36 protein-coding genes are annotated in these 44,085 nt (G+C 72.5%); 13 read left to right on the top strand and 23 right to left on the bottom strand.

What is annotated here, in order from left to right:
- Window positions 1-88: 88 nt before the first annotated feature.
- Both der and cmk read right to left on the bottom strand, forming a co-directional pair.
- Window positions 89-1,465 (bottom strand): ribosome biogenesis GTPase Der, encoded by a 1,377-nt coding sequence (gene der, locus AB0L00_RS43745; protein ID WP_364443764.1) that lies wholly within the window; start codon window positions 1,463-1,465, stop codon window positions 89-91.
- A complete protein-coding gene (gene cmk, locus AB0L00_RS43740; protein WP_345363644.1) occupies window positions 1,462-2,190 on the bottom strand; it encodes a (d)CMP kinase in 729 nt (242 codons plus the stop codon). The genes der and cmk overlap by 4 nt, the downstream gene beginning before the upstream one ends.
- A gap of 211 nt (window positions 2,191-2,401) precedes the next feature.
- Here cmk and AB0L00_RS43735 point away from each other — a divergent pair, with 211 nt between their 5' ends.
- Both AB0L00_RS43735 and AB0L00_RS43730 read left to right on the top strand, forming a co-directional pair.
- Complete coding sequence (locus tag AB0L00_RS43735) at window positions 2,402-3,025, top strand: GntR family transcriptional regulator (protein ID WP_364443762.1); 624 nt, start codon at window positions 2,402-2,404, stop codon at window positions 3,023-3,025.
- Between the two features lie 40 nt (window positions 3,026-3,065).
- Window positions 3,066-4,379 (top strand): MFS transporter, encoded by a 1,314-nt coding sequence (locus tag AB0L00_RS43730; protein WP_364443760.1) that lies wholly within the window; start codon window positions 3,066-3,068, stop codon window positions 4,377-4,379.
- A 54-nt stretch (window positions 4,380-4,433) separates the two neighbouring features.
- Here the strand turns inward: AB0L00_RS43730 and AB0L00_RS43725 are convergent, their stop codons facing one another.
- From AB0L00_RS43725 to AB0L00_RS43680, 10 genes are all read right to left on the bottom strand, one after another.
- Complete coding sequence (locus AB0L00_RS43725) at window positions 4,434-5,516, bottom strand: prephenate dehydrogenase (RefSeq protein WP_364443758.1); 1,083 nt, start codon at window positions 5,514-5,516, stop codon at window positions 4,434-4,436.
- Window positions 5,517-5,666: 150 nt separating this feature from the next.
- Window positions 5,667-6,035, bottom strand: a complete 369-nt coding sequence (gene aroH, locus AB0L00_RS43720) for a chorismate mutase (RefSeq protein WP_364400228.1) — start codon at window positions 6,033-6,035, stop codon at window positions 5,667-5,669.
- Window positions 6,036-6,074: 39 nt separating this feature from the next.
- Window positions 6,075-6,791 carry a pseudouridine synthase gene (locus tag AB0L00_RS43715; protein ID WP_364443756.1) on the bottom strand — a complete coding sequence of 239 codons (717 nt, stop codon included), beginning with the start codon at window positions 6,789-6,791 and terminating at the stop codon, window positions 6,075-6,077.
- A 17-nt stretch (window positions 6,792-6,808) separates the two neighbouring features.
- Window positions 6,809-7,468, bottom strand: coding sequence for an SMC-Scp complex subunit ScpB (scpB, locus tag AB0L00_RS43710; protein WP_364443754.1), 660 nt, complete (start codon window positions 7,466-7,468; stop codon window positions 6,809-6,811).
- Window positions 7,461-8,288 carry a segregation/condensation protein A gene (locus AB0L00_RS43705; RefSeq protein WP_364443753.1) on the bottom strand — a complete coding sequence of 276 codons (828 nt, stop codon included), beginning with the start codon at window positions 8,286-8,288 and terminating at the stop codon, window positions 7,461-7,463. The genes scpB and AB0L00_RS43705 overlap by 8 nt, the downstream gene beginning before the upstream one ends.
- A 171-nt stretch (window positions 8,289-8,459) precedes the next feature.
- Window positions 8,460-9,332, bottom strand: a complete 873-nt coding sequence (locus tag AB0L00_RS43700) for an AAA family ATPase (RefSeq protein WP_364443766.1) — start codon at window positions 9,330-9,332, stop codon at window positions 8,460-8,462.
- A gap of 204 nt (window positions 9,333-9,536) precedes the next feature.
- Window positions 9,537-10,448: a site-specific tyrosine recombinase XerD gene (xerD, locus tag AB0L00_RS43695; protein WP_364443751.1), complete on the bottom strand. Its 912-nt coding sequence runs from the start codon at window positions 10,446-10,448 to the stop codon at window positions 9,537-9,539.
- Between the two features lie 74 nt (window positions 10,449-10,522).
- Window positions 10,523-11,170, bottom strand: coding sequence for an NUDIX hydrolase (locus tag AB0L00_RS43690; protein ID WP_364443749.1), 648 nt, complete (start codon window positions 11,168-11,170; stop codon window positions 10,523-10,525).
- Window positions 11,167-12,825 (bottom strand): CTP synthase, encoded by a 1,659-nt coding sequence (locus AB0L00_RS43685; RefSeq protein WP_364443747.1) that lies wholly within the window; start codon window positions 12,823-12,825, stop codon window positions 11,167-11,169. The genes AB0L00_RS43690 and AB0L00_RS43685 overlap by 4 nt, the downstream gene beginning before the upstream one ends.
- Before the next feature lie 125 nt (window positions 12,826-12,950).
- The gene (locus AB0L00_RS43680; RefSeq protein ID WP_364443746.1) at window positions 12,951-15,047 is read right to left on the bottom strand and encodes a hypothetical protein; all 2,097 of its coding nucleotides are present in this window, start codon (window positions 15,045-15,047) and stop codon (window positions 12,951-12,953) included.
- 186 nt (window positions 15,048-15,233) lie between these two features.
- Between AB0L00_RS43680 and pip the strand changes: the two genes are divergently transcribed.
- The 6 genes from pip (at window position 15,234) to AB0L00_RS43650 (ending at window position 23,016) form a co-directional block, all read left to right on the top strand.
- Window positions 15,234-16,190, top strand: coding sequence for a prolyl aminopeptidase (gene pip / locus AB0L00_RS43675; RefSeq protein WP_345363667.1), 957 nt, complete (start codon window positions 15,234-15,236; stop codon window positions 16,188-16,190).
- Window positions 16,191-16,248: 58 nt separating this feature from the next.
- Window positions 16,249-17,175: an arginase family protein gene (locus AB0L00_RS43670; RefSeq protein ID WP_364443745.1), complete on the top strand. Its 927-nt coding sequence runs from the start codon at window positions 16,249-16,251 to the stop codon at window positions 17,173-17,175.
- A gap of 79 nt (window positions 17,176-17,254) precedes the next feature.
- Window positions 17,255-18,421 (top strand): thiolase family protein, encoded by a 1,167-nt coding sequence (locus AB0L00_RS43665; protein ID WP_364443743.1) that lies wholly within the window; start codon window positions 17,255-17,257, stop codon window positions 18,419-18,421.
- Window positions 18,418-18,813, top strand: coding sequence for an OB-fold domain-containing protein (locus tag AB0L00_RS43660; protein ID WP_364443742.1), 396 nt, complete (start codon window positions 18,418-18,420; stop codon window positions 18,811-18,813). Before AB0L00_RS43665 ends, AB0L00_RS43660 begins: the two co-directional genes overlap by 4 nt.
- The gene (locus AB0L00_RS43655) at window positions 18,794-19,924 is read left to right on the top strand and encodes a nitronate monooxygenase family protein (protein WP_364443741.1); all 1,131 of its coding nucleotides are present in this window, start codon (window positions 18,794-18,796) and stop codon (window positions 19,922-19,924) included. Before AB0L00_RS43660 ends, AB0L00_RS43655 begins: the two co-directional genes overlap by 20 nt.
- A gap of 182 nt (window positions 19,925-20,106) precedes the next feature.
- Window positions 20,107-23,016 (top strand): hypothetical protein, encoded by a 2,910-nt coding sequence (locus AB0L00_RS43650; RefSeq protein ID WP_364443739.1) that lies wholly within the window; start codon window positions 20,107-20,109, stop codon window positions 23,014-23,016.
- A gap of 142 nt (window positions 23,017-23,158) precedes the next feature.
- Here AB0L00_RS43650 and AB0L00_RS43645 read toward each other — a convergent pair whose 3' ends face one another.
- On the bottom strand, window positions 23,159-24,211 hold the full coding sequence (locus AB0L00_RS43645; RefSeq protein ID WP_364443738.1) for an SGNH/GDSL hydrolase family protein: 1,053 nt from the start codon (window positions 24,209-24,211) through the stop codon (window positions 23,159-23,161).
- A 322-nt stretch (window positions 24,212-24,533) separates the two neighbouring features.
- Between AB0L00_RS43645 and AB0L00_RS43640 the strand changes: the two genes are divergently transcribed.
- Entirely contained in the window at window positions 24,534-24,737 is a 204-nt protein-coding gene (locus AB0L00_RS43640; protein WP_252799700.1) for a cold-shock protein, read from the top strand.
- A gap of 181 nt (window positions 24,738-24,918) precedes the next feature.
- On the opposite strand, the gene uvrB is transcribed toward AB0L00_RS43640, so the two are convergent.
- The 3 genes from uvrB to AB0L00_RS43625 all read right to left on the bottom strand — a co-directional run bounded on the left by uvrB (window position 24,919) and on the right by AB0L00_RS43625 (window position 29,234).
- Window positions 24,919-27,033 (bottom strand): excinuclease ABC subunit UvrB, encoded by a 2,115-nt coding sequence (gene uvrB / locus AB0L00_RS43635; RefSeq protein WP_364443737.1) that lies wholly within the window; start codon window positions 27,031-27,033, stop codon window positions 24,919-24,921.
- A gap of 141 nt (window positions 27,034-27,174) precedes the next feature.
- Window positions 27,175-27,864 carry a response regulator transcription factor gene (locus tag AB0L00_RS43630; RefSeq protein WP_364443736.1) on the bottom strand — a complete coding sequence of 230 codons (690 nt, stop codon included), beginning with the start codon at window positions 27,862-27,864 and terminating at the stop codon, window positions 27,175-27,177.
- A 32-nt stretch (window positions 27,865-27,896) separates the two neighbouring features.
- Entirely contained in the window at window positions 27,897-29,234 is a 1,338-nt protein-coding gene (locus AB0L00_RS43625) for a histidine kinase (protein WP_364443735.1), read from the bottom strand.
- 206 nt (window positions 29,235-29,440) lie between these two features.
- Between AB0L00_RS43625 and AB0L00_RS43620 the strand changes: the two genes are divergently transcribed.
- From AB0L00_RS43620 to AB0L00_RS43610, 3 genes are all read left to right on the top strand, one after another.
- On the top strand, window positions 29,441-30,130 hold the full coding sequence (locus AB0L00_RS43620) for an ABC transporter ATP-binding protein (RefSeq protein WP_364443734.1): 690 nt from the start codon (window positions 29,441-29,443) through the stop codon (window positions 30,128-30,130).
- On the top strand, window positions 30,127-32,607 hold the full coding sequence (locus AB0L00_RS43615) for an ABC transporter permease (protein ID WP_364443733.1): 2,481 nt from the start codon (window positions 30,127-30,129) through the stop codon (window positions 32,605-32,607). Before AB0L00_RS43620 ends, AB0L00_RS43615 begins: the two co-directional genes overlap by 4 nt.
- A 243-nt stretch (window positions 32,608-32,850) precedes the next feature.
- Window positions 32,851-33,675: a glycerophosphodiester phosphodiesterase family protein gene (locus AB0L00_RS43610; RefSeq protein WP_364443731.1), complete on the top strand. Its 825-nt coding sequence runs from the start codon at window positions 32,851-32,853 to the stop codon at window positions 33,673-33,675.
- Here AB0L00_RS43610 and AB0L00_RS43605 read toward each other — a convergent pair.
- The 7 genes from AB0L00_RS43605 to polA form a co-directional block, all read right to left on the bottom strand.
- A complete protein-coding gene (locus AB0L00_RS43605; RefSeq protein WP_364443729.1) occupies window positions 33,665-34,366 on the bottom strand; it encodes an integrase in 702 nt (233 codons plus the stop codon). The genes AB0L00_RS43610 and AB0L00_RS43605 overlap by 11 nt on opposite strands.
- A 76-nt stretch (window positions 34,367-34,442) precedes the next feature.
- Window positions 34,443-35,054, bottom strand: coding sequence for a dephospho-CoA kinase (gene coaE, locus AB0L00_RS43600; protein WP_364443728.1), 612 nt, complete (start codon window positions 35,052-35,054; stop codon window positions 34,443-34,445).
- 14 nt (window positions 35,055-35,068) lie between these two features.
- Entirely contained in the window at window positions 35,069-35,554 is a 486-nt protein-coding gene (locus AB0L00_RS43595) for a GNAT family N-acetyltransferase (RefSeq protein WP_364443727.1), read from the bottom strand.
- 6 nt (window positions 35,555-35,560) lie between these two features.
- Window positions 35,561-37,570 (bottom strand): endonuclease/exonuclease/phosphatase family protein, encoded by a 2,010-nt coding sequence (locus AB0L00_RS43590; protein WP_364443726.1) that lies wholly within the window; start codon window positions 37,568-37,570, stop codon window positions 35,561-35,563.
- Between the two features lie 42 nt (window positions 37,571-37,612).
- On the bottom strand, window positions 37,613-39,076 hold the full coding sequence (gene rpsA, locus AB0L00_RS43585) for a 30S ribosomal protein S1 (RefSeq protein ID WP_364443725.1): 1,464 nt from the start codon (window positions 39,074-39,076) through the stop codon (window positions 37,613-37,615).
- A 207-nt stretch (window positions 39,077-39,283) separates the two neighbouring features.
- On the bottom strand, window positions 39,284-40,414 hold the full coding sequence (locus AB0L00_RS43580) for a polysaccharide deacetylase family protein (RefSeq protein ID WP_364443724.1): 1,131 nt from the start codon (window positions 40,412-40,414) through the stop codon (window positions 39,284-39,286).
- A 167-nt stretch (window positions 40,415-40,581) separates the two neighbouring features.
- Complete coding sequence (polA, locus tag AB0L00_RS43575; protein WP_364443722.1) at window positions 40,582-43,275, bottom strand: DNA polymerase I; 2,694 nt, start codon at window positions 43,273-43,275, stop codon at window positions 40,582-40,584.
- Between the two features lie 177 nt (window positions 43,276-43,452).
- Between polA and AB0L00_RS43570 the strand changes: the two genes are divergently transcribed.
- On the top strand, window positions 43,453-44,085 hold a 633-nt coding region (locus AB0L00_RS43570), incomplete at its 3' end, for a hypothetical protein (protein ID WP_364443720.1).

The raw sequence follows: 44,085 nt of genomic DNA, 5'->3' as shown, positions 1-44,085 counted from the left end.
CGCGGCTCGTTCCGACCACCACCGGCCGGCCCGCCCCGGCCGGGACCGGCGGCCGGGAGCGGTGCGCCGCCCGAGCGGGCGGGCCGGATCACTTCCGCTGGCGCTTCTCCCGGATCTTCATGCTGATCTCGATCGGAGTGCCCTCGAAGCCGAAGTCCTCCCGCAACCGCCGCTCGACGAAGCGGCGATAGCCGACCTCCAGGAACCCGCTCGTGAACAGCACGAACTTCGGCGGCTGCACACCCGCCTGCGTGGCGAACAGGATCTTCGGCTGCTTGCCGCCGCGTACGGGGTGCGGCCGGGCGGCGACCAGGTCGGACATGAAGGAGTTGAGCCGGGCCGTCGGCACCCGCTCGCCCCAGCCCGCCAGCGCCGTGTCGATGGCCGGAACCAGCTTCTCCACGTGCCGGCCCGTACGAGCCGAGATGTTGACGCGCGGGGCCCAGCGGGCGTGGTGCAGCTGCCGGTCGATCTCGCGGTCGATGAAGTGCCGGCGCTCCTCGTCCACCAGGTCCCACTTGTTGTACGCCAGGACGAGCGCGCGGCCGGACTCGATCACCATGGAGATGATCCGCAGATCCTGCTCGGTGAGCGGCTCGCTGGCGTCCACGAGCACGACCGCGACCTCGGAACGCTCCAGCGCCGAGCGGGTGCGCAGTGTGGCGTAGAAGTCGGCGCCCTGGGACTCGCGAGCACGGCGGCGGATGCCGGCCGTGTCGATGAACCGCCAGGTCTCGCCGCCCAGCTCGATGAGCTCGTCGACCGGGTCGCGGGTCGTGCCGGCGACCGAGTCGACGACGACGCGGTTCTCTCCGGCCAGCTTGTTGAGCAGGCTGGACTTGCCGACGTTCGGCCGGCCGAGCAGCGCGATGCGCCGCGGGCCGCCCGCGGCGCCGTACGTCTCCGGCGGCGCCTCCTCGGGCAGGGCCTCCAGAACGGCGTCGAGCAGGTCGCCGCTCCCCCGCCCGTGCAGGGCGGAGACGGTCAGCGGCTCGCCGAGGCCGAGCGACCACAGAGCGGTCGCGTCCGCCTCGGCCCGGGCGTCGTCGACCTTGTTGGCGGCCAGGACGACCGGTTTCTTGGACCGCCGCAGGACGTCGGCGACGGCCTCGTCGGTGTCGGTGGAGCCGACCGTGGCGTCCACGACGAACAGGACCGCGTCGGCGGCGTCGACGGCGAGCCGCGCCTGGTCGGCGACGGCGGCCGCGAGGCCCTCGGCGTTCGGCTCCCAGCCGCCCGTGTCGACGACGGTGAAGCGCCGTCCGCTCCAGGCGGCGTCGTACGCCACCCGGTCCCGGGTCACGCCGGGAACGTCCTCCACGACCGCCTCACGGCGGCCCAGAATGCGGTTGACCAGCGTGGACTTGCCGACATTCGGCCGGCCGACGACGGCCACGACCGGCGGCGGCGCGACGTCGTGCTCGACGGCGACGTCGATCGCCTCGGCGTGCTGGAATTCACTCACTCGTCTCGCTCCTCGTGCGGCGGCTCACCCGTACGGGAGCGCGCCTGTGACGCCGAATCGCCGTCGGCGGCGGCGAGGTGCTTGCGCGCGATGCGCAGCACCTCCTCGATGACCTCGTCGAGGCCGAGGCTGGTGGTGTCGACCTCGACCGCGTCCGCCGCCTGCGCGAGCGGGTCGACCTTGCGTGTGGAGTCGAGGCGGTCGCGGCGGGCCAGATCGGCCTGGGTCGCGGTGATCGTGACCCCGGTGAGCTCGGCGTTGCGGCGCTGCGCCCGCGCCTCGGCACTCGCGGTCAGGTAGATCTTGACCTGGGCGTCGGGGGCGACGACGTTGCCGATGTCGCGGCCCTCCACGACGATGCCGCCCGCACCGATGATCTCCCGCTGCAGGGCGACGAGACGCTCACGGACGGCGGGTACGGCGGCGACGGCGCTGACCGCACCGGTGACCTCCGAGCCCCGGATCGGGCCGGACACGTCGACGCCGTCGACCGTGATCGTCGGTGCGTCCGGGTCCGTACCGGAGGCCAGCACGGGCTCGGCGGCCCGGGCCGCGACCGCGGCGGGGTCCTCGACCGGGACGCCCTCGCGCAGCATCCACCAGGTCATGGCGCGGTACATCGCGCCCGTGTCGAGATAGCGCAGCCCGAGGGCGCGCGCCACGCCTTTGGAGACGCTGGACTTACCCGACCCGGAGGGACCGTCCATGGCGATGACGAGCGTCACGTTCGCTTCCTTATCTGCCTTTTTCGCATAACCGACCGGCCAACGTCTGAGGCTACCGGTCTCGGGCCCCCGTCGTGGCCGCCCGGCCCACTCGCGACGGCCCGGTGGCCGCCGCGTTCCCATCGCGTACTGGCCGCACGCGCGCCGGGCATCGGGTGGGGCCCCGCCCCGGACAGGGGCTCCAGCGGCTTGTATGTAACATAGATACAAGATGACCTCAGCGACCTCCCGGGCCTACGACCACGTCAAGCAGGCCATCCTCGACCGCGCCTACCCAGGTGGCGCGCTGCTCAGCGAGGGTGAGATCGCGTCCGCGGTCGGCGTGTCCCGTACGCCCGTACGCGAGGCGCTGCTCCGCCTGGAGACCGAGGGGCTGGTCCGGCTCTATCCCAAGCGCGGCGCGCTGGTGCTGCCGGTCTCCGCCCAGGAGATCTCCGACGTCTTCGAGACCCGCGAGCTCGTGGAGACCTTCGCCGCCGGCAAGGCGACCCTCGGCCCGGACCGGATCGAGGAACTGGCCGGGTGGCTCGAGGCGATGCGCACCCACGCCGCCGGCGGGGACGCCCGGGAATTCGCGCGCGCGGACCGTTGTTTCCACCGAACAATGGTCGCTGCGGCGGGTAACGAGATCATTACCCAGCTCTACGACGCGCTGCGCGACCGTCAGCTGCGCATGGCGCGGCTGACGGCCGACGATTCGGACCGTACGGCGACCGCGATCCAGGACCACGCCGAGATCCTCGAGGCCGTGCGAACCGGCGACCGCGAGCGGATCCGCGCCGCGGTCCACCGTCACCTGCACACCGCGGTGACGGCCTTGCGCGGGCACGCGTGAGCGCCATATCGATCAAGGCACCACCGAAAGGCTCCCCCCGTTGAAACCCGCGGTTCTGACCGTCCCCGCCGAAGCGTCCGCACCGCGGCCTCCCTCCCACCCGCTCGGCGGACGCCGCGCCTGGACCGTCTGGGGCGTCGCCGCGCTGGCCTACCTGATCGCCTTCTTCCACCGGACCAGCCTCGGCGTCGCCTCGCTCGCCGCCCAGCAGCGCTTCGGCGTCGGCGCGACCGCGCTGTCGATGTTCGTGATCCTGCAGCTCGGCGTGTACCTGGTGATGCAGATCCCGGGCGGGTTGATGGCCGACCGGTTCGGACCACGCCGCATGATCGGCGCGGCCCTCGTCATCATGGCGCTCGGTGAGGCGGTGTTCGCGTTCGCGAGCTCGATGCCGCTCGCGATCACCGGCCGGGTGCTGGTCGGACTGGGCGACGCGATGACGTTCCTCAACCTCATCCGCCTGATCGCCGCCTGGTTCCCCCGCCGGCGGTTCGCGCTGCTCACCGCGATGACCGCGATGATCGGGTCGCTCGGCCAGGTCGTCGGCACGGTGCCGCTGTCCGCCGGGCTGCACGCGTACGGGTGGACGAAGACGTTCCTCGGGATCTCGGTGATCAGTGCCGCGATGGCGGTCGTCGTGTGGCTGTGGGTCCGCAACCACCCGGGCGCTCCCGTGGAACGCTCCATCTCCCTCTCCGAGTCCAGCGCGGAATCGAAGAAGGGCTCGGCGCTGGCCGACATCCGGGCGGTGTTCGGCACACGCGGCACCCGCACGGGTCTGTGGACGCACTTCACGCTGTCGTCGTTCACCGTGCTGGCCACCCTGTGGGGCTACCCCTACCTGGTCAAGGGGCTCGGCATGGCGCCTGGAGCGGCCCGGCTCATCCTCACCCTCGGCGCGGCGACGCCCATGGTGGCCGCCCCGCTCCTCGGCTGGTTCGCCGGCCGCCGTCCCGACCTGCGCGGCCGGTTGATCATCTCGACGGTCATCACCCTCGCGGTCGCCTGGCTCGTCGCGATCACCTGGCCGGGCGGTCACCTGCCCGTTCCGCTGGCCCTGCTCCTCTTCCTGATCAACGCGGTCGGCAGCGCGGCCTCCATGCTCGCGTTCGACCTCGCGCGGGACGCGAACCCGCCGGAGCGCGGCGGTCTCGCCTCGGGCATCGTCAACCTCGGCGGGTTCTCCCTGACCATCACCGGCCTGCTGACCGCCGGGGTCCTGCTGGACGCCACCGGCGACGGTGGCTACGGCCCCGTCGCGTTCCAGGTGGCGTTCATCCCGATCACCGGCCTGGTCGTGATCGGCGCCGTCCGCGTGACCCTGCTGCTGCGCCGGTCACGGCACAGCCGCTAGGGGCGCCCCACTGACCGGCGGCCTGGGGCCGCCGGGCCGGGGGCGGATCGCCGGTCAGCCGGGAACGGACCAGCCGCGGGCCCGAAGCTCCTCGGCGAGCCGCTCGGCCGCCGCGGGATCGACGCTCAGCTCGACCACACCGACCGGGCGGCCCGGCGAGTGCTCGATCGTGACGTCCTCGATGTTCACCCCGGCGACGCCCGCCGCCTGGAACAGCAGCGCCAGCTCACCGGGCCGGTCGGGGATGAGAACGGAGACGACGGTGTACGCGCCCGGCCGCCCGCCGTGCTTGCCGGGCAGCCGCCGGCGGCCCGCCCCACCGCGCTCCAGCAGGTCGGAGACGCCCGGCCCGGCCCCTTCGCGCAGCGCGGCGGCCACGGCCGTGAGGTCGGCGGCGACCTCGTCGATCACCTCCGCCACCGGCAGGGCGTTCGACCCGAGGATGCCGATCCACAGCTCCGGGTCGCCGGCCGCGATGCGGGTCACGTCGCGTACACCCTGGCCGGCGAGGCCGAGCGCGACCTTCGGTGCGCGCCGCAGACGGGCGGCGACCGCGGCGGACACGACGTGCGGCGCGTGGGAGACCAGCGCGACGGCCTGGTCGTGCTCCTCGGCGTCCACGATGACGGCCTGCGCCCCGCACTCCCGCGCCAGGGCGGTCACGGTCTCGACGGCGGCCGGGTCGGTGCCGTCCGTCGGGCACAGCGCCCACGGCCGGCCGAGGAAAAGGTCGGCCCGCGCGGCGGCGGGCCCGGACCGCTCGCTGCCGGCCAGCGGATGCCCGGCGACGTAGCAGGTCAGGTCGCAGCCCAGCTCGGCGGCCTCCCGCAGGGGCCGGGCCTTGACGCTCGCCACGTCCGTGTAGAAGCGGGCCAGGTTCCGTTTCTGCGCGTCCAGGAGGGTGGCCGCGACCGCCGCGGGAGGGACCGCCAGGACCGCCACGTCGGCCGGTCCGTCACCGTCGCGCAGCGGTGTCCCGGCGCCCAGCTCGGCCGCCAGGCGTACGGACGCCGGGTCGCGGTCGGCGAGCGCTACGTCGACACCGCGCTCCCGCAGCGCGAGGGCCACGGACGTACCGATCAGTCCGGTACCGATAACGACGATCCGCCGCAATCCGCCGATCAGTCTCACCTCCACACGAGCTACCAGCGTATCGACTCCGCCGTCCGCCGACCCGGTGATCAAGCACGGCGAGGCGCCCCCCGCCCGCCTCCGGGAACCCCGGAGGCGCGGAGTACGCCTCGCCGTGACACGCCGATCCCGGGCCGGTCCGCCGGGGGCCGAACGCTATTGGACGATGTCGAGCCGCAGGGCCACGGCCCCGCGCAGGTAGACGTGCTGGATCTCCGAGCGCGGCCGGTCCGTCTCGACGTAGGCCATCAGCCGGATCACGCGCGGCAGCGCGTGCGGTACGTCGATCTCGGTCGCGCACAGCAGCGGGACCTCGTTGAACCCCAACTTGCGCGCCGCCAGCGCCGGGAACTCCGCGGTGAGGTCCGGGGTGGCGGTGAAGATGACGCTGATGACGTCGTCGGTCGTCAGGGAGTTGCGGGCCATCACCTCGGCGACCAGCTCGCCCGTCGCCTCGAGGATCTGATCCCGGTCGTTGTCGTCGATCTGCGTGGCACCGCGTACCGCACGTACTGCTCGTCCCATGAAACCTCTCTCGAAATCCGCGCCGGCGAACGGTGCGCGCTACAGCTCGACGACGGCGTACAGCTCGCCGATCTCCTTGGTGGTCAGCGCGCGGATCGTGCCGGACTTGAGCCGACCGAGCTTGATCGGGCCGAACTCCGTTCGCGCCAGCTGCTGGACCGGGTAGCCGACCTCCGCCAGCAGACGCCGGACGATGTGCTTGCGCCCCTCGTGGAGCGTCACCTCGACCAGTACGCGCTTGCCGACCTGGTCGAAGATCCGGAACGCGTCCGCCTTGGCGAACCCGTCCGCGAGCTCGACGCCCTTCTTCAGCTTGCGGCCGAGGTCGCGCTCGATCGGGCCGTGCACCTCGGCGAGGTAGGTCTTGCTGACGCCGTACCGCGGGTGCATCAGCCGGTTGGCCAGCTCCCCGTCGTTGGTGAGCAGGATCAGTCCCTCGGTGTCGGTGTCGAGCCGTCCGACGTGGTAGAGACGCTCGGGAACGTCCCCGACGTACTCGGCGAGGGTCTTACGCCCGCGCGGGTCCGACATCGTGCTGACGATGCCCCTGGGCTTGTTCAGGGCGTAGTACCGCAGCTCGGTGCGGGTCGGGATCCGCTTGCCGTCGACGTGGATCACGGCGGTCTCCGGATCGACGCGAGCGCCGAACCACGTCACCTTCTCGCCGTCCACGCTGACCCGGCCCGCGGCGATCAGGTCCTCACAGGCGCGCCGACTGGCGATGCCCGCGTCGGCGAGCACCTTCTGAAGTCGCACGCCCTCATTCGTCTGGTTCACTGCTGGAGTTCCTCTATGCCTTCCACGTCGTCAGGTAGGTACGGGGCGAGATCGGGCAGCTCCTCCAGGCTGTTGAGACCCAGCCGTTCGAGGAAGTAACCGGTCGTACGGTAGAGCACCGCCTGGTGCTCCGGGTCGTGGCCGGCCTCCTCGATGAGGCCCCGCAGGGTCAGCGTGCGGATCACGCCGTCGCTGTTGACCCCGCGGATGGCCGAGACCCGTGCCCGGCTCACCGGCTGGCGGTACGCGACCACGGCGAGCGTCTCCAGTGCGGCCTGGGTCAGGCGGGCCTGCTGGCCGTCCCGGACGAACCGCTCGACGAGCGGCGCGCAGACGTCACGCGTGTAGAAGCGCCATCCACCGGCGATCTCTCTCAGGTCGAACCCGCGTTCCTGTGCGGTGTATTCCGCCGCCAGCTCGCGCAGTGTCGCGGCGACCTCGTGACGGGGCCGTTCGAGGATCTGGGCGAGCGTGACCTCGGGCACCGGCTCGTCGACGACCAGCAGGATCGCCTCCAGCCCCGCCCGAAGCGACGGCTCGGCCTGCCGCGGGTCCTCGCCGTACGGCTCCGCCGGGTCCTGAGGCCCGTCGTACGGGATCTCGTCGTACGGCCCGCCCGGCGTCGTCTCGGGCTCGTGGGGCGGCGTGTCAGTCATCGTCGTCGGACTCCGTCGGTCGGCCGGTGTAGTCGTCGCCGACCTTGATCTCACCGTCGGCGGCTCCGGTCCACGTGACGTGCAGCTCGCCGAGAGGCTCGTCCTGCTCGAAGGCGACGGCCTTCTCACGGTAGAGCTCCAGGAGGGCCAGGAACCGGGCGACGACCTCGAAAGTGCCCGCGCAGTCGGCGGTCAGGACCTGGAAGGTCGCGCGCTCCAGCTTACGCAACCGCTCCACGAGGATGCTCGCCTGCTCCCGCACACTGGCCTGGGGCGCGTACATGTGCTCGATGGACACGGTCGGCGGGCGCTTCGGCGCGAGGGTACGGGCGGCCAGGCCCGCGAACGCCTCCGGTCCCAGGCCGAGCAGCACCTCGGGCAGCAGGTTGGCGAACTTCGGCTCCATCGGGACCATGCGCGGGAAGCGCCGCGACTCGGCCGCGATCCGCCCGGCGAACAGCCCGGCGATCTCCTTGTAGGCGCGGTACTGCAGGAGCCGCGCGAACAGCAGGTCGCGGGCCTCGAGCAGCGCCAGGTCCTCTTCGTCCTCGACCTCGCCGGACGGGAGGAGCCGGGCGGCCTTGAGGTCCAGGAGCGTGGCGGCGACGAGCAGGAAGTGGCTGGCCTGGTCCAGGTCCCAGTCGCGGCCGTGCGACCGGATGTGGGCGATGAACTCGTCGGTGACCTTGTGCAGCGACACCTCGGTGATGTCGAGCTTGTGCTTGGAGATCAACCCGAGCAGCAGGTCGAACGGCCCCTCGAAGTTATCTAGGTGGACCCGGAAACCACCGTCGTGCTCTTCAGTCGCCGGCTCGTCCACCTCGTCAACGGTAGTCGAGGTCACGGACTCCCCCGCGACGCCGTCGCGGCGCGTGCGGCTCGGGACGGGTCACCTCGGCGACCGGCCGCGGGCGGCCGGCGGCCGAGCGGTTCCTCCGGCGGGCGGCCGCGCGGGAGTGAGCGCCCGGCCGGGCGGCCGCGGGGGACGGCGTCACCCGGCGTGCTGCCACCTCTGCAGCACCTCCTTGGCCAGCTCCCGGTAGGCGTTCGCGCCCATGGACGACGGGTCGAACCGGGTGATGGGCTCGCCGACGACCGTCGCGTCCGGGAATCGGACCGTGCGGTTGATGACCGTGTGGAAGACCTTCTCGCCGAACGCCTCCACGATCCGGCCGAGCACCTCGCGGGTGTGCAGGGTGCGCGAGTCGTACATGGTGGCCAGGAACCCGTCGATGGTCAGCTCGGGGTTGAGCCGGGCCTTGACCTTCTCGATCGTCTCCATGAGCAGCGCGACGCCGCGCATGGCGAAGTACTCGCACTCCAGGGGCACGAGGACGCCCTGGCTGGCGGTGAGTGCGTTGACGGTCAGCAGGCCGAGCGACGGCTGACAGTCGATCATGATGAAGTCGTACTCGTCGGTGACCGGCTTGAGCAGGCCGCCGAGGATGTACTCCCGGCCGACCTCGTGGACGAGCTGGACCTCCGCGCCGGACAGGTCGATGTTGCTGGGCAGCAGGTCCATGCCCTCGACGCTGGTCGGCAGGATGACCTCTTCGGTCTCCACGCCCTGGTCCATGAGCAGGTTGTAGATCGTCAGGTCGAGCTGGCGCGGGTCGCCCTTGCCCAGGCCGACCGACAGCGCCCCCTGCGGGTCGAAGTCGACGAGCAGCACCCGGCGGCCCTGCTCCGCGAGCGAGGCACCGAGGTTGATCGTGGTCGTCGTCTTTCCGACGCCGCCCTTCTGGTTGCACACCGAGACGATCCGGGCCGGCCCGTGCGCCTGCAGCGGCGGCGGGTCGGGGAACGATGGAATGGGACGCTGCGTAGGGCCAAGTGGCGCTGCGTCACGCGGATCGGTCGCGATGGCGGTCGAGAGCGCCAACTCCGAACGTGCTCTCTCCTGCTCGCTGGGTTCAGTCACCAGCTCCTCGAACCTCCCCGGCGGCTGCGGTTTGCCGTAGATGGGGACTCTAGGGCCTGTCAATCAGGGCGGGCAAGGCGGCGCACCGCGAACGCCGCCGTGTCGCGGACCTGCGGGGCGCCGTCGAACGCCGCCCTGCCGGCCTGCTCACGCCAGTGCACGCGGATGTGCCGACGCGTAGACCTCGCGGAGCCGGTCGACGGTGACCAGGGTGTAGACCTGGGTCGTGGTCACCGACGCGTGGCCCAGCAACTCCTGCACCACCCTAACGTCGGCGCCGCCGTCGAGCAGGTGGGTCGCGAAAGAATGCCGCAGCGTGTGCGGGGAGACGTCGCTCAGCCCGGCGCGGCCCGCCGCCGACCGCAGCGTCGACCAGGCGCTCTGGCGCGACAGCCGGCCGCCACGGGCGTTGAGGAACAGCGCGGGTCCGCCCTGGCCCCGGACGTTGAGCGTCGGCCGGGCCCGTACGAGGTAGGCCTCCAGGGCCTCACGGGCGTATCGGCCGACCGGGACGACGCGGTCCTTGTCGCCCTTGCCGTGCAGCAGGACCACGGCGTCGTCCAGGTCGACGTCGTCCACGGCCAGGCCGACCGCCTCGGAGATGCGGGCGCCCGTGCCGTACAGCAACTCGAGCAGCGCGCGGTCGCGCATCCCTCGCGGCGTGTCCGACGGGCCGGCCGCCGCGAGGAGCCGCTCGACCTCCGCGATGCCGATGGCCTTCGGCAGCCGGCGCGGCGGCACGGGCGGCCGGACGTCCCGTGCCGGGTCGGCCGCCGACATGCCCTCGCGCACCGCGAACCGGTGCAGGCCGCGCACGGCGACGACGGCGCGGGCCGCGGAGCCGGCCGCGAGCGGCGGGTGCGCCTCGTCGCCCTCCCGCAGCGCCGCCAGGAAGGACACGACGTCGTCCTCCCCGACCTGGCCGATCGCCGTACGGCCGCGGGCGCTCAGGGCGTCGACGTAGCGGCGCAGGTCACGCCGGTATGAGCTCAACGTGTTGGCGGCCAGGCCGCGCTCGACCGCGAGATGGTCGAGGTAGGCCCGGACCTGCGCCTGCAACGATCGTCCGACCTCTTCACCGGCGGCGGATATCAGCGCGGCACCTCATCCCGACGAGTCGTGGCGGACGCGGGTCACCACTCGGGGGCGTCGGGTGCGCGTAGGTCGCGGAAGCCCGTGGCCCGGGCGGCGTAGACCGACAAGATACCCATGACGGCGAGGGGATTGTGGACCTGTCCCCGGCGCACCGCGGCGACCGCCTCGTCGAGGGGCACCCACGCGATCGGCATGTCCGCCTCCTCGTGGACCCGCTCGAAGTCGTCCTCCCCCTCGGGGATCTCGCTGAGCCCACGGGCGAGGAAGAGCCGCGTCCGCTCGTTCGTCATGCCCGGTGACGTGCACGCGTCCAGGAGCGTGTGCCACTCGCGGGCGCGGTAGCCGGCCTCCTCGGCCAGTTCGCGCTCCGCCGTGCGCCACAGCGGCTCGCCCTCGACGTCGCGCAGCCCGGCCGGCGGCTCCCACAGCAGGTACCCGACGGGGTGGCGGTACTGCCGCAGCAGGAGGATCCGCTCCTTCTCGTCCAGGCAGATCACGCCCACGGATCCCGGGTGCACGACGATGTCGCGCTCGACCACCTCGGAGTCGTCGCCGTTCGGCATCCGGACCCGGTCGGTGCGCACCTCGATGATGGCGCCCGTGAACCGTGACTCGCCGCCCACGGTCTCCCAGCGGCACGGCTCGTCGGCGACGCCGCCGTCCGCGCCGGTCGCGCCGCCGGTCACCGGTCCGCCGCCTCGCCGAGCGCGGCCGCGACGAGGCCGGCGAACAGCGGGTGCGCCCGGGTCGGCCGGGACCGGAACTCCGGGTGGGCCTGGGTGGCGACGTAGAACGGGTGCCGGTCGCGCGGCAGCTCGGCGTACTCCACGAGGCGCCCGTCCGGGGAGAGGCCGGAGAAGACGACCCCCGCCGCCGTCAGCTCCTCGCGGTAGGCGTTGTTGACCTCGTAGCGGTGCCGGTGGCGCTCCTCGACCTTGTCCGCGCCGTACAGCCCGCGGACCAGCGAGCCCTCGGCGAGGTCGGCCGGGTACAGGCCGAGCCGCATCGTGCCGCCCATGTCGCGTTCGCCGGCGACGACGTCGACCTGGTCGGCCATCGTGGCGATCACCGGGTCGGCGGCCTTCTCGTCGAACTCGGCGCTGTTGGCGCCGTCGATGCCGGCCAGGGAGCGCGCCGCCTCGATGACCATGCACTGCAGGCCGAGGCAGATGCCCAGCGTGGGGATGCGGTTCTCGCGGGCGTAGCGGGCGGCCGCGACCTTGCCCTCGATGCCGCGCACGCCGAAACCGCCGGGGATCAGGACGCCGTCGACGCCGCCGAGCTCGCGCGCCGCGCCCTGCGGCGTCTCGCAGTCGTCGCTCTTGACCCAGCGGATCTTCACCCGGGTGTCGTTGGCGAACCCGCCGTGCCGCAGCGCCTCGGTCACCGAGAGGTACGCGTCGGGCAGGTCGATGTACTTGCCGACCAGCGCGATCGTGACCTCATGGGCGGGGTGGTGGACGCGGTGCAGCAGGTCGTCCCACTGCTTCCAGTCCACGTCGCGGAACGGCAGGCCGAGACGGCGCACGACGTACGCGTCGAGGCCCTCGGTGTGCAGGACCTTGGGGATGTCGTAGATGCTGGGGGCGTCCACCGCCGAGACCACGGCGTCGGCGTCCACGTCGCACATCAGACTGATCTTGTTCTTCAGCCCCTGGGTGATCGGCCGGTCCGAACGGCACACGATCGCGTCGGGCTGGATGCCGATGCTGCGCAGCGCGGCGACCGAGTGCTGCGTCGGCTTGGTCTTCAGCTCGCCGGACGGGCCGATGTACGGCAGCAGCGAGACGTGCAGGAAGAAGCAGTTGTCCCGGCCGATCTCGTGCCGGATCTGGCGCACGGCCTCCAGGAACGGCAGCGACTCGATGTCGCCGACCGTGCCGCCGACCTCGGTGATGACCACGTCGATGTCGGGCCCGGCCATGCCGCGGATCCGGTCCTTGATCTCGTTGGTGATGTGCGGGATCACCTGCACGGTGTCGCCGAGGTACTCCCCGCGCCGCTCCTTGGCGATCACGTTGGAGTAGACCTGGCCGGTGGTGACGTTGGCCGAGCCGTGCAGCTCCGTGTCGAGGAACCGCTCGTAGTGGCCGACGTCGAGGTCGGTCTCGGCCCCGTCGTCTGTGACGAAGACCTCACCGTGCTGGAACGGGTTCATCGTTCCGGGGTCGACGTTGAGGTAGGGGTCGAGCTTCTGCATGGTGACGCGCAGACCGCGAAGGGTCAGCAGCCGCCCGAGGCTGGAGGCCGTCAGGCCTTTGCCGAGGCTCGAGGCGACACCGCCGGTGACGAAGAGATGCTTGGTGGCCCGGACGGACCCACCAATGACTGCCGAAGGCAAGAAAGACGCTCCCGTGGTCGTTGTCGCGGCGTTCACCGGCGTGGCGAACAACCGAATGTCCACGGGCCACCAGGATAACAGGCGACTCTCCTGGTGGCGTCCGCCGATCCGGCGTCGAAGAGACGTCAGCGGTAGCCGGTCGCGTAGCTCCCGGTGGTGTTCGGCGTGCCGCCCTGGATCTGGCCGCTGAGCTCGTCGATGATCTTCCGGGCCTGGTCGGCGGCGGTGCGCGCCTGGTCCCGCTCGGTGGAGAGGGCTGCCAGGGCGTCGCGCTGCTGGGTGACGGCCTCGGCGAGCTGGTCGACCCACTCCTCGCGTTCCTTCAGCTTCTGGGCGAGGGCGTCGCGCTCGGTGGTCGCCTGCCGGGCCGACGCGAGGGCCTGGTCGCGGTCGGAGGTGGCCTGCCGGGCGGACACGAGGGCCTGGTCGCGTTCGCGGGCGGCGTCATCGGCGCGGCGCTGGGCCTGGTCACGGTCGCGCACGGCGTCCTCGGCGCGGCGCTGGGCCTGGGCCAGCTCCGACTGTGCCCGCGCCTGTCCCCGCTCGGCGAGATCCCGGCCGCTCTCGGCCTTGGTCGCCAGGTCCACCGCCCGGCGGCGCTCGACGTCGAGCTCCTGGGCGCGACGGCGGGCGTCCTCGGCCTCCTTCGCCGACGCCGCCGCCGTCTGCTGCAGGGTCAGGGCCGCCGCCTCGAGCTCGGCGATCTTGGCCCGTAGGCCGGCCATCTCGATCTGCGCGGCCTCCAGAGTCTGGGACAGCTCGGCCGCGTGCTGGGAGATACGGTCGCGCTCGCCCTCGACGGCCTTGCGCACCGTCTGGGCCTCACCGGCGGAACGGTGCGCCTCGTCGCGGTCCTCGCGCATCTGGTCGCGTTCGCTGAACGCCTGCCGGGTGGCGGCCTCCGCCTGCTCTGCCATCGCCCTGGCCTTGTCGGCGACCGCCTGCGCCTGTTCGGCACCGGCCCGTGCCTGGTCGCGCTCGGTGAACGCCTGCCGCATCGCGGCCTCGGCCTGCTCGGTCGAGACCCGCAGCCGCTCGACCTCCTGCCAGGCCGACCCGGCCTCGCGCTGGGCGGCCTCCCGCTCGGCCATGAGCTGGCGGACGGCGGCCTCGGCCTGCTCGGCGCGCTGCTCGGCCTGGCGCGCCTGCGCCATGGCCTGGTCGGTCTCCTGGCGGGCGGTGACGGTCTCCCGCTGCGCCTGGTCGCGCTCGGTCAGGGCCTGGCGCATCGCGGCCTCGGACTGCTCGGCCTGGGCGCGCGCCCGCAGCCCCTCCTGCCAGGCGGTCTGCGCCTCCTGCTGAGCCGTCTCCCGCTCGGAGATCGCCTGCCGCATCGCGGCCTCGGACTGCTCGACGCGCTGGCCCATCTCCTCGACCTGGGCGCGCATCCGGTCGACCTCCTGCAGGGCGGCGGCCGCGTCCTGCTTGGCGGCCTCCCGCTCGGCCATGAGGCCACGGGCGGTGGCCTCGGCCTGCTCCTTGGCCTGCCGCTCGCCGAGCGTCTCCTGCTGGGCGGCGTCGCGCTCGGCCATGAGGCCACGGGCGGTGGCCTCGGCCTGCTCCTTGAGCTGCCGCTCACCGAGCGTCTCCTGCTGCGCGGCCTCGCGTTCGACCATCAGCTGCCGCGCCGCCGCCTCGGCGGCCTCCTTGGCCTGCCGCTCGGCCTGCGTCTCCTGCCGCGCCGCCGCGGTCTCCTGCCGGGCGGTGGCGGTCTCCTGGCGGGCGGCCGCGGCCTCCTGCTGCGCGGACTCGCGCTCGGCCATCATCTGGCGGACGGCGGCCTCGGCCTGCTCGGCGCGCTGCTCCATCTGGTCGTGCGAGGCGCGGATGCGCTCGACCTCCTGCAGCGCGGAGGCGGCGTCCTGTTTCGCGGACTCGCGTTCGGCCAGCATCTGGCGCGCGGTGGCCTGCGCCTGCTGCACCTGGGTGCGCAGCCGCTCCACCTCCTGCCAGGCGGACGAAGCTTCCTGCTTGACCGACTCGTGCTCGGCGCGCACGGCGGCGATCTGCGTCGCGGCGTCCTGTTTGGCCTCGGCGACCTTCTGCTCGCCCTGCGCGAGTGCGCCGGCGAGCATGTCGGCCATCTGCCTCAGCCGGTCGACCACCTCTGCCGGTTGGTCGGTGTCGTCAGGACGCGCCGGCGGGTTGGTGTTGTTCGGCGCCCACGACGACCCGGCGCCCTCTGCGGCATAGGAACCGCCCGAACCGTTGAGATCGCTCACATAGGGAACTCTAAGGGCGTCTCACCAAGCTGTCTGCCATGTCACGCAAGGTGTGGCGCATAACTCGTGATGATTTCGAGATCTACGCGAATCGATGCGTCGCCCGTGACCAGCGGTTACGCACCGTGAGGCGATCCACGGTCACGCTGTGCGGTCGTCGGCGTGTCGGATGCGAGAATTCCCACCATGAGGACGCTCTACCCGCCGATCGAGCCGTACGACTCCGGGCTGCTCGACGTCGGCGACGACGATCAGATCTACTGGGAGGTCTGCGGCAACCCCGACGGCAAGCCCGCGGTGATGCTGCACGGCGGGCCGGGCGGCGGCTGCACGCCCGGGCACCGGCGGCAGTTCGACCCGGAGGCGTACCGCATCGTGCTGTTCGACCAGCGCAACTGCGGGCGCAGCCGGCCGCACGCGAGCGACCCCGCCGTCTCCCTGGAGCACAACACCACCGCGAACCTCGTCGCCGACCTCGAGCGGCTCCGCGAGCACCTGGGCATCGACCGGTGGCTGGTGTTCGGCGGCTCCTGGGGAAGCGCGCTGGCGCTGGCCTACGCCGAGACGCATCCAGACCGGGTGACCGAGCTGGTCCTGCGGGGGATCTTCACGCTGCGGCCGTTCGAGCTGTACTGGTACTACCAGGAGGGCGCCTCGTTGCTCTTCCCCGACCTGTGGGAGAAGTACGTCGCCCCGATCCCCGAGGACGAGCGGGACGACCTGATCGCCGCGTTCGCCGCGCGGCTGAACGACCCCGACCCGGACGTACGGATCCCGGCGGCGCGGGCGTGGAGCGTCTGGGAGGGCTCGACGATCACGCTGCGTCCGGACCCGGAGATCATCGCGCAGCAGGACGACCCCGACTACGCGGTGGCGTTCGCCCGGATCGAGAACCACTACTTCGTCAACGACGGTTTCTTCGAGGACGGGCAGCTCATCCGGGACGTCGACAAGATCCGGCACATCCCGGCCGTGATCGTGCAGGGCCGCTACGACATCGCGACCCCGGCGGCGACCGCGTGGGACCTGCACAAGGCCTGGCCCGAGGCGGACTTCCACCTCGTCGACGACGCGGGGCACGCCTACAGCGAGCCGGGCATCCTGCACCACCTCATCGAGGCCACCGACCGCTTCGCCCGTTGACGCGGCGGATCGATCGCCGCCAGGATGGCACCACCGTAACGACTTAGGTGGTGTGCGCATGGCCCTCGTGCAGCGGTCGATCGCCGTACTGGACGCTGCGTCGAACCTCGGGCTCCGGCCGCCGCGCGAGGGCCACGAGCCCGGGGTCCGCGGTCTCGCCGCCGCGTTGCGCGGGCACGGCGTCGTCGACCGGATCGGCGCGGCCGACGCGGGCCGGGTCGAGCCCCCGCCGTACTCCTTCGCCGCCGAGCCGGTCACCGGCTTCCTGAACGGACCGGCGATCGCGGAGTTCTCCGTACGACTCGCGGACCGCGTCGGAGATCTCCTCGACGCGGGACGGTTCCCGCTCGTGCTGGGCGGCGACTGCGGCATCGCGCTGGGACCGGCCCTGGCGCTGCGACGGCGCGGCTCGTACGGGTTCGTCTACCTCGACGGGCACGACGACTACTCACCGCGGCGCGACCCGGCGAGCCGGCACGGCCGGTTCACCGCCGGGGGCACGGCGCTCGCGCTCATCACCGGGCACGGGCCGGCCGCGCTGACCGACATCGAGGGCCTCGGCCCGTACATCGCCGAGGAGCACGCCGCGCACATCGGCGTGCAGTACGAGCCGGAGGACCTCGAGCTGTTCGACCTCGAGCCGTTCCGCACCTCGCCGATCCACCGGTACCCGATCGAGTACGTCCGCGAGCACGGCGCCGCGGCGGCCGCCGAGGCCGCGCGCCGGGACCTGGCGGCGGCACCCGTCGAGGGTCACTGGATCCACATCGACGCGGACGTGCTGGACAAGAGCGTGATGCCGGCGGTCGACTCCCCCAACCCGGACGGCCTGTCACTCCCGGAGTTCACCGAGGTCCTGTCCATCCTTCTCGGCGACCCGCGCGCGGTCGGCATGCACGTGGGCATCTACGACCCGGAGCTCGACCCGTCGGGCGAGGCGGGCGGCGCCCTGGTCGACGCCCTCGTCACCGCGCTCACGCGCTGAACGCCCCTCCCCATAACCGAACATGATTCGGTACGGTGGGAGGCGAACGCGCACGAGAGTGAGGCGGCGACGGTGAGCCATGGCTGAGACCGCGATCGCCGGGCTCGGCATGACCGAGCTCGGCAAGGTGTACGGCCGCAGTCCGCGCCGCCTGGCGGCGCAGGCCGTGCGGGCGGCGGCGGCCGACGCCGGACTGGCCCTCACCGACCTGGACGGCCTGATCGTCGCGCCGGGCATGTCGGGCGGTCCCGGCGTGGAGCTGGCCCGCACGCTCGGCCTGCGCGACCTCCGGCTGCTCACGACGATGAACGCGTTCGGCGCCTCCGCCGGCGCGATGGTGGCCTACGCCGCGTCGATGATCTCCGCGGGCTCGGCGAGCGCCGTCGCCTGCGTGTTCGCCGACGCGCCGCTGCGGCCCGAACGCCCGGCGGGCGCGGCGTACGACCGGACCGCGCCCGAGTGGCACGGCCTGGACGGCCTCCGCGCGGCCCTCGGGTTCCGCAGTGTCAACGCCTACTACGCGCTGGCCGCCCGGCGGCACATGGCCCGCTACGGCACGACCAGCGAGCAGTTCGGCGCGATCGCGGTCGGTACGCGGGCCTGGGCGGCCGGCAATCCCCTCGCCCAGATGCGGGAGCCGATCTCGCTGCGCGACCACCAGGAGTCCCGCTGGGTCGTCGAGCCGCTGCACCTCCTCGACTGCTGCCTCGTCTCCAACGGCGGCGTCGCCGTCATCGTCACCGGCGCCGAGCGCGCCCGCGACCTCGCGCGGCCACCGGTGTACGTCTGGGGCTGGGGGCAGGGCCATCCCGGGCACCGGCTGGAACGCGGCAGTGAGTTCGGGCTGACGACCGGCGCCGCGATCTCCGGCCCGGCGGCGATGAAGATGGCCGGCGTCACCACCGGCGACATCACCATGTGCCAGCTGTACGACTGCTACACCTACACCGTGCTGGTGTCCCTGGAGGACTACGGCTTCTGCGCCAAGGGCGAGGGCGGCCCGTTCGCCGCGAGCGGCGCGCTCGACCCCGGCGGGGCGCTGCCGACCAACACCGGCGGCGGGCAGCTGTCCGCGTACTACATGTGGGGGATGACGCCGCTGTCGGAGGCGGTCATCCAGGCCCGCGGCGACGGCGGCGAGCGCCAGGCGGCCCGTAACGACCTGATCCTGGTCAGCGGCAACGGCGGCATCCTCGACCACCACTCGACCCTGATCGTCGGCCCGCACCCGAAGGGGCATCGATGAACGTGCACGGCGTCGTACGGCGGGACGCCCGCTCCGGTCCGTTCTTCGACGGCGCGGCGCGGGACCGGCTGATGCTCCGCCGCTGCGCGCCGTGCGACCGCTGGTACGCCCCGGACGCCGGCGGCTGCCCCGAATGCGGCGCCGAGGAGCTCGACTGGGCGGAGGCGAGCGGCCGGGCGGTCCTCATGTCCTGGGCGGTCGCGCACCCGCGCGGCGGCGACCCCGCGCCGCTGGCGCTGGTCGAGCTCGCCGAGGGACCGTGGATGTACGGGCGGCTGCACGGGGTCACCGCCCCGCGCGAGGGGCTGCCGCTGCGTGCGCGCTTCGTCCATCCGGACGAGGGCGAGAGCCATCCCGTTTTCGAGGAGGACCGTGAAGACCGAGGTCTGTGACAGGTTCGGGATCGAGTTCCCGCTGTTCGCCTTCAGCCACTGCCGTGACGTCGTCGCGGCGGTCACGAACGCGGGCGGCTTCGGCGTGCTCGGCGCGGTCGCCTACAGTCCCGACCGCCTCGAGGAGGAGCTGCGCTGGATCGACGAGCACGTCGGCGGCCGCCCGTACGGCGTCGACGTCCTCGTCCCCGGCAAGATCGCCAAGGAGGCGGCGGACGGCCGCGGCTCGCTGCTGTCCGCGGTCCCGCCGGAACACTGGGACTTCCTGAAGGGGCTGTTCGAGAAGTACGGCGTCCCGGCACCGCCGCCGGAGGCGCGCAGCGACCCACGGGTCGACGGCGTGGGACGGCAGGTGACACAGCAGGGCGCGACCGAGCTGATCGACGTGGCGCTGGCCCATCCGATCCGGCTGATCGCCAGCGCGCTCGGCCCGCCCCCTCCGGTCATGGTCGAGCGGGCCCGCGCCGCCGGAGTGCCCGTGGCGGCGCTGGTCGGCACGGTCGAGCACGCCCGGCGCCAGGTCGAGGCCGGGGTCGACCTCATCGTGGCGCAGGGCGGTGAGGCCGGCGGCCACACCGGCGAGATCTCCACGATGGTGCTGGTCCCGGAGGTCGTCGACGCCGTCGCGCCGCTCCCGGTCCTCGCCGCGGGCGGCATCGCGACCGGGCGGCAGATGGCGGCCGCGCTGGCCCTGGGCGCGTCGGGCGTCTGGTGCGGCTCGGTCTGGCTGACGACCGAGGAGGCCGAGACCCTGCCCGCGGTCAAGGCCAAGATGCTCGCCGCCACGTCCCGGGACACCGTCCGCTCGCGGTCGCGCACGGGCAAGCCGGCCCGGCAGCTCCGGTCCGCCTGGACCGATGAGTGGGACTCCGCGGACAGCCCCGGCCCGCTGCCGATGCCCCTGCAGATGATCGTCGCCGAGGGCGCGATGGCGCCCATCGGCAAGGCCGCCGAGGCCGGCAACGAGGGCGCGCGGGAGCTGGCCAACTACTTCGTCGGCCAGGTCGTCGGGCTGATGAACACCGTCAAGCCGGCGCGTCAGGTCGTCTACGACATGATCGAGGAGTTCGCCGACGCCCTCGAGCGGCTCAACCGCATCACCGGCGAGTGAAAGCCCTGCTCCGCGCCGGTCCGGGACCGGGCCGGCGCGGAGCGCGTCAATCGGCCATGTCCTCATCCCGGGTTGTGGTCGGGACGCATCCCCAGGTGACGTGAAACCGCCGGATCCGCCTCGTACGCTGCATTCACGACGGTCCGTCACCGTCGTGCGGTGCGATTTCGCGGGGGTGCGGCGTGAGTGTCACGGAACCCGCAGAGGCGGCCGGGGAGGAGGTCCTCAGGACCCAGGTCGGCCGCGAGCTCCTCGAGCTGCTGGACGAGCGCACCACGGCCCATCCGTGGCGGCTCGGCGGCCAGGCGTTCCCGCTGATGGTGCTGGAGGCGGCCGATCCGGGCGTGGCCGCCGGCGCGTACATCGACGCCCTGGCCCAGGCCGCCGCCGCGGCGGACATCCCGCACATCGTCCTGTCGCCTCCGGACGCCCCGGAGGGCGCCGCCGGCCCCGGAGATCCGGGGGCCGCGATCCCCGGTGGGACGCCGCCGGAGGTCACCCTGCTCGACTCGCTGACCAAGCCCGGCGCGTGGCCCGGGGACCGTCCCGCGGCCGGCCGCTACCGGTTCCCCCGATCCGACCTCGTACGGTCCCTCGAAGAGGCGGTCAGGAGTGCCGCCGCCAAGAACCGGACGCAGCCGTCCTCGACCACGCCCGCCGAGGAGTGGTACGACGCGGCCGTCCTGCTGCCGTGGACCCGCCGGCCGCTGACCGCGCCGGTGTGGTGGTCGACCGTCATCGTGCTGGTCGCCGCGATCTTCGGCGGCGTCGCCCAGGGCGTCGCCGACCAGACGCGCGTCGGCACCCTGCTGGCCATGTGCGTCGTCCTGCTGGCGGCCGTCGCGCTCGCCGCCGGCCTGATGAACCGCAGGATCTGGCTGCCCGTCCTGTCCCGCGTCGGGTTCGGCACGCGGTACCGCTGGCTGGCCGCCTCGTCGTTCTTCGCCGTGCAGGGCAGCCGCGGGTTCGGCGGCCGGCTGAAGTCCCAGCTCGGTCACGTCCACCAGGCCCTCGCCGCCGGATCGCCCGCCTCGGCGGAGTCCTGGCTGCAGACGAAGACCTTCGCGTTCCTGGAGGACCTGCGCGCCCGGCACCGCCGGCTCTCCCCCACCCTCCGGGGGTTCAAGCGGCCCGCCCCGTCCGTGATCTTTTTGAAGGACATCACCCGCCGGAACGGCGGCGTCGGGCTGCTGCTGGCCATGAGCGACGTGCGCAGCCGCCGCAGCGAACTGCACCCCCTCCTCGTCGTGGCCTCCGTCGACCACGGCCACCGCGCCGACATCGACGACCTGCCCGGCGCCCGCGGCGTCCAGGGCTCGCTGTCCCCACGGGGCCGTTACGAACAGTGGATCGAGTCGCTGGCCCGCGCCCAGGGGCCGAGCGCCCAGGTCGCCCTGCCGTGGCTGCTGCGGCTGCCCATCGCCGCCGGCAGCCCGACCCGGGCGGCGCCCCCGGCGCTCAAGCCCCGGACCCGGCCGCGCTGGACCTGGCTGTGGTCGGGCCGGTCGCTGCTGGCCCTCCTCGCCGCCCTCGCCGTCGGCGGGTCGTACCTGCACGCCCAGCTCGCCTCCACCCACTGCAGCGTGCACGCGCTGTTCTTCGCCAACACCGACACCCAGCTGCGGACCGACGCGGCGGGCAGCCGCGAGTGCGTCGGCATCGCCACCAAGGGCGTCCGCTTCGAACGGGACCCTCTCAGCACGGCGCTGGGCGGCACGAGCGTCCGGCCCGACGCCGCCCACACCGCAGGTCAGATCACCCTCGCCGACCTGGAGAACCGCATCGCGGCGGAGAACGCCTGGGTGCTGGGCACCCACCGGCCGTACGTGACGATCCTGTACGTCGGGATGATGACGTCGGCCGACGGCCAGGAGAGCAGCGCGGTGAGCACGATCCGCCAGCTGGCCGGCGCGTACCTCGCGCAGCGCGGCAACAACCGGGCCCAGGCGGGCGGCGGCGACAACCCGCTGAAGATCCGGCTGCTCGCCGTGAACGCCGGGCAGGACATGGCCTTCTCGAAGATCGCCGCGGACCGCATCCTGGCGATGGCCCGGCGGGACCGCACGGTCGTCGGCGTGGTCGGCCTGGGCCGCAACACCGCCGAGTCCCAGAAGGCCATCCGCCGGCTCAATGCCGCCGGCCTCGCGGTGGTCGACCCGGTCAACTCCTCCGACACCCTCCGCGCGCTCCCGCAGTTCTACGGCCTGGCCGCCACCGACAACGACGAGGCCGTGGTCGCCCGCAAGGCCCTGGGGAGCCGGCGCGCCGGCCGCACGCTGGTCGTCTACCGCTCGCCCGGCTCGGAGGGCAGCGACTACGGCGCGGAGCTGGCCGAGGACGCGCGGCGGGCGCTGGCGCTCGGCCCGTCCTCGACCATGCTGCGCTACGACGGCATCGACGACATCGGCGCCAAGGTACGGGCGGCGTGCCGCGGGTCGACGGGAGACCCCTACGCCCTGGTGTACTTCGCCGGGCGTACCGAGGACCTCGGCGGCCTGATCAACGCGCTCCGCGACGGCGGCTGCGCCGACCGCGAGCTGACCGTGCTCGGCGGGGACGAGGTGTCGCGGTCGCGGTTCGGCACCGGCCGCACCGACGTGCTGCTGCCCCGGTCGATGACCGTCTACTACACGACGTTCACCTACCTGCCGAACCTCCTGGCGGGGGGCCGGGACACCGACAACCCGTTCTTCGTCCTCGCCCGGAACGAGCTCGGGATCGGCCCGGCGGATCGCACGGCCCTGCTGGGGGATGGGCAGATGATCATGGCGTACGACTCGGCGTCCGCGCTGGCGCGCGCGGCGGAGAACGCCTTCGGGACCCTGGACCTGGCCGCGCACGGCGTGTCCCGTGCCCCGGGCAGCGCGTCCGTCACCTCGGGCGCGGTCCTGCTGACCCTGCCGAACCTCAGCTACCAGGGAGCCACCGGCCTGATCGACTTCACCCGCGACCAGCACGTCACCGGCGGCTCCGGCCGCCGGGCGCTCACCCTGGTCAAGGTGTCCGGGCGGGACCTCGGAGCGACGCCCACCGCCGTCTGCGGCCAACTGGCCGGCGGCACACCGGCCCCCGGCCTGACACCCTGCCGGTAGACCGGCTCGCGCACGCCGGGGGTCTCCGGTCCGCGGCCGGGAACGGGCCCGTCAGCGGCCGGGAGAGAGCCCGTCCGCCACCGGGGGCCGGGAACCCGTCAGCGGCCGGGAGAAAGTCCGTCAGCGGCTGGGAGAGGGCCCATCAGCGGCGGTACTGGTACACCGGCCGGGCCGGGCCGGACTGGATCTGCCGGTCGATGAGCTGCGCGAAGGCACCGTAACCGAGCTGGTTCGGGTGGAAGCTGCGGGGTTCGGCCGCCAGCGCCCCGAAGTCGATCTTGAGTGGGTTCAGGTACGGCTGCGCCGTCCCGAGCTCGTGCCCGTCGAACGCGGCGTACCCGTCGGCGAACTCCACGGTGCCCGGCCGGCCGGCCGCCGCCAGTTCCCCGTCGGCGCGCCGGGCCGCGTCGGCGATGACGTCGTCGAGGGCGCGGACGACACCGTTGAGGTAGACTTGGTCGGCGACGCCGATGTTGTCCACCGAGCGGCCGGGCCGCACGGGGAACGGCCGGGGATAGCCCAGCACGACGATCCGCGCGTTCGGCGCCCGCCGCCCGATCTGATCGAACACCGAGGCCAGCCCGGCGGGCACGGCGGCCATCCGCGCCCGGATGCCGGCGTCCTGGTCACGGCAGGCCGACGACCACGGGAGCCGCACGACGCACCGGGTGACGATCTCCGAGAAGCCGATGTCGTTGCCGCCGATGGTGAGCGTCACCAGGCTGGTGTCCGGTCGCAGACGGTCGATCTGGGCCGGCTCGCCGTACCGGCCGCCGTGCAGGACGTCGTCGATCCGCGCGCCGCTGCAGGCCCACAGCGTTCCGCCGAGGGCGAACCGGAAGCCCCGCAGCACGGTCGCGAAGTACGAGCCCTGGGAGCGGTGACAGTCCTGGGCTCCGCCGCCGGCGTACCCGCGGTCGGCGGTGAGATCCCAGGTGCCCTCCCCCGAGGAGTAGGAATCGCCGAGGGCGACGTAGCCGCCGCGAAGGGCGGCCTGCAACCCGGTGAGCCGGGTCGGCGGAGGGACGAACCGGATGCGCGGGATCCCACAGCCGGAGCCGAAGAGCCGGCACTGCCCGGTCACCGCCAACGGAACGACCAGCGCGCCGATCAGGACCGCGACGACCGCCGGGACCAGGACGAGCAGGCCACGGCGGGTACGGATGCTTCTCCCCAGTGCCGCGAGCGCGACCATGCACCACCTCCGCCCCCGAGATCATGATCTCATCTCCCCGCGCCGGGAGCGAGCCATGAACTCCGCCGCGAGGGGCCTCCGGGGCGGCGCGATGATCAGCACGCTTGCCGGGGTACCGGGGAGGGGATAGCATCCGAGGTGTTGCAGTCGTAGTTTCCTCGTACGTGTTGAGTTTTACTTGAACGCCCGCAGGAAGTTTTGACGGCGGGCGTTTTCGCTTCTCCGGGATAGTCTTCGCGGACGTAAGCAAAGGTCCGTAACGCAGCCCCGGAACGCCGACCGGCGTCTCGGTGAGGCTCCCAAGAAGGAGAGAAGAAAGAAAGTGGCAGAAGGTACCGTCAAGTGGTTCAACGCCGACAAGGGCTTCGGATTCATCGCTCCTGACGGCGGCGGCCCGGACGTTTTCGTGCACTACTCGGCGATCACCTCCTCGGGCTTCCGTAGCCTGGAGGAGAACCAGCGAGTCAGCTTCCAGACGACCCAGGGCCCGAAGGGCCCGCAGGCGGAGGACGTGACCCCGCTCTAAGGCTTAGAAGTGCCTCACCGGGCCCGCACCGATCATTGGTGCGGGCCCGGTGTCCTTTCGGCCCCGCAATGCGGGCCGAATGCCCCTTCGGCCCCGCAATGCGGGCTGTATGTCCCTTTGGCCCGCAGTGCGGGCCGAATGTCCTTTCGACCCGTGGTGCGGGCCGAACCGGAGGGCCCGGTTACCGGACGCCGGCCTCCTTCATGTCGCGCAGCTCGCGCTTCAGCTCCTTGATCTCGTCGCGGAGCCGGGCCGCCATCTCGAACTGCAGCTCCTCCGCCGCGTGGTGCATCTGCTGCGTCATCTGGTCGATGAGGGCCTCCATCTCCTCGCGCGGCCGCTCGCCCACGAGGTCCGCGGCGTGCCGGCCGGCCCGCTGCTTGGAGGACAGGCCCGGCACCGGGGCCTTGCCCCGGCTCTGCTGCCGCCCGGCACCGCCGATCAGCTCCTCGGTGTCGGCGTCCTCCCGGGCCAGCATGTCGAGGATGTCGGCGATCTTCTTGCGCAGCGCCGTAGGCTCGATACCGTTCGCCTCGTTGTAGGCCGTCTGCTTGGCGCGCCGCCGGTTGGTCTCGTCGATCGCCCGCTCCATCGACGGAGTCACCTTGTCGGCGTACATGTGGACCTGGCCGGAGACGTTTCGCGCGGCACGGCCGATCGTCTGGATCAGCGAGGTCTCCGAGCGGAGGAACCCCTCCTTGTCGGCGTCGAGGATGCTGACCAGCGACACCTCCGGCAGGTCGAGGCCCTCGCGGAGGAGGTTGATGCCGACCAGGACGTCGAACTCCCCCAGCCGCAGCTCGCGCAGCAGCTCGACCCGGCGCAGCGTGTCGACCTCGCTGTGGAGGTAGCGCACCCGGATGCCGAGCTCCAGGAGGTAGTCGGTGAGGTCCTCGGCCATCTTCTTGGTCAGCGTGGTGACCAGCACCCGCTCGTCGCGCTCGGCGCGCTGCCGGATCTCGTGGACCAGGTCGTCGATCTGCCCCTTGGTCGGCTTGATGACCACCTCGGGGTCGACCAGGCCGGTCGGGCGGATCACCTGCTCGACCACGTCGCCCTTGACCCGGCCCAGCTCGTACGGACCGGGCGTCGCCGACAGGTACACCGTCTGCCCGATGCGCTCCAGGAACTCCTCCCACTTCAGCGGGCGGTTGTCCATCGCGCTCGGCAGCCGGAACCCGTGGTCCACCAGCGTGCGCTTGCGCGACATGTCGCCTTCGTACATCGCGCCGATCTGCGGCGTGGTCTGGTGCGACTCGTCGATGACGAGGAGGAAGTCCTCCGGGAAGTAGTCGAGGAGGGTGTTGGGCGCGGTGCCGGGACCACGGCCGTCGATGTGCCGGGAGTAGTTCTCGATGCCGGAGCAGGTGCCGACCTGCCGCATCATCTCGATGTCGTACGTGGTGCGCATCCGCAGCCGCTGGGCCTCCAGCAGTTTGCCCTGCCGCTCCATCTCGGCGAGCCGCTGCTCCAGCTCCGTCTCGATGCCGTTGATGGCGCGCTCCATGCGCTCCGGGCCCGCGACGTAGTGCGAGGCCGGGAAGATGTACAGCTCCTCGTCCTCGGTGATCACCTCACCGGTCAGCGGGTGCAGCGTGGCGAGCTTCTCGATCTCGTCGCCGAACATCTCGATGCGGATGGCGAGCTCTTCGTACTGCGGGATGATCTCGATCGTGTCGCCGCGCACCCGGAACGTGCCGCGGGTGAACGCCAGGTCGTTACGGGCGTACTGCATCGCGACGAGCCGGCGCAGCAGCTCGTCCCGCTCGATCTCGTCGCCGACGCGCAGCCGCACCATGCGGTCGACGTACTCCTGCGGGGTGCCCAGGCCGTAGATGCAGGACACCGACGCGACCACGATCGTGTCGCGGCGGGTCAGCAGCGAGTTGGTCGCCGAGTGCCGCAGCCGCTCCACCTCGTCGTTGATCGAGGAGTCCTTCTCGATGTAGGTGTCGGTCTGCGGAACGTACGCCTCGGGCTGGTAGTAGTCGTAGTAGGAGACGAAGTACTCGACGGCGTTGTTCGGCAGCATCTCGCGCAGCTCGTTGGCGAACTGCGCGGCAAGCGTCTTGTTCGGCTGCATGACGAGGGTCGGGCGCTGCACCTTCTCGATCAGCCAGGCGACCGTCGCGGTCTTGCCGGTGCCGGTCGCGCCCAGGAGCACCGCGTCCTTGTCGCCGCGATTGACGCGCCGCTCCAGCTCGGCGATCGCGCCCGGCTGGTCACCGGACGGGGTCATCTCGGTGACGACCTCGAAGGGCGCCACCTTCCGCTGAAGATCGGTGACAGGCCGCACGATGCTCCTCCGCTTGCTGCGCTCGCTGGCCGCCTCGGCGGCTCCTGGATCGGGCGGGCCGACGGCCACGGTCCCCGGTATGAGATTCAACCTACGCCCCGGCACCGACATTCCGCGCCGCGATCGGCCGCCCCCAGGGGGTCAGGACTCCCCGCCGCCGGCTCCGCCCGGGACGACGAGGCCCGTCTCGTAGGCGACGACGATCGCCTGGGCGCGGTCGCGCAGGCCGAGTTTGGACAGGATCCGCGTCACGTGGGTCTTCACGGTGGCGTCGCTGACCTGGAGCCTGCCGGCGAGCTCGGCGTTGCTCAGCCCGCGCGCCAGCAGCCGGAGCACGTCGAGCTCTCGGGGGGTGAGCGTCGACAGGTCGCGGTGCAGGGTCGCGGCCTGGCCGTCGTGGCGGGCGAACCGCTCGATGAGCCGGCGGGTGATGCTCGGGGCGAGCAGCGCGTCGCCGGAGCGCACCAGCCGCACCGCGGCGACCAGGTGCTCGGGCGAGACGTCCTTGAGGAGGAACCCGCTGGCGCCCGCGCTGAGCGCGGCGTAGACGTACCGGTCGAGGTCGAAGGTCGTCAGGATGATGACGCGCGGCACGTACGGTCCGGCGGACAGAATGCGCCGCGTGGCCTCCAGGCCGTCGACCTCGGGCATCCGGATGTCCATGAGCACGACGTCGGGCCGGGTCCTGCGGACCTCGTCGACGGCCTTCCCGCCGTCGGCGGCCTCCCCGACGACGTCGATCCCCTCGGCGGCCAGGATCATCGCGAACCCGGTACGGACGAGGGCCTGATCATCGGCGATGACCACCCGCAGCGGTTCCCGCTCGCTCATGCGTCCTCCCCCGTTCATGCGACTCCGCTCGCTCACTGCTCCCCCAGGGGGATCAGGGCGCACACCCGGTAGCCGCCGGCCGGGAGCTCACCGGCCTCGAGCGTGCCCCGGTACACGGCGAGCCGTTCGCGCAGGCCGATCAGTCCCCGGCCGCTGCCGGAGCGCGCCGCCGGGGTCGGCGTGCCGCCGGTGTCGGAGACCTCCACGCGCAGCTCGTCCGGAGCGTACGCGACCGTGATCCGCACGCGGGCGCCGGCGGCGTGCTTGACGGTGTTGGTCAGCGCCTCCTGGATGACGCGGTACGCCGCCAGGTCGACGCCCGCGGGCAGCGGCACCGCGGAGCCGGTCACGGTCAGTTCGACGGGCACACCGGACTCGCGGACCCGGGCGGTGAGCGCCGCCACCTGGTCGAGGCCCGGCGGCGGCGCGAGGTCGTCGGGCGCCTTCTGATCGGGGTCGTCGACGTTCAGGGTGAGCAGGCCCATGACGTGGCGCAGCTCGGTCATCGCGGCGCGCCCGCCGGACTCGACGGCCAGCAGCGCCTGCTCCGCCCGCTCGGGCGCCGTGCTCATCACCTTGCGTGCGGCCCCGGCCTGCACGACCATCATGCTGACATTGTGGGTGACCACGTCGTGCAGCTCCTGCGCGATCCGGGAACGCTCCAGCTCCACCGCGTGCCGTGTGGCGGCCTCCTTCTCCGCCTCCAGGCTCCGTACGCGCTGTTTCCAGGTATGGATGGCGTTGGCCGCCAGCCCGAACGGGATCAGCAGCAGGAACGTGGCCAGGCCGGGCCTGAGGGCGGGCACGGCCGCGTCGTGGTCGGCCGCGACCAGCGCGGCGCCCACGAGCGCGCTCGTCATCGCGAGGGCGCGGTACGGGCTGTACACCACGGCGCTGTAGGCCGCGATGACGAAGGCCGTGAACGTGAACCAGGGGTCGAAGCCCGGGCTCTGGTGATAGGCCAGCATCGCGCCGGTCACCACCCAGAAGGCCGCGAGGGGGAACCGCCGCCGCGCCACCAGCGGCGCCGCGGCCAGAACGGCCAGGATGAGCTGCCCGAACGAGGCCGCGGCGAAGTGGTGGGCGAGCTGACCGCCGTCGAGTGGCGCGACCGGCCGAGGCGGAACGGGCGGCCGGTCCGGGGGCATCGGGAAGGGGACCACCGGAACCGGTCTCCCGTCCACGGTCCTGGAGACGGTGTCGGAGTCGCCCCAGCTCAGCGCGTCGTTCAGCGTGCCCACGGTCAGCACGAGAGCGAGGATCGCGTCGGCCGCCCACGCCCAGCGGGACTGGGCCGGCGGCGGGCTCGTGACACGCCGCAGCGCGGCGATCCCGGCGTGCCATCGGGCGGTGATCTCTGCTCCGTACACGTGCCCAAGTGTCGCAAGCGCTCCCCGGCTTCTACATCCGTCCGGATGACGAGCGGCTCCCTACAGGGACGTACATCGCAGTAATGACGCGCCGCCCCGGTCCACCCGGCGGCGGACCGGAGTTCGTCACCGCTGCCGACGCGCCCGGCGCGGGGCCGCTCCTAGCGTCGGGTCCGCCCTGAACCGACCCCATACGTGGAGGACCCGTGACCGCGCCGATCATCGAGATCCGCGACGTGAGCAAGAGATACGAGGCGGGACGGCCCGCCCTGGACGGCCTGACCCTGGAGGTGGGCGCCGGTGAGGCCCTGGCCGTGCTCGGCCGGTCGGGCAGCGGCAAGTCGACCCTGCTCAACCTGATCGCCGGGCTGGACCGGCCCAGCGAGGGCGCCGTCACCGTGGACGGCCGCCGCGTCGACGGCCTGAGCGAGGCCGCCTCGGCCAGGTACCGACGGGACCGCATCGGCATGATCTTCCAGTTCTTCAACCTCCTGGACGACCTGACGGTGGAGGGCAACGTCCTGCTGCCCGCCCAGCTGGCGGGGACCGCGCGGGAGCGGGCCCGCGCCCGGGCGGCCGAACTGCTGGAGCAGCTCGGCATCGCCCGGCACGCCCGCGCGTACCCCGGCCGGCTGTCCGGTGGAGAACGCCAGCGCGTCGCGGTCGCCCGTGCCCTGATGAACCGGCCCCCGCTCCTGCTGGCCGACGAACCGACCGGCGCGCTGGACAGCGGGTCCGCGGCGAACGTCCGGGAACTGCTGGTCGAGCTGAACCGCGACGGTCAGACGATCGTGCTCGTCACCCATGACACCGCGCTGGCCGCCTCGTGCGCGACCAGGACGATCGAGCTGGTCGACGGCAGGATCGCCCGTGACGTACGGGCGGCGGCTCGATGAGCGCCCGTCGAGAGAGCGGTACGGCCCGCGCCGGGCGGCGACCCGTGCCGACGGGGAGCGCGCTGGGCAGCGGTGATGCGGCCCGCGGCGCGCGGCGACCCGTGCGGGCCGGGAGCGCGCTGGGCAGGGTGGTCCGCGCCGGTGTGGGGCGGCGGCGCGTCCAGACCGTCGTGATGGTTCTGACCACGATGCTGGCGGTCGCCGCGTCCGTCCTGGCCCTCGGTCTCCTCGTCGCGTCGCGGGCGCCGTTCGACCACGCCTTCGCCCGCCAGCGGGGCGCGCACCTCACCGCCCAGTACGACGGCGCGAAGGTCACCCCCGCGCGGCTGACGGCCACCGCCCACCTTTCGGGAGTGACGGCCGCCGCCGGGCCGTTCCCCGTCCGCTCGCTGCGGCCGCGTATCCAGGGCGCGGAGGCGACGATGCTGCCGACCGACCGGCTGCCGCCGATGACGATCGTCGGCCGCGCCGATCCCGGCGGGCCGGTCGACCGAGTGGACGTCACCGCCGGCCGGTGGGTCTCCGGCCCCGGGGAGATCGTGCTGAGCGACGACGGCCCGCGGTCCGGCGTCGGCGACCGGCTGGACTTCCCCGACCTGCCGGGGGGCCCGACGCTGACCGTGGTGGGACTGGCCCGGTCGGTCGGTGCGAGCGCCGAGGCCTGGGTGTCGCCTGCGCGGCTCACGGCGCCGAACGCGCCCGGCACCGGGGCCGCCTACCAGATGCTCTACCGCTTCACCGACTCCGCCACCGACGCCCAGATCACCGCGGACCGCGCCGCGGTCGCCGCCGCCGTGCCTCCGGGATCGATGACCGGAGCGGCGTCCTATCTGAAGGTCAAGCTGGCCGCGAGCCGCGAGTCGGCGACGTTCGTGCCGTTCGTGGCCGCCTTCGGCGTGCTCGGCCTGTGCATGTCGATCCTGATCATCGGCACCGTGGTCAGCGGCACGGTCGGCGCCGCCACCCGGCGCATCGGCGTGCTGAAGTCCCTCGGGTTCACGCCCGCGCAGGTCGTGCGGGCCTACGTGGCGCAGGCCCTGCTCCCCGCGGCCGCCGGCAGCGTCCTGGGCGTCGTGCTCGGCGGCCTGCTGTCGGTGCCCGTGCTGGCCCAGGCGGAGAGCGCCTACGGCACCGGGGCGCTCACCGTCGCCCCGTGGATCGACGTCGCGGTACCCGTGGCAGCCCTGGTCGCCGTCGCCGCGACGGCGCTGGTACCGGCGCTGCGCGCCGGGCGGCTGCGGACCGTCGAGGCGATCGCGGTCGGGCGTACCCCGGGCGCCGGACGCGGCCGTACGGTCCAGCACCTGCTCGGCCGCCTGCCCCTGCCGCGTCCCGTGAGCCTTGGCCTGGCCATGCCGTTCGCCCGGCCCGCGCGGTCGGCGACGATGGTCGTGGCCGTGGCCTTCGGCACGATCGGGGTGACCTTCGGTGTCGGCCTCGCCCTGTCGCTGAACGCCATCGAGGACGGCCTCGGCCGCCGGACCCCCGGCACGGTCCAGGTCCATGCCTTCGGTCCGCCCGACCGGGGAATGCCCCCGCCGCAGCGGCCGGCCGACCCGGAGGCCATCGCCGCGAAGATCAGCGCCCAGCCGGGGACGCGGAGCTTCTTCCGGACCGGACAGGTCCAGGTCGGCGTCGCCGGGCTCGCGGGCGCCACCACGGTGATCACCTACGCCGGGGACTCGTCCTGGGGGTCGTACCAGATGGTCGCCGGCTCCTGGTTCAGCGGCCCCGGCCAGGCGGTCGTTCCCTCCGGTTTCCTGCGGGCCACCGGGACGCGCATCGGCGACACGGTCCACCTGACCGCCAACGGCCGTACGGCGCCCGTGCGGATCGTCGGCGAGGCCCTCGACCTGCACAACGAGGGGATGGTCATCCTGACCGACGCCGCGTCCATCGCCGGCCTGGACGCCACCGTCATGCCGGAGTCGGTCACGTTCGCCGTCGACCTGCGGCCGGGCGTCGGCGCGCACGCGTACCTCGACTCCCTCAACGCGGCCCTGCGGCCGCTGGGCGTCACCGCCCGCCCCAACTCCGGTGAGGTGAGCGGCACGGTCGTCGCCATGGACACGCTGGCCGCGACGCTCGCCCTCATGCTGGTCGCCGTCGCCGGTCTCGGCGTGCTCAACACGGTCGTGCTCGACACCCGGGAGCGCGTCCACGACCTGGGCGTGCTCAAGGCGCTGGGGATGTCACCGCGACAGACGATCACCATGGTCCTCACGTCCGTCGCCGGGACCGGCCTGGTCGCCGGCGCGCTGGGCGTCCCGCTCGGCGTCGTCCTGCACGATCAGGTGCTGCCGGTCATGGGCCGGGCGGCGGGCACCCGCTTCCCCTCGGCGGACATCGCGGTGTACGGCGCGCCGGTGCTGATCCCCCTCGTCCTGGGCGGACTGGTCATCGCGACGGCGGGGGCCTTCCTCCCGGCCGGCTGGGCCGCCCGGACCCGTACCGCCACCGCCCTGCGCACCGAATGACCGTCGCATCGCGTCCGCCTCGCGGCTCTTGGGCGCCGTGGCCGCCGCCCGGCGCGAGCCCGCACGGGTGGCCTCCCGCTCTCCGTCTGGGGAGCGGGAGACGCGATGCCGCTCCGGGCTTCGGCCGGCGTTACCGAATGTCAATATGAGCGTCATGTCGGGCTTACACACTGCTCTCCGCCCGGCAGTCCGGTCGGAGCACCGTCATAGCCGAGCCCCCGCCCCCGGCCGTGAAGGACCCCCATGCCCCTGCGCCTCGCCGCCGTCACGCTCGCCTCCGCCCTCCCCCTCGCGCTCACCGGTACCGCCTCCGCCGCCACCACGGTGATGGACGTCGGGCACCGGGGCGCGTCCGCGTACGCGCCGGAGAACACCCTCGCGGCCTTCCAGCAGGCCAAGACCAGGCACGCGGACTACTTCGAGCTCGACGTCCAGCAGACCAAGGACCACCAGCTGATCGTCATGCACGACGAGACGCTCAGCCGCACCACGAACGTCGAGAAGATCTACCCGCACGGCTCGCCGTGGCGGATCCGCGACTACACCCTCAAGCAGATCAAACGGCTCGACGCCGGATCGTGGTTCTCCGCCAAGTACAAGGGCGAGCGGGTGCCGACCCTGGACGAGACGCTGCGCGCCATGAAGGGCGAGGGGATGAAGCTCCTCTTGGAGATCAAGAACCCCTCCCTGTACCCGGGCATGACGAGCCGGATCGCCGCCGAACTGCGCACCGAACCGTACTGGCTGCGCCCGGGCCGGCTGATCGTGCAGAGCTTCGAGTGGTCGTACCTCAAGTCCTTCCACAAGCTGCTGCCGTCCGTGCCGCTCGGCGTCATCGGCAAGCCGACGACGGCCCAGCTGCCCGCCGTCGCCAAGTACGCCCGGTACGTCAACCCGAAGTACACCACCGTCACCAAGAGCTACGTCAGCGGCGTGAAGAAGCGCCACCTCAAGGTCTTCGTGTGGGTGGTCAACGACCGCACGACGATGCGCCGGATGATCGGCTACGGGGTGAACGGCATCATCACCAACCACCCCGACACGCTCCGGTCGGTCCTCAAGGGTTAGCGAACTCGCAGAAGGCCACGGTGGCGTCGTCGTGAGGCTTGTTGCGGGGCCAGCGCCGCCCGTCCGGGTCGGTGCGCTCGGCCTCGCGGACCTGCTCGATCAGCGCCGCAGGCCCCCGCTCGGCCAGGGTGGTCAGGGTCTGCGGCCAGTCGGTCAGGCCGAACCGGTCGACCAGTCGGGTGGCGCCGTCGGTGAGCAGCGCCGCCCGGCGCAGGCCCGCGATCGGCACGCTCCCGACGCGCGCCCGCTCGGCCACGCGCGGGTCGGCCGCGGCGAACCCGCTGCCGTCGGCGGTGAGCGCCGTGACCCGCCCGTCCCGGTCGAGCAGCAGCGTGGAGTCCGACAGCACCAGGTAGTCCGCCGCCCGGTCCCGGGCGCGCAGCGCGACGACCGTCGTGGCGGGGGTCCAGGGATGGGAGAGGTCGCAGCGGCCGTCGTGCGCGTCCGCCGTCTCCGCGATCGCCTGGGCCAGGGCCGTGGCCGGGCTCACCCGGTGGTCGAGGAGGCCGGTGAGCAGCCGGGTCGCGAGCTGCCCGACGTACCAGGGACGGCCGTGCACGCAGCCGGTCTCGAGGCTCATGTCGATGCTCATGCCGTCCAGCACGACGGCGGCGCCGAGCGCGGTGGCGACGAAGTCCTCGTTCGGCCGGGCGGGACTGCCCTGATCGGTCGCCCAGGTGATCCGCATCATCGCGCGACGCCCCTTTCGGCCGCCCCCGTGACCCGCGTCATCGCGCCACCCCTTCCAGTCGCCCGGATGAGCCGCGTCATCGGGCGCCGCCCAGGTCGGCGCGCCGTTTGAGCTCCGCCCACAGCTCGTCGACCTGTTCGGCGAGCCGCTCCAGCGAGCCGGAGTTGTCGATGACCCGGTCGGCGATCTCCAGCCGCCGCTCCCGGGTGGCCTGCGCGGCGATGCGGGCCTGCGCGTCCGCCTCGGTCATCCCGCGCCGTTCGGTCAGCCGCCGCACCTGCTCCTCGACGGAAGCGTCGACGACCACCACGAGGTCGTACATGCCCGCCAGGCCGTTCTCGGCGATCAGCGGCACGTCGTAGACGACGATCGCGTCCGGCGGCGCCTGCTCGACGAGCTCGCGCATCCGCTCGCCGACGCGCGGGTGGACGATCGCGCCCAGGCGCGCCCGCCGCTCCTCATCGGCGAACACGATCGACCCGAGCCGCTCCCGGTCCAGCGAGCCGTCCGGGCGCAGCACCTCATCGCCGAACTCCGCGACGACCTCGGCCAGGCCCGGCGTGCCCGGCTCGACGACCTCACGCGCCGCGGCGTCTGCGTCGACGACCACCGCGCCGTGCTCCGCCAGCCGCCGGGACACCTCGCTCTTGCCCGACCCGATCCCTCCGGTCAACCCCACACTCAGCACGACCGCGAGCGTACTCACTCCCCCGGCGCGACCGCCACGAGGGACTTGCGCATGTGCACGAGCGTCAGGTGGTCGGCGACCCGCTCCCGGTGGGTCTCGGCGTACCCGAGCCGGCGGTACAGCCGCAGGTCGGTCTCGCTGAGGTGCCCGGTGAACAGCACGCAGGAGTCGGTCCGCCCGGCCACCTCCGCCTCCAGCGCCCGCATCAGCGCCTCGCCGATCCCCCGCCCCTGCAGGTCGGGCGCGACGACGAGCCGCCCGACCAGACAGGTGCGCTCGTTGAACCGGCCGCGTACGGAACCGACGAGCCGGGACCCCACGCTCGCCTTGAGGACCAGCGACTCGGCGATCATCTTCCGGATCTGGTCGAGGGACTCGACCAGCGGCGGCAGGAACGGATCACCGTGCAGCTGCGCCTCGGTGACGTACGCGGCGCGCTGCACGGTGAGGATCTCCCCGGCGTCGGCGACGTCGGCGCGCTCGATCCGGGTCTCTTCCACGGGCGGTCAGCCCACCACGCGGACGGTCGCGGCCACCGGGTAGTGGTCCGAGGCCTTCCGGGAGGAGTCGACCGCGCTGCTGTCGAAGCCGAGGTCGTCGCTGCCCAGGATCCAGTCGGCGCGCGCGCCGCCCGTCGTGGTCGGCGGCGGCGAGTCGATCGGGCTGCGCAGCCCGCTCTGGCTCATCAGCCGGCTCAGCTCCGGGGTGCCCGGGCCCGCGCCCATGTCCCCGGCGATGACCGTACGCGGCGCGCCGCTCCACACCTGCAGCAGCTTCGCGATCTCGGTCAGCCGGCTCTGGGTGCGGTCGGCGCCCTGCTGGAGCTGGACGGACCATACGTCGGCGGTGCTCCCGCCGCCGACGTCGACCCGGGCCCAGACGTACCCCGGCGCCTGCGGGCCGGCGCCCACCGGCAGCCGCCCGGTACCGGTGGCCCTGACCCGCAGCCGGGTCAGTACCGCGTTGCCGTCCTGGTGGTCGGCCGCCGGCCCCCACACGAGACGCATCTTCAGCCGCCGCGCCAGCCAGGACGCCACGTCCGCGGTGCCCGACATCGGGCGGCCCCGGCCGACCTCCTGCAGCGCCACGACGTCGGCGTGCTGCGCCTCGATCGCGCGGGCGACCGCCTCGGGATCCAGCCGTCCCCCGTCTCCCACGGCGTCGTGGACGTTGTACGAGACGAGGCGGAACGTGCCCGGCAGCGCCGCCGCCCGCGTCACCGAGGGCGCGGTCACCGCGTAGATCACCGGGACGACCACGAGGACCAGCGCGCCCGCGCCCGCGCCGAGCGCGCGGACCGCCGAACGGACCGGCAGCGGGCCGCCGCGCGCCGCGGCGATCGCCGACAGCAGGCCCAGCGCGATGCCCGCCAGGCCCGGGAGGACCTTGTTCGGCAGCGGTAGCGGGTGGGTGTAGTGCAGTTGGTACGGCAGGATCACGACCAGGACGCCCAGCCCGCCGAGGGCCGCGCCCAGGTCGATGCGCCACGCCCGGCCCCCGGTGTCGGAGACCTTGACGTTCGGCGGCGGGCCGCCCCGCTCGGCGGGCCGGCCGCGGTATCCGCCGCGCCGCAGCGGCACCCGCGAGGCGACCGCCAGCAGCCACGCCGACAGCACCTGCCCGATCACGACCACGGCGATCGCCACCGCGCCGGTCAGGCCGTACCGGCCGGTGACCGCCCCGGCGCCCACGCCGAGGAGCGTGCCGCCGAACACGCACACCCCGCCGGGCACGGCCGCCACGGCCAGGCCCGAGGACAGGAACGCCAGGGCCAGCGCCTGGCCGACCAGGACGACCGCCCCGGCGACGGCCAGGGGCAGCCCGCCGCTGGAGGACGCGAACGCCGGGCTGGACAGCACGAGGATCTGCAGGGCCAGGAACGGCCCCAGCGCCGCCGCGCCGAGCGCGTCACGCCAGCCGATCACCGGAGCCTCGACCGGCGGTGTGCGCAGCCAGCGCGCCAGCGCGGCGGCGCCGCCGGCGACGACCAGCAGGGTGACGATCCAGGCCGCGACGCCCGGACGCGCGGGCGGGTCCCAGGTGCCGAAGGCGAGCCGCAGCGCCGTATCGCCGGTGAGCCCGGCGGTCGCCGCGACCGCGAACCCGGTGCCGGACAGGCCGCGCGCCGCCTCGTACAGCGCCGTGACGGCGAGCATCCCGAACACGGCGCCCGCGAAGGCCGGCCACAGCGCCGGTGAGAGCGCCTGCATGGCGAGCCGGACGAGCAGCAGCCCGCCGATCGCGACGGCCGCCAGGCCGCGCGGCCCGGCGACCGCGCGGACGCCGGGCGCGAGGAAGCCCGCGAGGCAGGCCACCAGGATCACCAGCGTGGCGGTGACCGCCCCGCCGCTCTCGGTGTAGTGCCCGAACGCGGGGAACGCCGCCCGCAGCACCTCCGCGAGCACCGCCAGGGTGATCGCGATCAGCGAGATCCGCGACAGTTCCTGGGGAACGACCGGGGGCCCCGCCGTAGCGACGGGACCCCCAGATCGGACGCGTGAGTCAGAATCGACCATATCGGTGGTCTTCTACTCCTCGCCGGTATGCGGTTGTTTGTCCTACTCCTGGCCGCCGGACAGCTTCTCGCGAAGCGCCGCGAGGGCCTCGTCGGAGGCGAGAGCGCCGCCCGTGTCGCCGCCCTGCGACTCCTCGGTCGCGTAGGACTGCGGGCCGGCCGCCTCGGCCTCGGCCCGACGGGCCTCCTCGACCTGCCGCTTGTGGGCGTCGAAGCGGGACCGGGCCTCGGCGTACTGCCGCTCCCAGGCCTCGCGCTGCTCGTCGTAGCCCTCGAGCCAGTCGCCCGTGTCCGAGTCGAAGCCCTCGGGGTACTTGTAGTTCCCCTGCTCGTCGTACTCGGCCGGCATGCCGTAGAGCGTCGGGTCGAACTCCTCGTCGGTGAACGTGCCGCCGGTCTCGTTGGCCTGCTTCAGCGAGAGGCTGATGCGGCGCCGGTCGAGGTCGATGTCGATGATCTTGACGAAGATCTCGTCGCCGACCTGCACGACCTGCTCGGGGATCTCCACGTGGCGCTCGGCCAGCTCGGAGATGTGCACCAGACCCTCGATGCCCTCCTCGACCCGCACGAACGCGCCGAACGGCACCAGCTTGGTGACCCGGCCCGGAACGACCTGGCCGATCTGGTGGGTGCGGGCGAACTGCTGCCAGGGGTCCTCCTGCGTCGCCTTGAGCGACAGCGAGACCCGCTCGCGCTCCATGTCGACGTCGAGGACCTCGACCGTGACCTCCTGGCCGACCTCGACGACCTCGGAGGGGTGGTCGATGTGCTTCCAGGACAGCTCGGACACGTGCACCAGACCGTCCACGCCGCCGAGGTCGACGAACGCACCGAAGTTGACGATGCTGGAAACGACGCCCTTGCGGACCTGGCCCTTCTGGAGGGTGTTGAGGAAGGTCTGACGGACCTCGCTCTGCGTCTGCTCGAGCCAGGCACGGCGGGACAGGACCACGTTGTTGCGGTTCTTGTCCAGCTCGATGATCTTGGCTTCGAGCTCGCGGCCGACGTACGGCTGGAGGTCGCGGACCCGGCGCATCTCCACCAGCGATGCCGGCAGGAAGCCGCGCAGGCCGATGTCGAGGATGAGGCCGCCCTTGACGACCTCGATGACGGTACCGGTGACGATGCCGTCCTCGTCCTTGATCTTCTCGATCGTGCCCCAGGCGCGCTCGTACTGGGCGCGCTTCTTGGACAGGATCAGGCGACCTTCCTTGTCCTCCTTCTGGAGGACGAGGGCCTCGACGTGGTCTCCGACCTTGACGACCTCGTTCGGGTCGACATCGTGCTTGATCGAGAGCTCACGCGAGGGGATGACACCCTCGGTCTTGTAGCCGATGTCGAGCAAGACCTCGTCTCGATCGACCTTGACGACAGTGCCTTCGACAATGTCGCCGTCGTTGAAGTACTTGATGGTCTCGTCGATCGCCGCGAGGAAGGCTTCCTCGGACCCGATGTCATTGACCGCTACCTGCGGGGTACTCGAGGTGGCCTCGGTGCTGCTCGTCATGTGTGGGATGGCTCCGGATACGGACATGCGTAGTTGCCTGTGCTGCGCGGAGGGCCAGTTATCCGTCCCTGCCGATGAACCGGCGGCGTGACCATACCGATGTCGACGTGACCGAGCGCGAGCCTGCTCTGTCCGAGGCGCGCGCAGGCCCACAGCGCAGCGATTAGAATATGGGACGTCGACCGGTACGGTCAATCTCTCGCATGATCAGTATGGGCACGCGCGGGCGCGAAAGCCCTCGGCGAGGTAGATCATCTTAGCCTGAGGGAAGGCCACCGTGGCCGGATCTCCGTCGGACGTGTAGCGCTTGTCCGGGTGCTGGGCCAGCCAGTCGAGCCAGGCGATCGAGCAGAACCGCCGGCAATCGTCCTGGCGAACCCTGCCGTCATCGCGGATCCGCGGGATCTGCCGAGGATCATAGTCCTTCTCGAACGGCGAGTCGGCCGGACGCCACCCCGCCAGGAACATTCCCTGGAAGTCCCACCGGGCTCCGGCGGCCGCCCCGTGATCGGCCCACGACAGCCGCGCCGGGGCGCCGAAAGGAAACGCGAACGTCACCGGCGGGATACCCGTCGCACCCGTGATCATCTTCTGGTCGGTGCCGATCTCCGTCGCCACGGCACCGTGGCCCATCCCCGTCAGATCCGGGTGATGGGTCGTGTGGTTGGCGACCTCGAAGCCGTGCTGGGCCAGCCAGCGCATCGCGGCCGCCGCCCGGTCCCCCAGCGCGAACGGATCCGCGTTCACGAAGAACGTCGCGACCGGGCGGAACCCCGGATTCTCCCGGGCCACCCGCTCGATCACCCCGACCGCCGTGTCCGGCTCCGGAGCGCCCGCGGCGTCGAACGCCAGATGCGTCGGCGAGCCGTCGTCGAAGGTCAGCACGACCGGATGCCGGCCCGCCGGGACGTTCATCGTCCCCGTGACGAACTCCGCGGCCGTCACCGGCACGTACCCCTCCCGCGCCAGCCGGGTGAACTCCGCGTACAACTGCGCCGGCGTACGGTCCAGCGACACCTTGGGCTTGGCCAGCACCCGGTGGACCATCAGGATCGGGACCTGGCCGAGCTCGTTGGCGCCGACGGCGCGCGCCGCCGCGGCCGCCTTCGCCGGGTCGAAGCCGGACGGGGACGGTGCGGCCGTCCGCGCCGGCGCGACCGCCCGCCGGCCGCGCCCGGTCCCCCGCGCCGTCGTCCCCGCGGCGCCCCCGGCGGAGGCCGCCGCGCCCGCGCGGCGCGCGGTCACCCCGTGATGGCCGGATCCGGCCGACGGCAACAGCACGCCGACGGCCACCGCGGCCACGATCAGGGCGACGGCGAGTCGGTGAAGGTGCGGCACGGGCGCCCCCAGCAGTCCGGGCCCACGGCGATCTGTGAGACCGTGCGCGACGTCGAAGTTCCGCGCGGAACGGACCTTCGACCAAGACGATCCGCGCCGCGCGGACTCTTACTTCCCGCTCACCGGATCTTGCAATCCGTCACCGGGGCCACCAGTCGGTGACCGGCTCAGTGACCGGCGTCCTGCCAGGTGCGGCCGGTGCCCATCGAGACCTCCAGCGGCACCCGCAGGTCGTACGCGCCGCTCATCTGCTCGCGCACGAGGGACTGCAGCGCCGCCAGCTCGCCCGGCGCCACCTCGAAGATCAGCTCGTCGTGGACCTGCAGCAACATCCGCGACCGCAGCCCGGCCGCGCGCATCGCCCGGTCGACGTTCAGCATCGCGACCTTGATGATGTCGGCCGCCGACCCCTGGATCGGCGCGTTCAGCGCCATCCGCTCGGCCATCTCACGCCGCTGCCGGTTGTCGGAGGTCAGGTCGGGCAGGTAGCGCCGCCGACCCATGATCGTCTCGGTGTAGCCGTCGTGCCGGGCCGTGGCCACGATGTCGCGCAGGTAGTCGCGCACGCCGCCGAACTGCTCGAAGTACTCGGCCATCAGCGCGCGCGCCTCGTCCGGCGTGATCCGCAGCTGCTGCGACAGCCCGAACGCGGACAGGCCGTAGGCCAGGCCGTAGTTCATCGCCTTGATCCGCGACCGCAGCTCCCCGTCGATCTGCTCGGGCGGCAGGTCGAACACCCGCGAGGCGGTGATCGTGTGGAAGTCCGCGCCGGACTCGAACGCGTCGATCAGCGCGGCGTCCTCCGACAGGTGCGTCATGATCCGCAACTCGATCTGGCTGTAGTCGGCGGTCAGCAGGCAGTCGTAGCCCTCCCCCACCATGAAGCCCTCACGGATCTGCCGGCCCTCGGCCGTACGGATCGGGATGTTCTGCAGGTTCGGATCGGACGAGGACAACCGGCCGGTCGCCGCGACCATCTGCCCGAACGTCGTGTGGATGCGCCGGTCCTCGTCCGCCATCGGGATCAGCGAGTCCACCATGCTCTTGAGCTTGGCGACCTCACGGTGCCGCAGCAGATGCTCCAGCACCGGGTGGCCGGTCTGGGCGAACAGGCTCGTCAACGCGTCGGAGTCGGTGGTGTAGCCGGTCTTGGTACGCCGCGTCTTCGGCAACTCCAGCTCGTCGAACAGCACCTGCTGGATCTGCTTGGGCGACCCGAGGTTGAACTCGTGCCCGATCGCCTCCCAGGCGCCCTCCTCCATCGCCTTGACCTCACCGCCGAAGGTCGCCGACAGCTTCGCCAGGTAGTCGATGTCCAGGGCGACGCCGACCCGCTCCAGCCCCGCCAGCACCTCCACCAGCGGCAGCTCGACCTCCTGCAACAGCCGCGTCGCGCCCCGCCGCTCCAGGTCCGCGTCGAGCGCGTCGGCGAGGTCGACGACCGCCCGCGCCCGTACGACGAGGTCGAAGGCGGCCTCCTGCTCACCGGAGCCGTCGATCGTCAGCTGGCCGCCGTCCTCGGCCTCCTTGCGCAGCTCCCGGTGCAGGTAGCGCAGGACCAGGTCGCCCAGGTCGAAGGAGCGCTGGCCGGGCAGCGCGAGATAGGCGGCCAGCGCCGTGTCGCTCGTCACGCCGTCCAGCCGCATGCCGCGCGCGGTCAGCGCCAGCATCGGGCCCTTGGCGTCGTGGATCGCCTTCGGCCGCTTCGGGTCGGCCAGCCAGGCGGCCAGCGCCCGCTCGTCGTCCTCCGGCAGCTCCACCGGGTCGACGAAGGCTCCGGCGCCCGCCTGGTTGGCCAGCGCGAGGCCGGTGATGTCACCGGTGCCCCGCCCCCACGTGCCGGTCACCGCGACGCCGACCCGGCCCTCGCCGGTGGCGTGCTCGGCCAGCCAGGCGGCGAGCTCGCCCGGCCCCGGCCGCGCCATCTCGACCTCGAAGCCCTCCTCCGCCTCCGGCTCGACCGCCGACAGCGTGGCGTACAGCCGCTCGCGCAGCACCCGGAACTGCAGCGTGTCGAACAGCGTGTGGATCTCGTCGCGGTCCCACTGCCCGATCGTCAGCTCGGCCGGGGCCGCGTCGAGCGGCACGTCGCAGACCAGCTGGTTGACCTGGTAGTTGCGCATGACCTCGCCGAGGTGCTCGCGCAGGCTCGCCCCGGCCTTGCCGGTGATCTCCTCGACGTGCTCGATGACCCCGTCGAGGCCGTCGTACTTGGTGATCCACTTGGCCGCGGTCTTCGGGCCCACACCGGGCACGCCCGGCAGGTTGTCGCTGGTCTCCCCCACCAGGGCGGTGAGCATCCGGTGCCGCTCCGGCGGCACGCCGTACTTCTCCTCGACCGCCGCCGGCGTCATCCGCGCCAGGTCGGACACGCCCTTGCGCGGGTAGAGCACCGTGCAGTGCGGGCCGACCAGCTGGAAGGCGTCCCGGTCACCGGAGACGATCGACACCTCCATGCCCTGCTCGACCGCCCGCGTGGCGAGCGTGGCGATCAGGTCGTCGGCCTCGTAACCCGCGACGGACATCCGCGGGATGCGCAGCGCGTCGAGCACCTCGAAGATCAGGCTGATCTGGCTGCGAAAGTCGTCCGGGGTCTCTCGCCGGTTCGCCTTGTACTCGACGTAGGCCTCGTGCCGGAACGTCGGCTCCGACCGGTCGAAGCACACCCCGACGTGCGTGGGCGCCTCGTCGCGCAGCACGTTGATCAACATCGACGTGAAGCCGTACACCGCGTTGGTCGGCTGACCCGTCGTGGTCGAGAAGTTCTCGATGGGCAGCGCGAAGAACGCCCGGTAGGCCAGGGAATGCCCGTCCAGGAGCAGCAGGCGCGCGTTTTCAGAGGTCGCTTCCGTCGTCACCACGCCAGCAGCCTAGTGCCGTGTCAAGCAACCTTGTTCGTATGACCAGCCGCTTGTTCGTGGTCCTCCGATGGTCTGGCCGGTTTGCCCGGCGATCCTTGGAGGAGGTCGGGTTTTGTCGTAGGTACTTGGTGTAATCACCTCGTGCCTCAACGTGTTGACCCTGAAGCCCCTCGGACGGTGCTGCGCACCGCCCGGGTCGGCCTGCGAGTCACGCCCGCGCAGCGGCGGCGCTGTTTCGGGTTGCTGGTCGCGGCCGGGGACGTGTGGGCGTGTGCGCTGGATATGAACCGGTGGCGGCGTCAGCGCGGCCTGGCGCCCATCATCAACTTCCAGCAGCTGTGCCGGGAGCTGCACAAGGCCGGCCCCGGGGCGTTCGGTGATCTGAACTCTCCCTGCGCCGAAGGGGTGCTGCGTCGTTACAGCGATGCCTGGTTCGCCGCCGCCAAACGCCGCGCCGAGGGCGATGCTTCGGCGCGGTTCCCGCGTCGTAAACGCCGTCTAATGCCGGTGCGGTTCCGCTACGGCGGCTTCGCTATCGACGGGCAGCGCCTGCGGCTGGCGGTCGCCCGCGGGCGACCGCGCCTGTGGGTGCGCCTGGACCGGGAACTGCCCTATCCGGTCGGGCAAATCCGGTCGGTCACCCTGCTCAACGAGGGCGCTCGGTTGTTCGTCGAGGTGACCGCCGAAGTCCCTGTCGCCACCTACCCGCCCGGAACCGAACCCGACCCTGCCCGGTTGGCTGGCGTAGATCTGGGCGTGATCCACCCGTACGCGGTCGCCGGACCGGACGGGGAAGGGTTGTTGGTCTCG

The organism is Actinoallomurus sp. NPDC052308 (genome assembly GCF_040679195.1).
GTDB classification, from domain to species: domain Bacteria; phylum Actinomycetota; class Actinomycetes; order Streptosporangiales; family Streptosporangiaceae; genus Actinoallomurus; species Actinoallomurus liliacearum.
The sequence above is the reverse complement of the archived record's forward strand: the minus strand, read 5'-3'. Positions and strand labels throughout refer to the sequence as shown.

Coding starts and splice junctions, on each gene's coding strand:
- pip (WP_345363667.1), top strand. CDS start 15,234: ATGAGGACGCTCTACCCGCCGATCGAGCCGTACGACTCCGGGCTGCTC.
- AB0L00_RS43615 (WP_364443733.1), top strand. CDS start 30,127: ATGAGCGCCCGTCGAGAGAGCGGTACGGCCCGCGCCGGGCGGCGACCC.
- AB0L00_RS43735 (WP_364443762.1), top strand. CDS start 2,402: ATGACCTCAGCGACCTCCCGGGCCTACGACCACGTCAAGCAGGCCATC.
- AB0L00_RS43590 (WP_364443726.1), bottom strand. CDS start 37,570: ATGGTCGATTCTGACTCACGCGTCCGATCTGGGGGTCCCGTCGCTACG.
- AB0L00_RS43610 (WP_364443731.1), top strand. CDS start 32,851: ATGCCCCTGCGCCTCGCCGCCGTCACGCTCGCCTCCGCCCTCCCCCTC.
- aroH (WP_364400228.1), bottom strand. CDS start 6,035: ATGGGACGAGCAGTACGTGCGGTACGCGGTGCCACGCAGATCGACGAC.
- scpB (WP_364443754.1), bottom strand. CDS start 7,468: ATGACTGACACGCCGCCCCACGAGCCCGAGACGACGCCGGGCGGGCCG.
- rpsA (WP_364443725.1), bottom strand. CDS start 39,076: ATGACGAGCAGCACCGAGGCCACCTCGAGTACCCCGCAGGTAGCGGTC.
- AB0L00_RS43645 (WP_364443738.1), bottom strand. CDS start 24,211: ATGGTCGCGCTCGCGGCACTGGGGAGAAGCATCCGTACCCGCCGTGGC.
- AB0L00_RS43605 (WP_364443729.1), bottom strand. CDS start 34,366: ATGATGCGGATCACCTGGGCGACCGATCAGGGCAGTCCCGCCCGGCCG.
- AB0L00_RS43670 (WP_364443745.1), top strand. CDS start 16,249: ATGGCCCTCGTGCAGCGGTCGATCGCCGTACTGGACGCTGCGTCGAAC.
- AB0L00_RS43630 (WP_364443736.1), bottom strand. CDS start 27,864: ATGAGCGAGCGGGAACCGCTGCGGGTGGTCATCGCCGATGATCAGGCC.
- AB0L00_RS43660 (WP_364443742.1), top strand. CDS start 18,418: ATGAACGTGCACGGCGTCGTACGGCGGGACGCCCGCTCCGGTCCGTTC.
- AB0L00_RS43665 (WP_364443743.1), top strand. CDS start 17,255: ATGGCTGAGACCGCGATCGCCGGGCTCGGCATGACCGAGCTCGGCAAG.